This window comes from Aureitalea marina, assembly GCF_002943755.1.
Taxonomy (GTDB): Bacteria; Bacteroidota; Bacteroidia; order Flavobacteriales; family Flavobacteriaceae; genus Aureitalea; species Aureitalea marina.
In genome coordinates, this window is the sequence record NZ_MQUB01000001.1 from 2,195,930 (window position 1) to 2,253,600 (window position 57,671).

Consider the following 57,671-nt stretch of genomic DNA (forward strand, 5'->3'; position numbering starts at 1 on the left):
GTTACATCCTCGGCTGTACCTCCTGTACTGAGGTTGGCTGTGTCCTTCAGAATTAGCATTTCTCCTTCGGAGATCACTGAATCTTCTGTATACCCTGCATCCTCCAGTATCTTTTTGGTCAACTCGTTGATGGTGATCTGGGTGAGTACCTTTTCGTGCCCGTAACCACGACGAGGATCTTTGTTGACCTCATCGACCAACTCCCGTACGGTCGATTTCCCATCGCCTATCACATGAGCCGGCGTCCGCTTGGCACCCGCAACAAACTCATTGTTGATCACCAACAACCGGTAATCTTCGCCGGTAATGAATTTCTCTACAATCACTCTTCTGGATACCTCTTTCGCAGCGTGAAAGGCTTTGACTGCAGAGTCGTAGTCTTGGATATCAACGGTTATTCCTCTTCCATGATTACCCCCTATGGGTTTGATCACCAGCGGGTAACCCACATAACGGCAGGCCTCCTCCAGGCTTCTCTCCCTGGAGATTATATCCCCTCTAGGCACTTCGACTTCAGCTTGCTCCAGGAGATACTTAGTGTCCTCCTTATCACAAGCCAGTTCTACGCCTATGCTGCTGGTCTCTGAGGTAACTGTAGCCTGTATGCGTTTCTGGTTGGCCCCATAACCCAATTGGCATAAAGAATACTGATTAAGTCGTATCCACGGAATGCCACGACTGACAGCTTCCTCTACAATAGAGCCTGTACTTGGGCCCAAACGATATTTTTCTCTAAGCTCCCGCATCTCCTGTATGTCCGGCTCGAGGTCGTAGTCTTCACCTTCAATCAGTGCTTCACAAATACGTACCGCAGCCTTGGCCGCATAACGCCCAACGCTTTCTTCTATATAAGAAAAGACCACATTATAAACCCCTTCCTCTCCATAACCTCGGGTACGGCCAAAACCGGTATCCATTCCGGCGAGTGTTTGGATCTCTAAAGCTATGTGTTCGATTATATGTCCCATCCAGGTTCCTTCTTCTACCCGTTGAAAGAAACCTCCCGGTTCTCCCACAGAACAACGGTGAGAGTACATGGTGGGGAACATGGCGACAAGCCTGTCTTTGAATCCATCAATGGTATCTGAAGGACGTTGTTCCATTTCCTCCAGATCTAGAACCATCACAATCAATTTGTGTCTACGCACGGACCAGTAGTTAGGTCCTCTCATGGCGTTGATTTCCCGTATTTTCATAGTGGTTTTATTGCAGGTGAAAGACTTAAAGATACCATAATTTCTAGTACAAAAAGGTTATTTTTGAATCCGACAAAACTAAGGTATGCAGGTAGCAGGAACACTGATCCCGATAGGGGGGAATGAGGACAAAGGAATTGAAACCCACGAACAATACAAACTTGAATATATCGAAGAGGGAATTCTGTCCCGTGTGGTTCGTGAGAGTGGCGGTCCGAATGCCTCAATTGTAGTTGTTCCAACCGCGTCAAGCATACCTGATGAAGTTGCTGCAAATTACCTGGAAGCATTTGGAAAATTAGGTTGTTCCAATGTCAAAGTAATGGATATCAGAGATAGGGAAGCATCCTTTAAGGAAGAGAATATCCAGTTGGTCAAAGAGGCTAATTGCCTGATGTTCTCGGGAGGAAACCAGTCCAAGATCACCGAAAAGATCGCCAACACCCCAGTACATGAAATTCTCTCGGAACGATTTCAAAACGAACCCTTGGTGATTGCCGGCACCAGTGCGGGTGCCATGTGTATGTCTGAAGAGATGATTGCTGGTGGCAGTAGCACAGAGGCATTTGTTAAAGGTGCAGTAAAAATGACCGAGGGAATGGGCTTTATTCCCAAACTGATCATCGATTCCCACTTTATCCGTAGAGGCCGATTTGGACGATTGGCGGAAGCTGTTGCCATTCATCCTGATCTTCTTGGCGTAGGGCTTGCAGAAGATACCGGATTGGTGATCAGTCAAGGAACTACCTTCGAGGTGATCGGTTCTGGGATGGTCATTGTCTTTGATCCCCGGAAGATCAAGCACAACAATCAGAAGATCCTACAAACCGGAACCCCTATGTCTTTGACCAACCTAAAGACCCATGTTCTGGCCAATGGAGATCGGTTCAACATCAAAAAGAAAACCATCAAAGTGCTTCCTGTGGATGCACCCTTTGTCTGATCAGTCCTTGTAGATCGCTATTTGGGATTCCCCGGTCGATTTTTTGAATCCTCTATACATGCCTTCTGTATTAAAAGGTAGGCTGACCTCTGCCCGGTTGTTGACCGCAATAAGTCCGCCATCTCCACCTATATCGAGCAAGCGTTGGTTCACCACAACATCAGAGGCCTTTGCCAGATCCATTCCACCTAGTTCGATCAAACAGGAAACGTCATAGGCCGCAACACCGCGAATAAAGAATTCTCCACTGCCCGTACAACTCACCGCACAGGTTTGGTCGTTGGCATAGGTGCCCGCACCGATCATCGGACTATCTCCAACCCGACCCCATTTCTTATTGGTCATGCCCCCTGTGGAAGTGGCCGCTGCAACATGGCCATCCCTATCGCAAGCAACCGCGCCTACGGTCCCAAATTTGTGATCCTTGGAAACGGAATGATCCAACTGAAAATGATCGGAATCCTTGATCTCCTGCCACTGGTCGTATCTGAGTTGATCGAAAAAATAATCCGGTTCTTCAAACTGTAGTCCGCGTTGTTTGGCAAACTCCATGGCTCCGGCCCCGGCCAGGAAAACATGTTCAGAGTGGTCCATTACGTCCCGGGCAAGTACAACTGGATTCCGCACTCCCTCTACCAGGGATACAGCTCCGGCCGATAAGTCCTTACCGCACATGATAGCCGCGTCCATTTCGTGGCCTCCGTTTGCGGTAAAGACACTGCCTTTGCCTGCATTGAAAAGTGGGCTATCCTCCAAGACACAAACGGCTCTTTGAACGGCGTCCAAAGCAGTTCCGCCCACCTCCAGAATAGCAAATCCTTGGTCCAAGGCATCCGTTAATGCCTGCTTGTAACGCTGCTCCAACTCTGGAGTCATCTGCCCCCTGAGCAAGGTGCCTGCTCCACCGTGAATGGCAATAGAAAATGGGTTCTTCATAGGACCTGGAATTGTGCCGGAAAAATACAAATTGCCCATCAATAAATTAGAACAAGGACAGGAAGTTTTGTAGTTTTAAACGAATATTCCTATCCCATTATGGCCGAACAAAAACGACTCTTTCTCCTGGATGCATACGCCCTCATTTTCAGGGGATACTACGCCTTTATCAAGAACCCTCGGATCAACAGTAAAGGACTGGACACATCTGCCATCTTAGGGTTTACCAATTCCCTTTTAGATGTTATCAAAAGAGAAAGACCTGATCACCTGGCTGTTTGCTTTGACAAAGGAGGTAGTGTAGCCAGAAACGAGATGTTCCCGGAATACAAGGCCAATCGGGATGAAACACCGGAGGCCATCCGGATAGCAGTTCCTTACATCCATGAGATATTAAAAGCCATGCATATCCCGATCATGGTCAAGGAAGGCTTTGAAGCCGACGATGTGATCGGCACACTGGCCAAGAAGGCTGAAAAAGAAGGCTACAAGACCTTTATGGTGACTCCAGATAAGGACTTCGCCCAATTGGTTTCCGAAAACATCTTTATGTATCGGCCGGTTTTCGGGGGAGGATACGAGACCTGGGGGTACCGGAAGTACAAGCCAAATTTGAAGTGGAACGGCCGGAGCAGGTCATCGACTACTTAGGAATGATGGGGGACAGTGCCGATAACATCCCTGGATTACCCGGTGTTGGAGAAAAGACAGCCAAGAAATTTCTCAAGGAATTTGGCAGTATGGAAGGGCTTTTGGAGAATACTGATCAGTTGAAGGGTAAGATGAAAGAAAAGGTAGAGGCCAACAAAGAATTGGGAATGCTCTCCAAGGAATTGGCCCGCATTATCTTGGATGTTCCGGTAGAATTTGATGCCACCGATTTCGAACTGAATCAACCGGATCTACCGGCTGTGATCTCCGTTTTTGAGGATCTGGAATTTCGGCAGCTTACCCGTAACCTGGTGAATACCTTTGGAAACGACTCTTCAGAGCATAAGGCCAGCACTAAAGAAGAAACTGTAAAAAAACCGGCTGCCCAACCCACAGCAGGATCTGGTCAATTCTCCCTGTTCGATTCTGGAGGTGAAGTGGAATCGACTATCAAGACTTTTAGCAGCCGTGAGACCTCTCAGAGCGTAGATCATTTCTATCAATTTGTTCCAACAGGCTTGGGAACGGAGTTCTTTCTAAAAAAATTAATGAAGCAAACAGCCGTTTGTTTTGACACCGAAACCACGGGTTTAAATCCGTTGACGGCAAAATTGGTCGGAATCGCTTTTAGCTGGGAGTCTGGCCGAGGATATTACGTCCCCATACCAGAAGAAGAGGATGAAGCGACCCAAGCAATTGAACAATTGAGGCCGTTCTTTGAATCGGAAGAAATTCAAAAAGTGGGGCAGAATCTAAAATACGATATCAAGGTAATGGCCCAATATGGCGTTCACGTCAAAGGATCTCTTTTCGATACCATGCTGGCTCACTACTTGATCAATCCGGATATGCGCCACAATATGGAGATCCTGGCCGAGACCTACCTAAATTACACGCCTATCTCCATTACTGAGCTCATCGGTAAAAAAGGAAAGAATCAGCTCAGTATGCGAGATGTTCCCCTGGCCAAACAGACGGAATACGCTGTGGAGGACGCCGATATCACCTGGCAATTGAAGCAGCATTTCGAAAAAGAACTGGACGAGGCCGATACACGTGGCCTATTTACGGACATCGAGATCCCCTTACTTCGCGTGCTTGCCGACATGGAACTGGAAGGTATCCGTTTGGATGTTGACTTTCTTGGCGGATTGTCCACCGATCTGGATAAAGATATTCTGTCACTCGAGCAATCGATCTATGAAGCAGCAGGAGAAACATTTAACATTGCGTCTCCACGCCAATTGGGAGAGATCCTCTTTGGTAAGATGAAATTGATCGACAAACCTAAGAAGACGAAAACCGGGCAGTTCTCTACAGCAGAGGATGTATTGACCAGCTTGAGGAAGGATCATAAGATCGTAAACGATGTCTTGGAATATCGCGGCCTTTCGAAACTTAAAAGCACTTATGTGGACGCCTTGCCCCAACAGGTTGAACCGGCCACAGGGAGAGTGCATACAGACTATATGCAAACCGTTGCCGCCACCGGTAGGTTGAGTAGTAACAATCCGAATTTGCAGAACATTCCCATACGGACAGAGCGAGGCCGACAAGTGCGCAAGGCTTTTGTCCCTCGGGACACCAATCATATTCTACTAGCGGCGGATTACTCCCAGATCGAATTACGGATCATCGCTGCCCTTAGTGAGGAAGAGAACATGATCGAGGCCTTTAAAAAGGGTGAGGACATTCACGCTTCCACAGCCGCGCGGGTGTTTGGGGTTCCCTTAGAAGAAGTGAGTCGGGAACAGCGAGCCAACGCCAAAACGGTCAATTTTGGGATCATTTATGGGGTGTCCGTATTTGGTCTAAGCAATCAGACCGACCTGTCTCGAACAGAGGCTAAGGAACTGATAGACACCTACTACGCCACCTATCCCCGATTGAGGGAATATATGACCAAGCAGGTCGATTTTGCGCGGGATAATGGCTATGTACAGACCGTATTGGGCCGCCGCAGGTACCTTAAAGACATCAACAGCCGGAATGCCGTGGTCCGTGGAGCGGCCGAACGAAACGCCGTCAACGCACCCATACAGGGAAGTGCGGCTGACATCATCAAGATTGCCATGATCAACATCCACAAGCGTCTGGAAAGTGAATCCTTTCAGACCAAAATGTTGTTGCAGGTGCATGACGAATTGGTATTCGACACCTTCAAACCGGAGTTAGATTCGGTCACCCAGATGATCCGGTCGGAAATGGAATCGGCCTATGAGTTGGCAGTTCCTTTAGTGGTCGATGTTGGAACAGGCCAGAATTGGCTGGAAGCCCACTAGAACACGAATCGGTAAGTAGCCTTCAGCAAGAAGGTATTTTGCGGTCGCTGACCCAGTAATTCATCTTGAATGATGGTCCCAAAGCTATCATTGACATCACCAAGACCGGTGATCCCTTGTGACCATACCAGGAATATCTCGGACCCCGGAATATACTCCCATCGGAATACCATATTGGATCGAAACTGCACAAAGGCAAAATCTGGATCTCCAAAAGCGTAGTCCGTGGTTCCATCCCGGTTCTCATCTACGGAATAAACACCATCTTCAAAACTGATCTGCTGGTTGTCGTACAGGGTAACCCGTTCGTTCAGTCCCTCTGCGATTGGATCGTTCACATAGTTGAAATCCGAAAAATTAGCCTTAAAGATGAACGGCTGTCCATAATATTGAATGGTCATGTTGGGGTTGATGTTGTAATTGACCCTCAGGGTGGTGCTCAGGGATTCGTTCTGAATATTCCCGAGTATGTACCTCGGAGTTCCATCAAAACTGCTTTCAGTAACATACTGCGTTTTGTTCGGGTTCTCCTGGTATTCAAAGTTTAGCGACAAGCTCAATGCGTTCAGAGGTTGATACCTCATCCTGACCACATAACGTCTCAAGGCAAAAGCATCCTCCTTGGCATCCGAATGAACATAGCCCAAGGTCATGTTGAATTTCTTCCGGCTATCGGTCCCGGAGAAGAAGTAGAAGAAATTCTCGTCGGAAAAGCGCCAGCGTGGGCCACCTCTTAAAAAGGTATTGGTGAAAATCCTGGGTTTGTGACCAAACCCAAATTCGGACCACCAGTTATTCTTCCAGTTCATATAACCGTTCACCTCATATTGGATCCGATTGTAATTCCCTTCAAAATCAAACTCAGTAAATTGGTTTAAACTCAAATTGGCCTGACGGTACCAACTGGTCGGGTTGTTCCACAGTCTGCGGACGTTGGCGTACTGCCGGAATTGATCAGCCTGTCTGAGAAAACCAATGTCATTGAGCTCCAGTTCCGGAGAACGCCAGTTTCCACCCACATTATAACGCCAGTCTCCTCCTCCACCTTTACCGATCTCAAAACGCCCTCCTGTACCGGTCATGCTGGTCCGGGTAGGATCTACCTCGACATGGCCGGCATCTACTCGCTGAAAGAGGTGAGTCAGCGATGTCTGGGTCCTGAGTATGGACTCGGGATTTCCCCGAACATGGCTTAAGATCCCTGTTCCTTCTACATAGTATTTTCGGTCCTTCCAATTGTGCCTGAAATCGATCCCTCCGGAATAGGCATGGCTTCTAAGGAATGAGACGTTGGGATCCATTCTTCGGACCGTTGAGGTCATGATCCCTCCCACATAGGAGTTCCGATCGTTGAAATCCTTCTGTACCCGACCGACAAAATAGTTGGTGAGAGGCTCGACAACTTCTTCCCGGGCTTCCCCAACTTCAGGAAGACCTGCAATGAATTCCGGGTCATCCGAGAGCTCGATCTCTCCTTTTTCCTCGGCCGTGACACTCTCCAGTACTCCTATCGCCCAACCATCTTTTGTCTTCCCGGAAAACTTGGCCGCACCTAAAATGGTCGTAAAAGCTGGTATGTCCTGGAACTCTCCCTTGGATGGGTCCACGGAAGTCCCGCCCTGGGGAGGACGTCCAATACGACGCGAAAAGAACACATTGTCCGCTCCACCACCGACCCGAAAGTCAAACACGTTCTTATTCTCTACAAAGAAGGGACGCCGTTCCGGAAAAAAGATCTCAAAACCATCAAGGGCAATGGCACCAGGATCTGCATCCACCTGCCCAAAGTCCGGGTTGATCGTCAAATCCAGGGTGAGGTCATTGGTCACCCCGATCTTGGCATCCAGTCCTCCGGTCAAGCGCGGGTCACTTCCATCGCGGAAGGGGTTTCCCGGTTCTGCTTCGTAGGTATCTAACTGTGCAACCGTATAAGGCTGTATCTCCAATTGCTTTTGAGGCTTTAGACCGATCAGTCCTCTCAATTCACCAAACTCACTGACCCAACCGGGAGGGTTGGCCGGAAGTGGCTGCCAAAGTGAGCGTTCCTCATTGGCAAAATATCTTCTGGTGGATTGAATCCCCCAGACCTGCTCCTCGTCATTTCCAAATCGCAATTGACTCAGTGGAACACGAAACTCGGCTATCCATCCATCTTCCTGTATGCTGGTAGCCAGGTACCAGATGGGGTTCCAACTACTGTCAAAATTCCCATTGTCTGAAATGAACTCATCACCCTTAACACCAGACACAGAAGCCGTAAATGAAAATCCGGAACGGTCGTCGTTGTAACTATCAATGTTGATCTCTACCCAATCACCTGGGAAATCGTCCCGTCGGCCCAGTCGGCGTTCTAAATTACTCATGTCGCTTTCCAAACAATAAAAGGCCACATACAAATTCTTATCGTCGTACACGATCTTCATTTTAGTCTGCTGGGAGGGTTCTGTTCCAACATCAGGCTGGAACTCCACATAGTCCGAAGTCCACTCGACCGCATTCCAGGCTTCATCGTCCAAAACTCCATCAATCTTGATGGTTTGGCCTTGAATGGAAGTAGTGGTATAGGATCTTTTTGGATAGGGATTGGTCTCGTCCTGCGACCAGAGGGTAAGCGGAATAAACGCCATTAGAAACAGCGCCAATAAACGATGGGTCATTGTGGTTAGATTGATGAGTTGTCATTTTAAGAGACCTCCCTTTTCTTACTTAGTGACACAACAGGCCGTTAATTAAGAGAATTTTAACGGAATCATTTTTATTGCCTAGGACACTGAATTACATCAACTTTCTAACCCTTATCGGCATAAACCCACATTTGAGTTACCGATTGTCGATTAATTGGACTCCTAATCAAAAACCCGATGAGAATGAACCGATTAAGTTTCAACTGAAAATGTCGTACATCGGATCTTCGATGACTATGCTTAGAAAAAGATATTATTTGATAGCCCTCCTTGGGTTAATTCAATTTGGCCTCTTCGCACAGGTCGGTATTTGGACAACCATACAGATCTCACTGGCCAATCCGTCGAGCTCTTTCGAGACCAATGCGCAGCATCGTGCCTCGCAAGTAGACCTGGGTTCAGGTAGATATACCGCATCGGTCTTGCTATTGACCATAGCGGACAACAACAGTTTACGCATGTCGATAGGGGGAACTGGAAACGGTTACCAGATCAGGTTCCGCACCAATGGTGAAGTAGAAGATCTAGCGGTCACCAAAATCACACGAATATCCTTTTTGAAGGATTAAATGTGGTTTCTACCCAAAATTTCCTGGGAGAATTCTTTCAAATTACCCTATTTAGCGCAACCTAGCTTCACTACTTTGAAAATTGATTGGGCCTTTTTGATTTTTATTTAAGGGGAGCTGTTCCGGTGATTTCTTATTAGAATCAACTTAAAATCATGCAGTCTTGTCAATTCTTCCCTAAAATCTGATTGATCCAGCAGAGTAAACCTTTGTCGGAGGTTACCGTTACCGCCCGTTTTGGCATACGCCTTGCAGCTTACCACGCAATTAAAAACCAATTAGATTATGAAATCAACTAACACCCGCTTTGGCACTATGCTGCTATGCATGTTAACTCTTCTTACCTCCTGTAGTAGCGACGATGACAATAACCAAGATCAAACCGACCTGGCAGAGCTCATTCAAGCCCTAACCGATGGTTCCAGTAAGACTTGGAGTATCGAATCTGCAAGTTTGAGCAACCAATCCGTCGATAACCTCTCGGTGACCTCAGCATTCAATGCCGTAGACGACGAATATGTATTCATCGCCAACGGAAGCGAAATCGAACTTAAATGGATCCAAGGATTTGGGTTTAATCCAAAGGCCGAAAACCTTCCTGAGTTTTTAAGCGACAACCGCGTGTCTTCCAGCTTATCATCTTTATCTGAAGATCAATCGGCCAACCGGACCTTTCAGGACCAAAGCGGTGAGATGTCCTTCCAACTTAGTCCTGAGCTCAATCGGGTAAATGCCGTAATTCGGTTAGAAGATGGCGCTATTTTCAATGCCGTATTAAAGGCCAAAACCACCTCGGACTATGCGACCAGTCCAGTATCTATTGATCAGGCAGAGGAATTGTTCAGTTTTGCAGAGACTAGTATTTGGTCCGGATTTCGATATTCTGGAGCCAGGAACAGCCTGTATGCAAGTAATTCCGGAATTCCGGAAGTAGATGATCCAACCATGGTGTCCTATGATATATCGACCAATAAGTTAGATCGTATTTTTTATCCATATGCCGGCGGCCACCCTTCCATGCACCTGGAGTTATACAATGAAACCCTCTTTAACTTGGGCGGAATCTTCTACCAGACCTTCGATCTGGACTTGCAAGCGGTCGATGTCAATTTTGAGGTGAATGATGTGAACTTTAAGTACGGCTCTGCTGCAGTAGACGACGCGCTTTATTTATTCGGAGGCTATCTAAACGACAACCAGCAATTTCAAATTGCTCAATACGACACCAACAGTAATCAAGTAAACATACTGGAAAGTTTAGACGAGCCGCGTTACGAAGTGGATGGTGAAATAGTCGATAATGTCCTTTATATCTTTGGTGGATTCGGCTTTGATTCCATCGGAAGTAACAAGATCGAAAAGTACGATATCGACAACGCGAATCTTCAGACCTCCAATGCGCCCTTCCGAATTGGACGGGTCCGAACGGCCATTTATCAGCATTTGATCTACCTGGCAGGAGCTAAGGTTGTGGTAAATGGAGACGTTGAAAATACAGTCAACTTCATAGCCGTTTTCAACACCAAGGACCAGAGTTTTAAAGAGATCGAACTCAATGTTCCTGAATGGCAAAACATGCGAATAGCCAATATTCAGGTAACCGATGATTCCATCTACACCCTATTCCATGAAAACCTGCCGGGTCCCAATGGCTTGATCACGCATGCCTATCAATCTCCTGTAGAATAATATCCATCAACTTAAAACCAATAACATCATGATTTCAATAAATAAAACCATCAAAACCAGCCTCTATTTTCTATTTTTCATGCTAACCATAGCCTGCAGCTCGGACGATCCCGAACCAACACCAGATGATAATAGCGATGATACTTCTCAGAATGAGGAAGAGAGTACTGTGCCAATCGCCGATCTGATAATCTGGCAGAATTCCTACGGTGGAAACGATGGAGATCGCTTGCAGGATCTAATCGTTACACGAGACAACGGCTTTATATTTGCAGGGGTTTCTGTTTCTGACGCCTCCGGAGATAAAACAGAAGATTCTCGTGGCATAGATGACAGTGACTTCTGGTTGATAAAGACAAATTCTTCCGGGGACATCCTATGGGATAAAACCTTAGGCGGTTCCTTTGGGGACGCGCCCTATACGGTCACAGAAACAACCGAGGGAGAAATTTTAGTCGGCGGGTACTCCAATTCGGGAATCTCCGGAGACAAACTTGAACCCAATCTTGGGCACAGTGATTTTTGGATCGTAAAGCTTTCGGCCAATGGAGAGGAGATTTGGCAAAAGACCCTGGGCGGCAGTGATATTGATAGATTAATATCCATTGTTGAATCACCGGATGGTGGTCTCGTACTCGGAGGGCTTTCGCAATCTGGGGCCTCAGAACACAAATCGGAAAAAACCATAGGCGATACTGGCTTATTCGATTATTGGGTTCTCAAACTAGACGTAGACGGAAACATAGAATGGGAGAACACCATTGGTGGTTCTGACGAAGATCACCTACAGGCAATGGTAGCGACTAATGACGGCGGATATTTACTTGGAGGCTGGTCCCAATCTCAACCTGGTTTTGATAAAACCGCCGTGAATCATGGCAGCTACGACTATTGGTTGGTCAAAATTAACGCAAATGGGGATGTGGTTTGGGATGCAAGTTTCGGTGGCAATAATTGGGAATTCTTAGAATCCATGGTTCAAACTTCCGATGGTGGATTTTTGATTGGCGGAACCTCATTTTCCAATTTCGACCGGTCCAGTGAAAAGCAACTTCTGGGGTCTAACTACTGGGTCGTCAAGATTAATTCGTCCGGAACGGAAGAATGGAATTCACTGATCGGTGGCTCCGTAGACGATTTTTGCTATGCGGTATCAGAATCGCATAGCGGAGGATATGTAGTTGGAGGTTGGTCCCAGTCCGGAATATCCGATGACAAAACGGTGCCTGGTCGTGGCGAAAGAGACTATTGGTTTATAGAGCTGGACTCTGAAGGAGCAATCATTGGACAAAATGTCTTAGGCACCTCACAAATAGATGAATTAAGAATCGTCAAACGCGCCTCAGGAAACAACTATGTCCTGGCAGGGTTTTCCAATGCTTCCGAAGATGGAGACAAAACAGTTGCCTCTAAGGGTGGATTCGATTTCTGGGTAGTGGTTATGAGTGCCCTCTATTGATCCGCTCGGAGTCTAAATAAATTCATATTCATGCCCTGGTTATTCGCTTCGTAAAAAGAAAATCCGGGGCATTGTTTTTCAAACTATTAGTCGTACATTTGCAGCCCTTTTTAGGGACAACAATGATTTATAAACAATTGACAAAAAACTAAATGTCATGGATACATTGAGTTACAAAACAGTGTCGGCCAACAAAAACACCGTAAACAAGGAGTGGTTGTTGATCGATGCGGACGGCCAGACATTGGGTCGTCTTGCCAGTGAAGTGGCCAAGTTGCTTCGTGGAAAACACAAGCCAAACTTCACACCTCACGTAGACTGTGGGGACAACGTAGTAGTGATCAACGCTGCTAACATCAACTTGACCGGGAATAAGTGGCAAGACAAAACCTATATCCGACACACCGGATATCCAGGTGGACAGCGCAGCCTGAACGCCCAGGAGCTTTACGACAAAGACCCTGCTCGTTTGGTAGAGAAAGCCGTTAAAGGAATGCTTCCCAAGAACAAACTGGGAGCAGAACTTTTCCGCAACCTAAAGGTTTACGCTGGTGCCGAGCACAAGCAGGAAGCCCAAAAGCCACGTGCAATTAACCTTAACGAGATCAAGTAACGATGGAGACTATTCACAAGATAGGAAGAAGAAAGAAAGCCGTTGCCCGGGTATACCTGAGTGAAGGCAAAGGAAATATCACCGTAAACAAGCGGGAGTTTGATAACTATTTCACGACTCCTACCCTACGGTACAAAGTTCAGCAGCCACTTGCACTGACCAACAACGAAGGAAACTTCGATATCCAGGTCAATGTATACGGAGGTGGAGTAACCGGACAAGCAGAGGCCGTTCGTCTGGCTATCTCTCGCGCCATGTGCGAACTGAACGAGGAGAATCGAGGCATCTTGAAGCCAGAAGGATTACTAACGCGTGATCCGCGAATGGTCGAAAGAAAGAAATTCGGTCAGAAGAAAGCTCGGAAGAAATTCCAGTTCTCTAAACGTTAAGATTACCAAGTGCCGTCGCTTGCGGCGGCACTTATGTTCTTTATATTTTTTATTCATTAAGCTGTTATCCGCTCAGGCGGAAATTAGTTTAGCATCCAAACCAAGTCCGATTTCGGAACGGTTGCTAACTGAAACAGGAACGTAAACTAAATTTAAAATGGCAAACAACGAACAAGTCAAGGAATTACTTGACGCAGGGGTTCACTTTGGACACCTGACCCGCAAATGGAACCCGAACATGGCGCCTTATATCTACATGGAGCGCAACGGGATTCACATCATCAACTTGTACAAGACATCGGCTAAATTGGCCGAGGCTGAAGAAGCGCTAAAAAAGATCGCCGCCAGTGGGCGTAAGATCCTTTTTGTAGCTACCAAGAAACAAGCCAAGGACATCGTGGCCGAGAATGCTCAAAAGGCAAACATGCCTTATATCACAGAGCGTTGGCCAGGTGGGATGTTGACCAACTTCGTTACCATCCGTAAGGCGGTAAAGAAGATGTCTTCCATCGACCGCATGAAACAGGACGGTACCTTCAACACCCTTTCTAAGAAAGAGCGTCTGGCGGTAGACCGTACTCGTGCAAAACTAGAGAAGAACCTAGGGTCCATCTCGGACATGAACAGATTGCCTGGAGCCATCTTCGTAGTGGACATCACCCGTGAGCACATTGCTGTGAAGGAAGCCCAAAAGCTGAACATCCCCATTTTCGCTATGGTGGATACCAACAGTGACCCACGCCAGGTGGACTACGTGATCCCATCCAATGACGATGCAGGAAAGTCGATCGCCAAGATCGTATCTAGTGTTTCTGATGCCATCGTCGATGGATTGAAAGAGCGAAAGGCTGAGAAAGAGACTGAAGCTGCTGTTGCCAGCGAAGGTGCCGAGGTTAAAACTGCCCGTAAGCGCACTGCTGCTGCTCCTATTGCTGTAGCTTCAAGCGAAGAAGAATAAACTGGATCTAATAATCATTTAATTCATAGTACAATGGCAAATATCACCGCCGCTGATGTAAATAAATTGAGAAAGGCTACCGGAGCCGGAATGATGGATTGTAAGAAGGCCTTGGTCGAAGCCGATGGAGACTTTGACAAAGCCATCGAGATCCTTCGTAAGAAAGGTCAAAAGGTTGCCGCCAAACGTGCCGATCGCGATAGTAGCGAAGGGGCCGTTATCGCCAAAGTGAATGATGGGCTGAACAAAGGTGTCATCATCTCTTTGAACTGTGAAACTGATTTCGTTGCCAAGAACGAAGACTTTGTAAACCTGGCACATCAACTTGCCGAGTTGGCTTTGGAGACTTCTTCAAAGGACGAATTTATGGCTGCTGATTTCAACGGGATCTCTGTTCAGGAAAAACTGACAGAGCAAACTGGAGTGATCGGTGAGAAGATCGAGATCGGAGCCTACAAAACCTTGGAAGCTCCTTTCGTAGGGTCTTATATCCACGCTGGGAACAAGATCGCCGTGGTTACAGGATTGTCTGAATCTACAGATGGTGCCGCTATTGTGGCCAAGGACGTTGCCATGCAGGCTGCTGCCATGAACCCGGTCGCTCTGGACGAAACTGGTGTTGACCAGGCCGTGATCGATAAAGAGATCGAGATCGCCAAAGATCAACTGCGTCAGGAAGGAAAGCCAGAGGCTATGCTGGACAATATCGCCAAAGGAAAGCTGAAGCGTTTCTTTAAGGATAATACCCTGGTAAACCAGGCTTTCATCAAGGACAATAAACAAAGCGTTGCCGATTACGTGAAAACTATCGGTGATGTAAAAGTTGTTGGTTTTGAGCGTGTAGCCCTGAGCTAAACAAAACCAAGCATAACTAAAAAACCCCGGAAATTCCGGGGTTTTTTTTATGCCTTGAAGTTTTTAAATATCTGTCCGTTCGATCCTGACAGTTCCAATAATGGAAGACAGACCAGAACTGTTTCCAAGAGGCGGCGTATCGATCTCTGTGATCAAACCGGGAGGATCGGTTGGCTCATCGGGAGAAGTGTAGGTTGAACCACTATCTGTTCCCGCATCCAGGGCAACCAGGTTGACCTCCAGTTCTTCCACCAGGGTGTTACCTGAAACCAGACTCTGAGCATCTACTCCAACGAACCAATCTGGACTTGGAGATAATCCACTGATAAAGCTAATAGACGTTTTCTCCGGATCGATGGTCACCGTGACAGCTTGTTCGTCCGTGGGACCACCATCACTGCCGGCAACCGTGACCAAGAACAGTATTGTATCGTCATCGCCTTGAGCACTCAGCTCATTGACCAAAACTGCTGTATCTCCTGTTTCGGCCACAGCCTTTACTCCGTCCGACGCCTGAGTACCTTCCTGGAAAATATGGGAATTGGTGGCGTGAACTGCGACCAGAATCTCAGAGAATCTAGGATTATCCGGATAATCATCCGGGAAGTTGTCTGCCGTAAAATCAGGCCTAAATGTTATTCTGTAGGTAGCCGAGGGAGTTGGACCACCTCCGTTATCGTCAGTGGTATCGTCCGTGGGAGGGGTTCCTGAACTATCGTCAGATCCGCATCCGTAAAGGACCATACTCATCACAAAGAGGGTTAAAAACAGTTTTCTCATCATATCAATATTTCATTCTTACTATTAAGCTTTGGCTATATTACTAACAATATTTTGAAGAAAAAATTTTCCATTTAATAAGTATCTTTGCGCAAAACGGCTAGAGCATGCAATACAAGCGAATTTTACTCAAACTTTCCGGCGAAGCACTAATGGGAGATCGGAACTACGGAATCGACCCCAATAGGCTTCAGGAGTATGCCCAGGAGATCAGACAATTGACAGATCGGGAGGTTGAAGTAGCTATTGTAATTGGTGGAGGAAATATTTTCAGAGGGATTGCCGGAGCCAGTCGCGGAATGGACCGCGTCCAGGGTGATCACATGGGTATGTTGGCCACAATCATCAACGGATTGGCCTTGCAGAGTGCGCTGGAAGATGAAGGTATCGACACCCGCCTTCAATCCGCTATCAAGATCAATGAAGTGGCCGAACCTTTTATCAGAAGAAGGGCTGTCAGGCATTTAGAGAAAGGTCGTGTGGTGATCTTCGGTGGTGGGACAGGAAACCCTTATTTCACAACAGACTCGGCTGCAGTATTGCGGGCCATAGAGATCGGTGCTGATGTGATCCTTAAGGGAACCCGGGTGGACGGGATCTATTCCAGCGATCCGGAAAAGGACACCAACGCCACCAAATTTGACGACATTACCTTCAATGATGTCCTCCAAAAAGGGTTGAAGGTGATGGATACTACAGCGTTTACCTTGAGTCAGGAGAACGAACTTCCCATCATCGTATTCGATATGAACACCAGAGGTAATTTACTCAAAGTGGTTTCCGGAGAACGGATCGGAACCAAAGTAAATTTGTAAATTAGAGCAGAACGGCCCGATCAGGCTGCTTTTTGATATAATTTTATTCCGATGAACGAAGAGATTCAATTCATTTTAGACACGGCCAAGGAAGCCATGGACAACGCTATTGTTCACCTGGAAAAACGCCTGGCTAATATCAGGGCCGGAAAGGCTTCTCCGTCTATGGTATCTGGTGTTATGGTAGATTATTACGGTAGTCCTACTCCACTGAACCAGGTCGCCAATGTCAATACGCCAGATGGGATGACCATTTCCATTCAACCTTGGGAAAAGACCCTGATTCCGGAGATCGAGCGTGGAATTCACATGGCCAATTTGGGATTCAACCCAATGAACAACGGTGAGAGTGTGATCATCAATGTCCCTCCGCTGACAGAGGAAAGACGCCGCGAACTGAGCAAACAGGCTAAAGCCGAAGCTGAAGAAAGCAAGGTCGGGGTACGAAACGACCGCAAGACGGCCATGAACGAGATCAAGAAAGTGGATGCGTCGGAGGACATGAAAAGCAATGCCGAGATCGACATTCAGGAAATGACAGATTCCTATGTGACCAAGATCGATCAGATTCTGGGTTCCAAGGAGAAGGAGATCATGACCGTTTAAAATTTTATCCTCTGTATACTAAAGCGGCCTTTGAGCCGCTTTATTTTTACCTTTACATCAATAATCACCTTTCCCCGCTAATGCGCAGGATCCTCTGTCGTCTCTTCGTCTTCCTATTTCCGATTTTGTGTTGGGCCCAGACCACGACCCCTGCAGACAGTGTCTCCACAGTACAGACCAAGGAAAAATCAAGCCCCTTTATCACCGGTTTTTACCCCCTCTATTTTTTTGATGTGGATCTTCGTTCCTTCATCAGGTATAACAACTATGAAGGATTTCGTTTTGGAATTGGTGGTACCACCAATGAACGCTTGTTCGAAAACTTTAAGATCGGTGGTTATTGGGCAAAAAGTGTGAAGGACGACGCCACCAAATACAGTTTGGGGCAAGTATCCGCTTGAACAAAGAGCGGAGCACCTGGCTTAGTTTTTATTATTTCAAGGAGATCTATGAATTGGGCTCCTATCAGTTCCAGACAGATGCCCGTGTCTATTCCGTATTTGAGCCACGTAGACTGAATATTACACAATTCTACCGAAATAGAATGTGGGAAGGCACCTTACAGCGTGAATTCTCCAGCAAGGTTTTTGGAGTCTTCAATGTACGCAGGAATAAAGTGGAACAACTAGAGGACTATGCTTACCAGTTCGAAAACGGTGAGATCCTGAGTAGTTATTATATAACCGAAGGAACGCTGGCTCTGCGTATTAGCCCGAGAACGGATTTTATTACACTGGACGACGGAAGGATAGAGTATTTTGACGGTCTGCCCAAGATCAGTGCCCAGGTCACCCAAGCGTTCAAAAATGTCTGGCAAGGTGATTTTGGCTACACCAAATTTGGGTTGAAGTTTGATTATTACATCAAGAGACAAAATCTTTCGTCCTCCCAGGTTCTACTGGAAGGTTCCTGGATATTAGGAGATGCCCCCCTTACCCACCTAATGCACGCCTACCCCAACAGTCCCACCAAAGACGAGATCTTACAACGTTTTTCAATAGCGGGACGACGGAGTTTTGAAACCATGTACTTCGGTGAATTCTTTTCCAGCAAGCTGGCCACCCTACAGCTGAAACACAGTCTAAGGCGTTTCTACCTCTCGGATACATTTCAACCAGAATTGGTATTTATCACCCGCCATGCGATAGGAGGCTTGGACAATCCGGAACGACATCTTGGAATTCCGTTCAATACCCTGGATCATCTTTACAATGAAACCGGTGTAGAACTCAACCGGATTCTCTTCGGTTTTGGCCTGTCCTTCGCCTACCGATACGGGGCTTACTACTTACCTGATTTTGAGGATAACATTTCCTTCAAGTTCACATTCTACTTGAAATTATAACACTTTATTACAGGTTGTTCCGACCGTATTTTAATACCTTTGCGCGACTTTTAATCTCGCGGCTTGGACAAGCTTTTTAGTATTGGTTTTTGGAGTGCAGTTGCTCGGTTTATACTGCGTAACCGGCTGGCTATCCTTATCGTGATCACTGCTATTACGGTCTTTATGACCATGCAATGGCAGAATATGCGCTTCACCTATACGGAAGCCAACCTCCTGCCGGATGATCATCCCTACAACATCGAATACAGTCAGTTCCTGGACAAATTTGGGGAAGAAGGCAACCTAATGATCTTAGGCGTGCGAGACAGCACCTTATTTGACCAGGAAACGTTCAGGGCCTGGACCGATCTAGCCAACGAATTGAACGATCATTCCGAGGTGGACCTAACCCTCTCTATTGGCGATCTGCAAGTCCTGGAAAAACGCAAGGACACCACCGCATTCAAGTTGGCACCATTTATCCGCGATAGTATTTCATCGCAGGAGCAAATGGATCGGTACAAGTATGAGTTATTCAACAAGTTACCCTTCTATGAAGGCTTGGTTTATAGCCCAAGCAAAGAATCTGTAAGAACCGCGGTTTACCTGGACAAAGCCATTGTCAATTCTCCGGTTAGGAAGGACTTTATTTTCGACGAGGTCATCCCGCTCATCGAAGCTTTTGAAGCGGAGACCGGGGTTGAAGTGTACACTTCTGGGATGCCCTATATCAGAACTTTGAACTCCCAAAACATCATCGATGAGATTGGCATGTTCATTGGGTCTGCATTGCTGGTCACCTCCCTGATCTTCTTCTTTTTCTTCCGCTCATTCCGGGCAACCATTATATCCATGTTCACTGTGATCATAGGGGTGATGTGGGCCTTTGGAATCCTAGGGCTTTTACACTATGAGATCACGGTGCTCACCGCATTGATCCCGCCGCTGATCATCGTGATCGGGATTCCGAATTGCATATTCCTGATCAATAAATACCAACAGGAGATAAAATCGCATGGTAACCAGGCCAAATCATTACAACGAGTCATCACCAAGATCGGGAACGCAACCCTGATGACCAACGTGACCACGGCCTCTGGTTTTGCCACTTTCATTCTGACTAATAGCAAGTTGCTCAAGGAATTCGGAATCGTGGCCTCGTTGAATATACTGGCCATCTTCCTGCTGTGCCTGACCATTATACCGATCATCTACAGCTATATGCCACCCCCTAAATACAAGCACCTGAAACACCTCAACAAGCAGTGGATCGGGAGCTTCGTGGGTTGGATGGAACGCATGGTGAAGGATCACCGGATTGCCATTTTCGCGGTCTCTATTGTTTTGCTCTGTGCCAGTATCATAGGGATCTACAACATTCGTATCTCTGGTAGCTTGATCGAGGATATGCCAAAAGATGCAGGCTTCTATCAGGATATCAAGTTCTTTGAACAGGAATATGAGGGCATCCTTCCCGTAGAGATCCTAATCGACACCAAACGCAAAAAAGGTGTGATGAGCTTGGCCACATTAAAGCGTATGGATCGGTTAGAGAACGTCATTGACGAGTTCCCAGAATTCGCCCGCCCTTTGTCTGTGGTCAACTTGGTCAAGTATTCCAAACAGGCCTACTACAACAATAATCCAGAATACTTCCAACTGCCGAATGGCCAGGAAAGAAGTTTTATCCTATCCTACGCTCGTTCAAACGAAGAGGCAACCAATCTCCTATCCAGTTATGTAGATACAACCGGACAGTATGCCAGGATAACCGCCTTTATGAAGGACACCCCTACTGATCGCTTCGACCGGGTGGAAGAAGATCTTAGGCAGGAGATCGCCAAGATCTTTCCGGAGGAACGATATGATGTAGCCATAACCGGAAAAGCTTTCGTCTTCCAAAAAGGGACCAAATACCTGGTGAACAACCTCATCCTTTCACTCTCCCTGGCCATTTTCCTGATCGCCTTATTTATGGCCTGGATGTTCCGGAGTGTAAAGATGATACTGGTATCCCTGATACCCAACCTACTACCTTTGTTGATCACCGCCGGATTGATGGGCTTCCTGGGTGTTCCCATCAAACCCTCCACTATCTTGGTATTCAGTATTGCATTCGGGATCTCTGTAGATGACACTATTCACTTTCTGGCCAAATACCGTCAGGAACTCATAGCCAATAACTGGAAGATCAAGAAGTCGGTTTATCTCGCTCTGCGGGAAACAGGAGTGAGTATGTTGTATACGTCCATTGTACTGTTCTTCGGATTTTCGGTATTCACCATCTCCAGCTTTGGTGGGACGGTCGCATTGGGGGCGCTGGTTTCAGCAACACTTTTGTTTGCTATGCTGGCCAACCTGCTGCTGCTTCCTTCCCTGTTGCTATCCCTGGAGGATAATATTGCCAATAAGCAGACTCTCAGAAAACCTGCTCTACAGATCATCCCTGACGGTCAGTTGGCCGAGGAAGAGACCTTACTGGAAACCCTGGCCGAAACAGAAGAGAAAGAAAAAGAAAAGCAGACGAGCATCACCCATTAATTTCGGCTAACCAGCCCAACTTCTTCCTGTCGAAAATACTATCTTTATGGCCTTTAAAATTAGGCTCTAATGCGCTACCTGGATATACAGACTTTGCTTAGTGAAGAACCCTTATTGACCGAGGTTACGGTCAAAGGATGGGTCCGCTCTTTCCGTTCCAACAGATTTGTCGCCCTGAACGATGGATCGACCATCAAGAATATACAGTGCGTAATCGATTTCGAACAGTTCCCTACCCAAGAGATCGAACGGATCAATATCGGTTCTGCTGTTCAACTGACAGGAACTTTGGTAGAGAGTCAGGGCCAGGGTCAGAAAGTTGAGATCCAGGTCAGTTCCTTCCAGGTATTGGGTGATGCAGACCCGGAGGAGGTTAAATTGACCATACTATCTCCTAAGCGTCACAGCTTGGAAAAACTGAGAGAGCAAGCTCATTTACGTGTGCGCACCAATACCTTTGGCGCAGTTATGCGACTGCGTTCCAAATTGGCCTTTGGGGTACACAAATACTTTCAGGAGAATGGTTTCTACTATATGCATGCTCCTATCATTACAGGAAGTGATGCCGAAGGTGCCGGAGAGATGTTCCGTGTAACTACCTTCGATCTAAACAATGCCCCGTTGACAGAAGATGGAGGGATAGACTATAAGCAGGACTTCTTTGACAAGGAAACCAACCTGACCGTCAGCGGACAATTGGAAGCCGAGACTTACGCCATGGGATTGGGTAAGGTATACACATTTGGACCAACCTTTCGGGCCGAGAATTCCAATACTTCCCGTCACCTGGCCGAATTTTGGATGATAGAACCGGAAGTAGCCTTCTGCGACCTGGATGGCAACATGGACCTGGCCGAGGATTTCATCAAGAGTGTTATTCAGTACGCTTTGGATAACTGTGATGACGACCTCGAATTTTTAGAAAACCGGTTGATCCAAGAGGACAAGACCAAGCCTCAGAACGAACGATCAGAAATGACCCTCAGAGAGCGCTTGCACTTTGTGGTAGACAACACCTTCAAGCGGGTTACTTACACCGAGGCGATTGACATCCTGAAAAACTCCAAACCCAACAAAAAGAAAAAATTCAAGTTCCCGATAGACGAATGGGGTGCGGATCTACAAAGTGAACACGAAAGATTCTTAGTAGAGAAACACTTTAAATGCCCGGTGATCCTTTTTGACTATCCCGCCAACATCAAAGCCTTTTATATGCGGCTGAATGAGGATGAAAAGACGGTCAGGGCGATGGATGTCCTTTTCCCGGGTATAGGGGAGATCGTTGGAGGGTCTCAGCGTGAAGAACGATATGATGTACTGTTGGACAAGATGAAAGCTATGGACATTCCTCAGGAAGAGCTACAGTGGTATCTGGACCTGCGAAAGTTTGGTACGGCGGTTCACAGTGGTTTTGGCCTTGGCTTTGAACGGCTGGTCCAGTTTGTAACCGGAATGGGTAACATCCGTGATGTGATCCCTTATCCGAGAACTCCGGGAAATGCCAAATTTTAAATGCCTTTTTAAAGGATCCGAGCCGTTATTCCTAAAGTAAATTCCCACTTTTTTTTACTTTTAAGGTAAGGCTGACCCCCTATGTTAAAACAACAACTCAATTTCAAGCTCTCTCAAAAGCTGTCTCCCCAGCAGATTCAGCTGATGAAGCTTATCCAATTGCCAACTCAGGCCTTTGAACAACGGGTCTCCCAGGAAATGGAAGAGAACCCTGCCTTGGAAGGTGGAAAGGATCAAAAAGACAGTTTGGATGACGAGTTTGGGTCGGATAATTATGACGATGCCTCTGAGGGAGAAGTGATCGAAACAGAGATCAACGTTGACGAATATCTGAGCGATGACGAGATCCCCAGTTATAAGCTGTCGGCCAATAATTATGGGGACGAAGAGGAGAAACAGACGCCTTATGCTTCCGGGACCTCATTTAATCAGTATTTATTGGGGCAACTTCGCACCTATCGGCTAGACGATCAGGAGACCGATATCGCCCGTTTCCTGGTTGGTAGTGTTGATGAAAGCGGTTATATCCGCAGAGAGATGGACGACATCGTCGACGACCTGGCCTTTACCCAGAACATCTATACGGATGTGGAGACAGTAGAAAAAGTACTGGAGAAGGTACAGGAGCTAGACCCGGCAGGTGTTGGCGCAAGGGATCTACAGGAATGTCTCAGCATACAATTGCAAAGGAAGGCTGCGAATCCGGAGGTCGATCTGGCCCAAAGAATAGTCGATGAGGCCTTTGACCAATTCTCGAAAAAGCACTACAAGAAATTGATGAGCAAATTCGATATCTCTGAAGACGAGCTTCGCTCGGCCATTCAGGAGATCGAAGGTCTAAATCCCAAACCGGGAGGGGCCTATTCAGGCAACACTCGAATTGTAGAGCACGTTGTGCCGGATTTTACCATTCGCATCGTTGATGGACAACTGGAATTGACATTAAATGGTCGTAATGCTCCAGAATTACACGTTTCAAGGGAGTATTCCGATATGTTGAAGGGCTACAAGGACGCCAAGGAAAAAACCAAGTCTCAAAAAGATGCAGTCCTGTTCATCAAGCAAAAACTGGATGCGGCCAAGTGGTTTATCGATGCGATTAAGCAGCGTCAGCAGACCCTCTATGTCACCATGAATGCCATCATGCATCACCAGGAAGAATACTTCCTCACAGGAGATGAACGCAAACTGAAACCCATGATCCTCAAGGACATTGCAGATAAGATCAATATGGATGTTTCCACCGTTTCCCGGGTAGCCAATAGCAAATATGTAGATACTCCTTACGGCACAAAATTGATCAAGGAATTCTTTAGCGAATCTATGACCAATGTCGAAGGCGAAGAGGTCAGTACCCGAGAGATCAAAAAGATTCTGGAGATCACCATAGCCGAGGAGGACAAGCGCAAACCCCTAACTGACGACAAGCTCGCCCAGATATTGAAAGAGAAGGGATATCCCATAGCCCGAAGGACTGTGGCCAAATATAGGGAGCAGTTGGATCTGCCCGTTGCCCGACTTAGAAAGGAGATTTGATGGGCTTTCTTCTCAAAGCAGGTGCTTATATATTCCATCCATTGCTGATGCCCGTGATGGGCACCTTACTCTATTACCAGGTAAGCCCACGCTTTATTGAGCCCGAATTGAGGTTGACCAAGATCTTTGCCGTGGCAATTATCACCTTTTTTATTCCGGTGATCTCTTTCTTCCTACTGAGAAATCTCAGGCTGGTCGAGTCCATTCATCTCAGAACGGTCAAAGAGAGGAAATTCCCCTTAATGATCAACTGTCTGTTGATTCTTCTTATCGTTAAACTAGTCTTTGATCCCTACCAGGACCCAGAATTGTACTACTTCTTCGTAGCTATACTTTTTACTACCATAACTGCCTTGATACTGGTCATGTTAAAATTCAAGGTCTCTCTCCATCAAATGGGAATAGCCGGCGTCACCTTTTTCCTGATCGGGCTCAGTGTGCACTTCCAGGTGAATATGTTGGTCTGGATAGGATTCAATCTTTTTGCCAATGGCTGGGTGGCCAGTTCCAGGCTATATACCCGCTCCCATACTTACCCTGAATTAATCATCGGGTTCTTTGTAGGGGCTATTCCCCAGTTGACTCTAATGAACTTCTGGCTATAGGATATAGAAGATCAGACCCAGTTTTAGGGCCTGGAAATTGACCTCTTGTCCATCTTCCGTCCTTCCGTCCGGGAAGAATGGATTAAGCCCGTAATAGCCGTAGAAGTTAAAGGTGCTATACCCCATACTGAGCGTCACACCCATACGGAACTTTTCAAATTCTGGTATCTCTGTGGTCGTTATGGTGTTTCCGGATTCCTTTAATTTTGACTTGTGGTAATAGGAATATCCAAATCGGACACCGCCGTAGATCCTCCAGAACTTATTATATGCTGAGGTAGAGGTTCGCCAACGAAATTCAATGGGGAGTTCGATGGTGTAAACAGCCAGACGATTAGAATTAAAATCCCGATCGTCGTCCAACACTTCGAATAAGGTGCTGTTATTATTACGCTTCTGGATAAAGAGGTTTTGGCCGTACTGATCGAAGGATATTCCCGCTCCCACGGCTATGGCAATATTGCGTTGAGCATTGACGGGCATATCGCGGAGAAAACCCGCGAAAACACCCCCTGATACCCCCCGTATACTTACTCCGTTGGGTACGTTAAGGGGAACATTGTAGCTGATCCCTACATAGAACTGATCTTCCCGATACCGATCGTCTATTGGCAGACTATCCGTGGGTTGGGTTTGTTGTTCGGTCTGACTGAAGGCTGGGAAAATGACGACCAAGCTAAACAACACAAAGAGAAGCGAAATCCGAAAGAGGTTGATCATGGTCTAAAGTTGATTAACAAATTTAGTTTTTTTTTCACGCCAGCAACAGGTCGCCCTTTCGTTTCGTCTGTAAATAAAAAAAGCCCCGGAAAAATCCGGGGCTTTTGTGCTCTTTAAACCAAAATATCAATTATCCAGCTGATTTCCTGGAGTCGTGATATAAATAATCTTTGTCATATTCAAATCCCTCAATTCCTGTTTGATATCCGATACCAAACCTGTATTGGTTTCCTCATCTACTTTCAATGCAACCATCACTTTGTCCTGCAATTCTGGACGAAGCTTTGCACGGAGTTCGTTAAGGGCGAATTTGATGTTGGAGATATCCGTATACTTATCTCCGATCTGGATCTTACCTTCTGTACCGTACGTTTCTTGATACTGCGGACCAGGTTTCCCGGCATAAATAAAGATCGAACGATCCTTCTTTAGCTTCTCAACCTGATCTCCTTTTGGTAGTTTCTGCTGCACCAGCAAATTGCTGTCTCGCAAAACGGTTACTACCATAAAGAAGAATAACAACATAAAAACGATATCAGGCAAAGACGCCGTCGATATGGCTGGAAGATCTCCTCCCTGTTTCTTCTTAAACTTAGACATGTGCTATGTTGTTAAATTATTGTCCTCTTTTCTTAGGCTCAGCTTCAGAAAGCTTGAGCGGTATCATCTTCTGGATGTTTTGTAATTTCTCCTCAGTGGCTTCAATATCACCATTGAAGTTACCCTCATCTATGGATTTCTTGACATCTGTGAACTTCCAGCCGTATAATCGCTGTGATTCTCTGTCACGAAGGAAATTATAGGCCGCCACTAGTTCATTCTGAACGGCGATATACATCTTGTAAGACGTCAAACGGTCATTCTGAACAGAAATAACTGCCTTTTCAGGGTTATCAGAAGATTCTGCAGAACGCAAGCCCTTACAATAATTGCAGTACTCCGGAGTCCCGGCCGGGGCACCTCCATTATCGATAAAGTCGATAGCAGCTTGCCGCAGATCTTTAAGTTCCATCAGCTCCTCTTCTACGAGTAACTGATCATCCTTGTTGACGTTCACAATAAAGAGGTTCTTGTCTTTAATGATGACGTCATCTTCGATGTCTTCTTGCTTAGGAGGCAACTGTCGGGCGATACCCTTGTCCTTCTCGATGGTCGTTGTGACCAGGAAAAAGATCAGGAGCAGGAAGGCGATATCCGCCATGGACCCGGCATTAACCTCTGGTGTTGCTCTTCTTGCCATTATTTATTCATCACTTTTCTTATTCCTCCGTAAGCCATCGATCCGATAGCCAGTATTACCAGGATATAGAAGGTTCTCAATCCGGCTCCAACCCAGCGGGCTCCACCAGCAGAGAGCATTTCCCCGTCCTGTAGTGGGGTCTCAACTCCGCTTGACATTCCGTATGCTATGGCAACGACGGCTACAAACACACCTATAGACATTAAGGTCTTCTTGATGTTTCCGGCAGCCAGGCCTTTCAGCACAAAGATCAATACGAAGAAAAAGACCAGTGCAAAGGTGATATAGGCAACGTACATGAATCCATCTACGCCCTCTCCCGTCGCTTTGACGACATCATCGCCTGCATTGATGATCATGGCCAGGGAGATTACTCCAGCCAGACTCAATACAAGAGCGACAATTCTAATTATTTTGTGTAATCCCATTGTCTCTGGTCTTTAAAATTATTTTTTGTTCTTGTAGTCTACCAACATATCGATCAAAGTGATGGAAGCATCTTCCATGCTGTTAACGATACTATCGATCTTCGCGATAATGTAGTTGTAGAAGATCTGAAGGATGATGGCCACGATCAAACCGAATACAGTTGTCAAAAGTGCCACCTTAATACCTCCTGCTACTAGAGATGGGTTCATATCACCGGCAGACTCGATCTTGTCAAAGGCTAAGATCATACCGATTACTGTTCCCATGAACCCAAGCATCGGAGCCAGGGCGATAAACAATGAAATCCAGGAAACGTTCTTTTCTAATTGCCCCATCTGAACTCCTCCGTAAGCCACAACTGCTTTCTCTGCAGCTTCGATGCTTTCATCGGCTCGGTCCAGACCTTGGTAATAAATAGAAGCAACAGGTCCTTTTGTGTTTCGACATACTTCTTTTGCAGCATCAACTCCTCCGCTATTTAGAGCGTCCTCTACACTTTGTGCCAATTTCTTGGTGTTAGTTGTAGAAAGGTTAAGGAAAATGATACGCTCAATGGCGATGGCCAATCCCAAGATCAAACAAAGTAATACGATCCCCATGAATCCAGGACCTCCTTCGATGAATCGTTGTTTCAGGTTTTGATGAAAACTGGCTTCTTCTCCTCCTTCAGCATCCTGAACAAAGGATACTTGGGTCCAAGTGGCCAGTGATTCCACTGTGGTTGGCATCTCAGAGTTTGCCGTCGTTGCTTTTGCATTAAAGGTACCCGCAAAAACCATTGCGGCAACTGCCATAATAGAAAATAATCGTTTCATTGCTATCGACTTAAAGTTTGTTTTAGTTTAAGGTTTAAAGATATAAAAATATTTAGTTAATCTGCAAGCTGAAAAAGCCCGCAAAAAGCATTAAATACTTAGGTTTTACAATACTTAAGGGAGATTTACTAAACGTAGAAAATCCCCGGTTAAAACCGCGACAAAGCCCCCTAATAGAATCCAACTGACTGTCGGTGTGGAGGTAGGACATTCGTTTGAGGTTATACCGCAACGTCTGTCCTAGAGGATCGGTTCAAATTTTAGTTTTGGGGGCTGACCTAATGACCGACTACATATCAATAATTAGACCAATTTGCAGAGAGGAAGGGATTCGAACCCTCGATACGCTTTTGGCGTATACACACTTTCCAGGCGTGCGCCTTCGACCACTCGGCCACCTCTCTAAAAAAACCCTAAAAAGCTATTTCTTCAAAGGGGTGAGCAAATAACAAAAAAAAATGTTTTCAATAAAATTTATGGGGTATTATTTAGGCCATTTCTCCCCTAATCGCAGTTTCGAATAAGGTTTTAAAGCTGCGTGCTCCAATTTCCTGTCCCAGCAGGTACATCATTTTGGTCAGGGCAGCTTCTGAGGTCAGGTCTTTTCCGGAGATCACACCCATTTTCTTCAGATGGATACTAGTGGCATAAACTCCCATATCTACCCCTCCTCCATTACATTGGGTAATGTTCACAACGGGTATTCCTCGTTTAATGACTTGTTTCAGGCAGTGAGCCAACCACGGTTCTGTCGTCACATTTCCGCTACCATAGGTTTCCAAGACAACCCCTTTGAGTTCCGGGTAGCTCAGTTGATAGCGAAAGAGGTCCGCCGACATGCCGGGAAACATCTTTATCAAAACAATGCGGGTATCCATCTGGGTATGTACCACCAGTGCTTTCCTCCGGTTAGGTTGAAACAGGGTCTCCTGATAGACCTTTAAGTTGACCCCGCTCTCGGCCAAGGGGGATAATTAGGAGAATCAAAGGCTTCAAAATGTTCAGTATTCACCTTGGTCGTCCTGTTGGCCCGATACAATTTGTATTCAAAGTAAAGACAAACCTCAGAAATGATGGGGCGCCCCCCTTTCTGCAGGCCTGCAATCTGAACAGCAGTGATCAGGTTTTCTTTGGCATCCGTCCGAAGATCTCCTATGGGTAGTTGCGATCCCGTAAAGATGACCGGTTTATCCAGGTTCTCCAACATAAAACTTAAAGCAGAGGCCGTAAAGGACATGGTGTCACTTCCGTGAAGAACAACAAAACCATCGAACTGTTCGTATTGCTTTTCAATGATCACGGCGAGTTCAGACCAATAGTCCGGATTCATATCCGAACTATCTATCGGCTCACTGAATTGAGTTGTACTGATATTGCAATCCAATAATTGCAATTCCGGAATATGCTGCAGTAACTCCTCAAAATTGAAATTGTGAAGAGCTCCGGTTTCAAAATCCTTGATCATACCAATGGTACCACCGGTATAGATCAACAATATGTCGGGATTTCGCTTCAAGATTTTTTTATTCCTTTCTCGAACACCTCCATGGCATTCTTCGTTGTTTCACGGGCCACCTCATTTGGTGTTACATCGTAAACCTGAGCGAGTTTCTCGCAGACCAAAGATAAATAACTGCTTTCGTTCCTCTTCCCCCTGTAAGGCACCGGTGAGAGATAGGGTGAATCGGTTTCCAATACCAAGTGCTTCATCTCTACTTGATCTAAAAACTGATCGATCTTGCCATTCTTGAAGGTGACCACGCCTCCAATGCCCAGTTTCATGCCCAGGTCTATAGCTTGATTGGCCTGATCTAGCGTTCCGGTGAAACAATGGAATATCCCTCTTAACAATGGCCCTCTGTGCTGCTCCAAGACATCGAAGATCTCATCAAAAGATTCCCGGCAATGGATCACAATGGGTAACTGCTTGGATTTGGCCAATTCGATCTGTTGATGAAAGGCGTCGATCTGCCAGGCTATGGTGCTTTTATCCCAGTAAAGATCGATACCGATCTCTCCCACTGCCCAGAAATCGCGTGCTTCGAACTGCCTAAACACATGTTCCAATTCCTCCTTGAAATTGGCCTTGACGGAGGTCGGGTGCAGCCCCATCATCAGCCTCATCTGATCCGGATATTGATCTTCCAGACGATACATGGATTCCGTATACGAAGAATCGATGGCCGGTAAGTAGAACAATTCAACACCCCGCTCCCGGGCCCGACCGATCATCTGGTCCCGATCGTCATCAAAGGCCTCACTGTATAAATGACAATGCGTATCAATTAGCATGAGGCAAAGCTAAATATTTTGTTACCTATCTTTGAAAAAAAAGTTGTGACGCTGAGGAAGCTATTAGAGTCTCAGGACTTTAAACGAATCGGACTAAAAAAACTCCTTTCCGGCCACTACGCCCTTGTCCTGAAATTAAATGGCAAACCGGCCTCTTTCATTCTTGACACCGGGGCATCGGCCAGTTGTATCGGATTCGAACGCATTGATCGATTTGGGTTGATAGCCACCAATACGGACATGAAAGCAACGGGAGCCGGGGCTTCCATGCTGGAAACTCATCTAGCCCACGATGTTAGACTAGAACTAACCAACACATTAGCGACGACCAACGACATGGTCTTATTTGACCTCAGTCACGTGAATGGAGCTCTAAAGGAAGTAGGAGAAAATGAAGTGGATGGCATTCTGGGCGGCGAAATCCTGAAACATTTCCGTTCCGTTATCGATTACGGCCGGAATGCTTTGTACGTCAAAAAATCGAGCTAACTCCCTGATACAAAAGAAATCTTTAAATTTAATACATCCAACTACTGTTCATGCCCAGGAATTTGATCGGTTTACTTATTCTGATTCTACTGCCTTTTGACATCATAGGTCAAGACCTGGAAGACTATCGGAAAATTTATCAGCAAGAGACGGACCCACAGGCGCGTTTAGTGGCCCTGGACTCTATGATCTCAAAATCCAGGAGGATCAACAGGGATAGTTTTGCGGCGTATAGCTTGGAATACATCGATCTGGCCATTTCCTTGGACAGTGTAGAATTGGCCGGTAAAAAGCTAATCAACGCGGCATACACCCTCACCTCCATACAAAACGAACCCAGAAAGGTGGTCACCCTGGTAGACAAGTTACTGGCCAGGAAATACAGGATCGACGACAGCTTTATCTTAGGTGGTTTGTACCTAAAACGAGGAGCAGCCAATTTCCGGCTCGATCTGGAACAATCGGTGAAAGATTATCAGGAAGCCATTGACAATTATGGATCCGGAGATTCACTTTACATAGCCGATGCCTACCTGTTTAGCGGACAAGCCTATTCCAATCTGGGCAAATTTGCCGAGGCTGGAGAAAACTACCGCAAGTCATACGAATACTTCGAATCTTTAGGAGACTACGAGTATATGCTGTATGCCCAACAAGGAATGACCACCATGTTCAGCATGAACGGCTTCCAGGAAAAAGCCATGGAAGAAAGGCAGAAGAACATCGATAAGATCATAGAGCTCGATCTGGATAAAAAGCACTTGGTAGGAGAATATTACAACCAGTCCTTGGATCACGCTAAACTAGGAGATCAGAAGTCTCATTATGAGTATTTGAAACTGGCCGAAGCTGGTCTGGACCAGATGGACGAGCCTTCGGTCCACGCCATCCTGGTCTATGCGAGAATGGTAGACTATTACAGCAAACGTTACCAAACCGACATCGCAGCGGATTATCTGGCCAAAGTCGAAGAAGCCTTCAAAAGGAATAAAGAGGACAACCTGAACAGGACACAATATTTTGGGGCACGGGCCGCTTATCTATTCTCCATGGAGCAGTACGATAAGGCCCTTAAATATGCCTTGCAAAAACTGGAAATAGCCAAAGAGCTTAATTATGGTGAGGATGTGATGGCGGCGCATGAACTGCTGGCAGACATCTATCAAGAGAAAGGGGATTACCAAAAAAGCCTGGAAAGCGTATACGCAGTTAATAAGATCAAGGATTCGGTTTATAATCAGTCTACGGCCAATTCACTTGCCTACTATCAAACCCTCTACGATTCTACCATTAAGGAGAAAGAACTGTTGGAAAAAACGACCAGTATTGAGTTGCTCGAAAAAGACAATCGGTATTTCCGAAACCTGACCGGCATAGTAACCCTTATCTCCATACTCATCATTGCGGTCATCATCTTGGTGAGAAATCAGCTCAGCTTAAAGGTCAAAAGGAGAATGCAGGAACAGTTTAGCCAAGAGCTGCTGCTGTCCCAGGAATCCGAACGAATGAGGATTTCCAAAGATCTCCACGATGGCCTGGGTCAGCAATTACTGGTCATTAAGAATAAACTGATCGGTTCCGGCGATCAGGAAACAGGAAAAATGGTCAATGATTCCATTGAGGAAGTTCGGACCATATCCCGTGATCTCCATCCATTTCAACTCCAGGAAATGGGAATTACCAAAGCAATCAATTATACCGTCAAGCAAGTTGATGAACATACGGCTGTCTTTATTTCTTCCGAGATCGACAATATCGACGAGCTCTTTAACGTGGACCAAGAGGTAAATATTTACCGAATTGTACAGGAGTCCTTGAGCAATATGGTAAAACACGCCAAGGCACAGGCCGGAAAAGTTGAGGTTAGCAAGCGAGCGGAAAATGTCAGGATCTCCATACGGGATAATGGAGTCGGCTTCGATTTTAGCGAAAAGTATAACAATGTGAAGTCTCTAGGTCTGAAGACCCTTATGGAAAGGACCCGATTTGTCAATGGTCAGTTAAAGATTCACTCTAAAAAAGATGAAGGAACTCATCTGGAGTTCCTTATCCCTATTCCATGATCAGTCTGTCCATCATAACTGCAGATGACCACCCTTTGTTACTCAAGGGTCTGAATGACCTTCTGGAAGAGAAAGGGCTCAACCTGGTTGGTAGTGCACAAGATGGACAACAGGCACTCGATCTGATCGAAGAACTCCAACCCGAGATAGCTATCTTGGATATACAAATGCCGAAATTATCCGGGATAGAGATTGCAAAGGCCTGCAAACGCAAACAACTTCCTACCAAGATCATCCTGATCACCTTTCACAAGGAGCGAGAATTGTACGAGGCCGCCCAGGAATTGAACATTTTCGGTTACATCCTTAAAGAATTCGCCCTGGAAGAGATCGAAACCTGTCTCAAGACGGTAGCTAAAGGAGAGCCTTATTTCAGTCCCAAGATAAAAGAACACATTAAAGGAGGAAAGACCGAAGAGGATGACCTGGATACCCTGACCCCATCAGAGAAGAAGATCCTGAGGCTTATCGCTCACGACAAGACCAATAAAGAAATAGCTTCCATGTTATTTATCTCCCACCGAACCGTAGAGAAGCATCGCTCCAACATCATTGCGAAGCTGGACCTGGAGCCCAAAACCAACAGTCTACTGATCTGGGCCAAAGAGAATCAGGATCGCCTCGGATAAATTACGTGTTAACACGTATTTCAAAATTCAGCAGTTTACCGCACCTTTAGGGTATGAAAAAGGCACTGCCGATTCATACTAGCGATTACAAAGCTCAACGCAACAGAAAGATTGGTTTTCTGGTACTTACCATCTCTGTTGTCAGCGTTGTTCTCCTAAACTTTGTCAGCTATTTTGTAATATTTAAGTAAGTTTGAGTTAAGTAAGTTTTCAACTAACTAAGCAAGAAACCCGGTCCTGAGACCGGGTTTTTTCATATCTATGTAAAAGTGACTAAAGCTCGAGGGCCTTCTTTACATCGTTATTCATAAGTAACTCTACCGGATTCTCCAAGGCCTCCTTTACAGCGACCAGGAACCCAACAGATTCTCTTCCATCGATAATGCGGTGATCATAAGAAAGGGCCACATACATGATCGGAGCAATTACGATCTGACCATCCTTAACGATTGGTCTCTCCACGATGTTGTGCATTCCTAATATCCCGGATTGAGGTGGGTTGATAATTGGGGTAGAAAGCATACTTCCAAAGACCCCACCGTTCGAAATGGTAAAGGTACCTCCAGTCATTTCGTCTACGGTGATCTCTCCATCTCTCGCTCTGATGGCCAATCTTTTGACCTCGGCTTCTACACCTCGGAAGGTCAGGTTCTCAGCGTTTCTGATAACAGGCACCATCAGACCCTTGGGTCCGGAAACCGCAATGGAAATATCCTTAAAATCGTAGGTGATCTTGTAATCTCCGTCAATCATGGAATTGACATCCGGATAAAGTTCCAATGCCCTAACTACTGCCAGGGTAAAGAAAGACATAAAGCCCAGTCCCACACCATGCTTTTCCTTGAAGGTCTCTTTGTACTCACTGCGAAGTGCAAATATTGGACTCATGTCAACCTCGTTAAAGGTGGTTAGCATGGCAGTCTCATTCTTGGCAGAAACCAATCGCTCCGCAACTTTACGTCTGAGCATGCTGAGTTTCTTCCGTTCAGATCCGCGATTCCCAGTACCAGGAGTTCCCATGGATGGTGTAGCATCCACGGCATCCTGTTTGGTGATACGGCCATCGCGGCCACTGCCTTTTACCTCAGCGGGGGCAATTCCTTTTTCGTCCAGTATCTTCTTGGCTGCAGGAGAGGGGGTTCCTGTAGCGTAAGATTCCTTTTTCGGTGCCTCTTTAACAGGCTCTTCCTTTTTAGAAGCCGGCTTCTCGGCAGCTGCTTCCGGGGCGCTATCGCCTTCAGGTCGAGCGGCATCAGTGTCTATCAAACAGACCACCTCGCCAACAGCAACGGCATCACCTTCTTCTGCTTTCAAGGTAATGATCCCACTGGCCTCAGCTGGCAATTCGAGAGTGGCTTTATCACTATCGACCTCGGCAATTGCCTGGTCTTTTTCTACGTAGTCTCCATCCTCGACCAACCACTGGGCGATTTCGACCTCAGTGATAGATTCTCCTGGCGAGGGTACTTTCATTTCTAACATAATGTGGTATGTTGAATTAGAATTGTGTCTTTTTATTCTGGATTAAAAACGCTTTCAATTACTTCTTGATGCCTCGATTTTGACCGCACTGAACTTCCTGAGGCGGGCGCCGCATAGAAGCGTCGGCTGCATACACGGAATGAACGGGCCGGTTTAAAATGCATCAACAAATGTCCATAGGCACCCATATTTTGAGGTTCCTCCTGCGCCCATACGACATCTTTCGCTCCTTTGTACTTGGCAATGGTCGCTTCGATCTCAGTCTTTGGTAATGGGAACAGTTGTTCGATACGAACCAGAGCCACATCATCACGCCCTAATTCTTCTTGCTTCTCTAACAGATCGTAGTAGAACTTACCGCTGACAAAGACCAGGGTCTTCACTTTCTTCGCATCTGCAGTCTCATCGTCTATCAAACGGTGGAACGTACCGTTGGCAAACTCTTCTTTTGTGGACAACACCCTAGGATGTCTCAGCAAACTCTTGGGCGTAAATACAATAAGTGGTTTGCGGTAATCTACAACCATTTGACGCCTCAACATATGATACATATTAGCAGGAGTGGTACAATTGGCCACGAACATATTGTCCGTTGCACACAACTGCAGGTATCTTTCCATTCGGGCCGATGAGTGCTCTGCGCCCTGACCTTCGTAGCCGTGCGGCAGTAACATCACCAATCCGTTCTGGGTCTTCCACTTGTCTTCCGCAGCAGAAATATACTGGTCGATCATGATCTGGGCTCCATTGCTGAAATCTCCGAACTGAGCTTCCCAGATGGTGAGTGTCTTAGGGCTAGCCATTGCATAGCCATAATCAAAACCAACTACCCCATACTCTGAAAGTAGGGAGTTGTAGATATAGAAATCACCTGCATCTTCCAACTTGTTCAACAGCAGTATCTCTTCTTCGCTGTCCTCCACCTTGATCACAGCATGCCGGTGAGAAAAGGTACCCCGTTCCACATCTTGCCCGGACATCCTGACATCGTACCCCTGTTTCATTAAGGTCCCGTAGGCCAGCAACTCGGCCATGGCCCAGTCCAGCTGATTGTCTTCAAAGAACATCTTGCGACGTCCATCCACCAATCTTACGATCTTCCTGAGGAACTTCTTGTCTTCCGGTAGTTGGGTAATGGTTGTTGCAACTTCGGTCAGTAGTTCCATGGAAACGGTGGTATCCACGGGTGCGTTCATCTTATCCTCTCGGGCATAGTGAAAACCGTCCCACGCCTCTTGCATGATACCAGTAATGACCGTCTTATCTTCTTTCCTGGAATCTTCCAGGTCAACTTCCAATTTTTTCTTGTACTCCTCTTCTAAGGAACGAACGTAGGCCTGGTCAATGACTCCCTCAGCAATCAGCCGTTCGGCATAGATGTCCCTCGGGTTCTTATGTTTAGCTATCGCCTTATACAGCTTAGGCTGAGTAAAGCGAGGCTCATCACCTTCATTGTGACCATACTTCCGATAACCCAACAGATCGATAAAGACATCTCGTCCAAATTCCATACGGAAGTCTAACGCGAACTGCATGGCGTGCACAACAGCCTCAACATCGTCGGCGTTCACGTGTAATACCGGGCTCAAAGTAACCTTACCTACGTCGGTACAGTAGGTTGAAGAACGGGCATCCAGGTAGTTGGTGGTAAACCCGATCTGGTTGTTCACAACTACATGAATGGTCCCTCCTGTCCGGTATCCATCCAATTGGGCCATTTGGACTACCTCGTAAACCAGTCCCTGACCGGCAATAGCGGCATCCCCGTGCACTACTATGGGCAGTACGGCTTTGATCTCATCCTTGTACAGTCTGTCCTGCTTAGCCCTGGCAATACCCTGAACCACGGAACCAACGGTTTCCAGGTGAGAAGGATTGGGTGCTATATTCAGGTTGATCTCTTTACCACTGGCCGTCTCCCGGCGGGAGGTCCATCCCAAGTGATATTTAACGTCACCATCAAAGATGGCCTGCTCGTAATCCTTGCCATCAAATTCGCTGAAGATATCCTTGGCGTCTTTTCCAAAGATGTTGGTCAAAGTGCTTAATCTCCCGCGGTGAGCCATCCCCATGACAAATTCCTGCACTCCTTTGTTAGCTGCAGATTCTATCAGAATATCCAGGGCTGGGATCAGGCTTTCTCCCCCTTCCAGAGAAAAGCGTTTTTGACCGACGTATTTGGTGTGTAGAAAAGTTTCGAACGAAACAGCTTCGTTCAGTTTCTTTAGCAGGTGCTTCTTTTGCTCAACGGTAAAGTTTGGATGATTTTCATTGATGTTGAGCTTATTCTGTATCCATTGGATCTCTTCCGGTTTCCGAATATACATATACTCGATCCCTATGGATTCACGGTAGATCTTCTGCAAATGATCCAGGATCTGTTGCAAGGTAGCTTCACCCATTCCCAAAACCTCACCTGCTTTGAACGTAGTGGTTAGATCGGCCTGGGTTAACCCGAAATTCTCTATCTCCAAGCTTGGGGAATACTTTCTTCTTTCCCGTACCGGATTCGTCCTGGTGAATAAATGTCCTCTGCTTCTGTAACCATCGATCAATTTGATCACCTGGAACTCTTTGAGAACTTGTTCTGGCACATGTTCTGCCTCTATCCCCAGTTCTTCCAAGGAACCGTGCTCCAGGGCAAAGTCAAAGCCCTGAAAAAAAGATCGCCAGCTAGGTTCCACACTATCCGGGAACTGTAGGTATTTATCGTAAAGTTCAGCGATGAAAGATGGATGAACTGCGTTGAGAAATGAGAATCTATCCATAACCGAAGAATTCGGCGTTAAATTGAATTAAAACGGTACAAAAATACAATAAATCCCCTTATGCACTTGCTGCTTTTCATATATTTATGGATAGCCTAAAGCCCATAAACCATGAAGCTAAGCCGATCTCATTCCTCGAGTATTTTTGGGTTTATCCTGTTGCTTTTTATTTTCATCGATCCGGTCAGTGCTCAAGATCAACAACAGGTCGATGCCGGAGTACCTCCTCCCTCGTTTTAGTCTCAGTTGCGTTATGGAGGCGGAATAGGGCTCAGCTTTGGAAGCGGATTTTTCAGTGGCACCTTGGCACCCAGTGCCATTTATCCTTTTAACGAAAAGGTAGCCTTGGGGATGGGTCTGAATTTTACCTACAACAGCTTTGACAACGAGTACAATTCGACCATAGTGGGTGTTAGCGTGATATCCCTTTTCAATCCAATTAGAGATCTTCAACTCTCTGCGGAATTCGAACAATTGTATGTCAATCGTACCTACGAGGATTTCCTGGCCATAGAAGATGAAAGTTATTGGTATCCGGGACTATTCCTTGGCCTCGGTTATGGAAATCGGAATGTTTCTGTGGGAATACGTTTTGATGTCCTCTACGACAGTTCTCGCAGTATCTACAATAATCCCTGGGTTCCCTTTGTTCGGGTATACTTCTAGGTGGAACGATTCATCAACCAAAGGCCAAAGTCCCTAAACTGTTGCTTAGCCTGGTCGGAAAGATCGATATTATCTAGTTCTTCGTTGGCCTTTATCGTGAAGTATTCGACGGCCTTTTGAATAGCTTTATCGGCTCCGCTTTGTACAAAGAGATCCATCACGGTATCTACTTTTTCCGAAGGGTCCGCCGGCTGAACACTGTACAATTGCCGTAGAGATTCTCCGTCTGCCGGTGCTGACAATTCCAAGGCCTTTAAATAGAGATAGGTCTTTTTATTACTGATGATATCGCCTCCAACTTGCTTCCCAAATTTCTCCGGGTCCCCAAAAGCGTCCAGGTAGTCGTCCTGCAATTGGAAAGCCAGTCCAAGTAGGCGTCCGAAATGATAGATGGAGTTGGCGCTCTCTTCTGTTGCACCGGCAACTAATGCCCCCATTTTGAGCGAAGCTCCAACCAGAACGGCCGTTTTGAATTCGATCATTCGCAAATATTCCGGAATGCTGACATCATCCCTGGTCTCAAAATCCATATCGTATTGCTGCCCTTCACAAACCTCGATGGCCGTTTGTGAAAAAAGAACGGCCAAGTCCCTGAAAAGGGCTGGCTCATACTGCTCAAAGAGCTGATAGGCGAGGATCAGCATAGCGTCTCCAGAAAGGATGCCTGTGTTCAAATCCCACTTCTGATGGACCGTTTCCTTTCCCCGTCTCAGTGGTGCTTCATCCATGATATCGTCATGGATTAGCGAAAAATTGTGAAACAGCTCGACAGCCAATGCAGCCGGAATTGCTTTTTGAGATTTCGACCCAAAAATCTCTGCCGCCATCAGGGTGAGTGTTGGCCTTAGCCGCTTACCACCAAGGGACAGAATGTAGCGAATGGGATCGTATAGTTGTTGAGGCTCTTCCTTTTCAACCTGCTTATCCAGGTAGGTCTCCAACTGAGTTCTGTAGGTGTTGAGTGATTCCATAAATCTCGCGCTAAAATAATACATGCGGCCAGATCAGCTGAGATTGGTCAATGTTAAATTATTGTAAAAACGCCGGAAACTTTATTTGTTTCTAAAGTTTCCAAACTAGATTTGCCCCCATGAAAGATCAAATCCTTCAGACTGCAGCTCAGCTATTTATGACCCATGGCTTTAAGAGCATTACCATGGACGATATAGCTCAGGACATGGCTATTTCCAAGAAAACCATCTACAGTCACTTCAATAATAAAGAAGCTATAGTCGCTGTGGTCGTGGACGATCTTTTCGAATCTGTGTGCCATGGTATCGACTGTATTGGCGAACTGAACCACAATCCGATCGAAGAAATCTACGAGATCAAAAAATTGGTCATCAAACACGTCGGAAACGAGAGAGACTCCCCCTGGTATCAACTCCGGAAGTACTATCCACATATTCATGAGTCCATCAAAAAGAGGCAATTCAATTATATGCAGAAGTGCGTGGTGGAAAACCTCAACCGTGGGCTGGAACAAGGCCTATTTAGGGAGAACATAGATGTTCAGTTTGTATCCAGAATTTACTTTGTTGGGGTAACCGGCATTAAGGATGACCAGTTGTTCCCTCCCGAGTCCTTCGACGGGGAGACCTTGTACAGCACCTTTCTGGAATATCACCTCAGAGGGATCGTGACACCAAAAGGAAGAAAAATACTCAATCAGATCATACACTCTAACCTGGAATAATCAATTAATCATGTTCAAAAAAATTGTCCTATCAATTTTGCTATTCAGTGGTACTCCGCTGCTGGCCCAGGAACAGACATACAGTTTTACCCTGGAAGAAGCCATCGAATTCGCTATAGATAGCAGTTACACTACCATCAATGCCCGTCGGGACATTGCTATCGCGATCAAGCAGAAATGGGAAGCCATATCAAGTGGTTTACCACAGATCAATGCCGATGTGAGCTATCAAAACCTGTTAAAGCAACCAGTGACCCTGATCCCCGGTGAGATCACCGGAGGGGAGCCCGGCACCTTTGTCCCAGTCGTTTTTGGGACCGAGCAAAACGCTAACCTCGTAGCTACCCTGGATCAGTTGATCTTCGACGGGAGTTATCTAGTCGGGCTGCAGGCAGCCGACGCCTTTCTCGACTTTTCTGAAAATGCAGGAGAAAAGGCCGGTTTGGAAGTCCGTCGCGGGGTGATCAATGCCTATGGCAGTGTGTTATTAGCGGAAGAGATCATTGACATTTTTACCAGAAACAAAGTAAACCTGGAAAAGAACTTGTTCGAAACTCAAAAGACCTTCGAAAACGGATTAGCCGAAGAGGAGGATGTGGAGCAATTAGAGATCACCTTACTGGATATAACCACTCAGCTCAATAATTCTAAGCGAAGTTATATCCTGGCCAAGGAACTCTTCAATGTCGCCTTGGGAATCGATGTCGCCGCCACTGTGGTCCTGGAAGACACCTTGGACGATCTGACCCAAGAAAATATCAACTTGGAGTTCATGGAGACCAATTTCAATATTGAAGAAAACATCGACTATAAGATCGCTTACAATCTTACCCAACAGAGAGACTTAGAGCTCAAACTGGAAAACTCCTTTTACCTGCCAAGACTAACTGCGTTCATCAATTACGGAACTTCTTCCTTTAGTAATGACTTCGATTTTTTCAGATCCAGTCAACCTTGGTTTCAGTCCTCCACCCTGGGTGTTCGAATGAGTGTCCCCATATTCAGCAGTGGAATGCGAAAATCCAGATCGCAACAGGCCCGAATAGAAGTGGATAAGGCAGCGACTAATCTACAAGAAACGATTCAAAATGTGCAAGTGGAGGTTAATACGGCCCGAAACAATTATTTACTTGCCATTGAGACCTATAAGAACAACAAACGTAACCTGGACCTGGCGGAACGTGTAGAAAACAAGAATGAGATCAAGTATTCTGAGGGTATCGCCACTAGTTTCGAACTCAGACAGGCCCAATTGCAACTGTATACGGCTCAGCAGGATTATTTCTTCTCCATGCTGGAAGTGGTCAATGCCAAAGCCGATCTGGAAACTGTACTCAATACACCTCAACTCGACATAAACAATTAATCCGATAACACCTATCAACATGAAAAATATAATCGCCTTAATCGCTGTTATCCTGACCCTAGTCGCCTGTGGAGGTGGAGGGCAGCAGAGTGTGGACGACCTGATCGCCGATGGCAACCTGGAACAGATCCGAGCCAAACGTTCGGAGGTCAAAGCACAGCAAGATGAGCTTCAGGCCCAACTCAACATGATCGATGAAGCGATCAGGGAACTGGACAAAAGTGAAAACCTTGCTCTGGTGACCACAGCAACCATCAACGACACCTTGTTCAGACACTTTATCGAGGTTCAAGGGAATGTAACCACCAAGCAAAATGTGATCATTTATCCGGAATATCAAGGGACACTGATCCGCGTCTTGGTCAAAGAAGGAGATGCCGTAAGAAAAGGACAACTCCTGGCCCAGATCGATGACGGTGGTCTAGGCAGTCAACTTGGACAGCTACAGGTACAGGAAGAACTGGCCAGAACCACCTATGAGCGTCAAAAACGACTTTGGGATCAACAGATCGGTTCAGAGATCCAATACCTCCAAGCCAAGACCAACTATGAAGCCGCTAAAAACGCAGTAGACCAATTAGAGAGTCAGTTGGGCAAAACGCAGATCACTGCCCCTTTCAGTGGTACTATCGACGATGTGATTACCGATCAGGGAACTGTTGTTTCACCTGGCCAGGCCTTGTTCCGCATAGTCAACCTGGACGACATGTACATCGAGGCAGAAGTACCGGAACGCTACCTGAAAACGGTAACTCCGGGTAAAGATGTGGCCATCAACCTACCTATTTTGGGAGAGACCATTTCTTCCCAAGTAAGACAAACCGGGAACTACATCAAACCTAGTAATAGGTCATTTAGTATAGAAGTGGACGTGCCTAACAATACTGGTAACATCAAACCCAACCTGACGGCCCGTTTACGGATCAATGATTACACCAATCCCAAGGCCTTACTTATCCCTCTAAGCGTTATCTCAGAAAATGCACTTGGAGAGCAATATGTATACGTGGTTATGAATGATACCACCAATAATGGAGCCGGTGTCATGGCCAAGAGAAAGATCATTACCACAGGGCTTACCCAAGGGGATTATACCGAGGTGACCTCCGGAATTTCGACTGGGGAGTCCATTATTGTGGAAGGTGCCCGTACGGTGAAGGACGGACAAAATGTTCAAATACTAAACCAGTAAGTCATGAGCGCCAAAAGCAAAAAAGTCAACAAAGAATTTCGCCTGTCTAGCTGGGCGATCGACAATCCTACCATCATCTATGTGATGATCGCCATGTTCCTGATCCTTGGAGGATCGGCTTACTTCAGTATGCCCCGAGAAAACTTCCCCGAGATCAATGAGACCAAGATCTACATCTCCATCCCTTACCCTGGAAATACGGCAGAGGATATTGAGCGACTGATCGTGGACCCTTTGGAGGAAGAGTTGCGAAACATCTCCAATGTAGTGGAGATCCTGAGTACCTCCCAAGAGGATTATGGGATCATTACCGTAGAATTTGATGAAGACATCGCGGTAGAACAGGCCAAACAAAAGGTCAAGGACGAGGTAGACAGCAAGAAGGCCAACGAAGACTGGCCCACCTTTAACAACGCTAAGGTCGAGCCCAATGTCTTTGACTTGAGTTTGAGCGAGGAAATGCCCATACTGAACTTGAATATATCGGGGGACTATCCGGTAGAAAGACTCAAGGAATTTGCAGAGTACCTACAGGATGAGATCGAAGAATTACCGGAGATCAAAGCCGCCGATATTCGCGGAGCCCAGGATAAGGAAGTAGAAGTTGCCGTCGATGTCTATCGCATGATGGCTGCACAGGTCAGTTTTGACGATGTGATCAATGCCATTCGGAATGAGAATATGACTATGTCTGCCGGAAACCTGATCACCAGTGGTCAGAGACGGACGATCCGTATACTGGGTGAAGTAGAGGACCCCGGACAACTGGAGAACTTTGTGGTCAAATCGGAGAACGGAGCCATCTACCTACGGGATATCGCGACAGTTAGTTTTGGAGAAAAGGACAAGACTACCTTTGCCCGAGACCTAACGGCCAGTGCCGAGCGCGAAGAAGCCGTACCGTCCAACGAGCAAGTTGGTCGCAGCGTGGTCATGCTGGATGTAAAGAAACGTTCCGGAGAGAATATGATCGAGGCTGTAGAGAAGATAAACGTCATTGTAGACGAGGTCGTGGCCAATATTTTTCCTGCAGACCTGACGGTGACCAAGGCCAACGACCAATCTGCCAAAACGAATAACCAGGTCAATGACCTGGTGAACAACATCATCTTCGGGATCATCCTGGTGGTTGGCGTATTGATGTTCTTCCTTGGGTTTAGGAACGCCCTCTTTGTTGGGTTTGCCATCCCCATGTCCATGTTCATGTCCTTCATGATACTATCGGCCCTGGGCTATACCATGAATACTATGATACTATTTGCGCTCATCATGGGACTCGGGATGCTGGTGGATAACGGAATCGTAGTGGTCGAGAATGTCTATCGATTGATGGACGAAGAAGGTATGTCCCGTGTAGAAGCAGCCAAAAAAGGGATTGGAGAGATTGCTTTCCCCATTATTATTTCTACAGCAACAACGGTCGCGGCCTTTGTCCCGCTGGGAACCTGGCCAGGGGTAATGGGCGAATTCATGATCTATTTCCCGATCACCTTATCGGTTGTATTGGGATCGTCCTTATTCGTAGCCATATTCATCAACTCTATGTTGGTATCCCGTTTTATGGAAGTGGGAGAAAAAGTCCTATCCAGGAAACAACTCATTCGACTTTCTGCCATTATGGTTCCGTTGGGATTATTCATCTATATCACAGGTGGAGCGGTCCGTGGTCTGGGAACCCTGATGATCGTAGTCACTCTTATGTTCTGGATCTATCGCTATTTCTTAAAACGTGCGGCTACTTACTTTCAACGGAATATCCTTTCTCGCCTGGAAAGCAGTTATCAACGCTTCCTGGCCTGGGCCTTGAACGGATGGCGCCCAACCGGCTTCGTGATCGGGATATTTGGGCTGCTGTTCCTCGTATTTATGGGCTTCGGTGCTTCTGTTGGTTCTCAAAGGACAGCAGTAGAATTCTTCCCGGACAATACGCCCAACCAGATCATCGTCTATATCGAATACCCGGAAGGAACAGACATCGATAAGACCAACGAGATCACCAAGGCCATTGAGCGCCGTGTGAACGCCGTTGTGAACAACGAGGAGTATATGGAAGGTAGTGCTTATAATTTCCTGGTGGAGTCTGCGGTATCACAGGTTGGAGAAGGTGCAGGTAATCCAAATACAGACGGAGGAAGTAGTGCCGAAATGCCCCACCGTGGTAAGATCACCGCCACCATGCGGGAATACAAATACCGCGAAGGAAAGGACACTGAGATCCTGCGCGCTAAGGTGCAAGAGGCACTTAAGGGTATTTACCCTGGGGTCGCGATTTCCGTAGAAAAAGATGCTGTTGGACCACCGGCTGGTTATCCGATCAACATCGAATTGCGCGGAAACAACTACGACGAACTGATCGCTACTGCCGAAGGTATGCGGAATTTCATCAACGATCGCAATATTGCGGGAATTGACGAATTGAAGATAGACGTAAACAAAGGCAAACCATCCATGCAAGTGGTTGTGGATCGGGAGAAGTCTGGGGAATTAGGAGTTCCGGCCGGACGGGTTGGAAACCAACTTCGACGTTCCCTTTTTGGTGAAAAAGCCGGGGTTTACAAGGAAGATGGGGAAGACTACGACATCTATGTGCGCTTTGATAAGAACGAACGCTACAGCACTTCTGCCCTATTTGACCAGAATATTACCTTCCGTGATCAGTCCAGTGGGCAGATCAAGGAAGTGCCGATCTCGGCTGTGGCCTCCCAGCGGAATACTTCATCCTTTAGTGCCATCAAGCACCGGGATACCCGCAGGGTGGTTACTGTTTACTCTGGGCTGGCTCCTGGCTTCACAGATGCTGCTGCCGTGGTAAGCAATATCCAATCCGAGATGGAATCATTTAATAACTTGCCCGCTACTGTGGATATCGATTACACTGGACAGATCGAAGAACAAAACAAGCAGATGGCCTTTTTGATGGGTGCTTTCTTTGCAGGACTCGGTTTGATCATGCTGTTGCTGATCTTCCAATTTAGCTCGATCTCCAAGCCAACCATCATCATGATAGCCATCTTCCTGAGCTTTATCGGAGTATTTGGAGGTATCCTGGCTACCGGAGCTTCCTTCGTGATCATGATGACCATGATGGGAATTATCTCCCTGGCAGGGATTGTAGTGAATAACGGGGTGGTTCTCTTGGATTACACCCAACTGCTGATAGACAGGAAGATCGTCGAATTGGATTTACCAGATAATGCTTTGCTGGAAAAGGATGTGGTCAAAAAGATCATCGTTCAAGGTGGACGCGCCCGTTTGCGGCCCGTTATTCTAACCGCCATTACCACAGTATTGGGTCTTATCCCATTGGCCATTGGGGTGAATATCGATTTCTTCTCCATGTTCTCGGAATTCGATGCCAACTTCTACCTGGGTGGAGACAATGTGATTTTCTGGGGGCCATTGGCCTGGGCCGTGATCTACGGATTGATCATTGCGACCTTCTTGACCTTGATCATCGTGCCATTATTGTTTTACATAATCTATAAGGTAAAGATCCGTCTGAGGAATTGGCGGACTAAGGACGAACAAACGTCCGAAGAACTGAAGGCTGCCGCCTAAAGTTAAAACCCTCCCCAGTGGAGGGTTTTTTTATGGGGGCAATAGGCTGAAGGAGTTGGAAAAACAGGAGTTGATGTCTTGTTTCTTTGTACCTTTGCGCCCGCTATCCCTTAGCATCATAGCAGGGAGCATTTAAGCACATCAGGCATGTACAGGACACACACCAATGACCAATTGAGAGCCAGCGATACCGGCAAGGAAGTAACCTTGTCCGGTTGGGTTCAAAAAACGAGAAACAAAGGATTTATGATCTGGGTCGACCTGCGGGATCGATACGGGATCACTCAATTGATCTTTGACGAGGAAAGAACGGATGCCGATGTAATGAAAATGGCGGCCGAACTCGGACGCGAGTTCGTGGTGCAAGCTACAGGAAAAGTAATCGAACGAGAGTCCAAGAATCCCAATATCCCTACCGGTGATATCGAGATTCTGGTACAGGAATTCAAGATACTGAATGAGTCCCTAACTCCTCCATTCACCATAGAGGACGACACGGATGGTGGTGATGATCTACGCATGAAATACCGCTACCTGGACATTCGCCGTAAGCCTGTGCGAGAGAACCTGATCTTCAGACACAAGGTGACCATGGCCGTCCGGAATTATCTGTCCGCACAGGATTTCGTAGAGGTGGAAACCCCTTACCTGATCAAATCGACCCCGGAAGGCGCCCGGGACTTTGTAGTGCCATCCAGAATGAATGAAGGTCAATTTTACGCTTTGCCCCAGTCCCCACAAACCTTCAAGCAACTACTGATGGTCGGGGGAATGGATCGCTACTTCCAGATCGTGAAGTGCTTTCGTGACGAAGATCTCAGGGCAGATCGTCAACCGGAATTTACCCAGATAGACTGCGAGATGGCCTTTGTAGAGCAAGAAGATATTCTCCAAACCTTTGAGGGGTTAACCCGTCATCTCCTGAAGGAGATCAACGGAGTGGAAATAGGCGATTTCCCCCGCATGACCTTCGATGAGGCCATGAAGCGATATGGAAATGACAAGCCGGATATCCGTTTTGGGATGGAATTTGGCGAATTGAATGAGGTTAGTCAGCACAAGGAATTCAATGTTTTCAATCAAGCCGAACTGGTAGTTGGAATTGCCGTACCTGGAGGAAATGAAATGTCCCGCAAGCAGATCGACGGGTTGATAAACTGGGTGAAGCGACCACAGATCGGAGCCCTGGGCATGGTCTATGTGCGCTGCAACGAGGACGGTAGTTTCAAATCTTCCGTTGATAAATTCTACGATCAGGACGACTTGAAGAATTGGGCTGATGTAACCGGAGCTGAGGCAGGAGACCTGATCTGTGTATTGAGTGGTGACGCCAATAAGGTGAGAGCACAACTCAGTGCGCTGAGGATGGAGATGGGAGAGCGCCTTGGACTTCGTAAGGCGGACGAGTTTGCTCCATTATGGGTAATTGACTTCCCCCTACTGGAGTGGGATGAAGAGACAGAGCGTTTTCACGCTATGCACCACCCTTTCACTTCTCCTAAACCAGGACAATTGGACATGCTGGACACCGATCCGGCTGCAGTAAGAGCCAATGCCTATGACTTGGTACTGAACGGAAATGAAATCGGTGGAGGTTCCATTCGAATTCACGATAAAGAAGTTCAGTCCCTGATGTTTGATCACCTGGGATTCACCCCAGAAGAGGCTAAGGCCCAGTTCGGTTTCCTAATGGATGCTTTCCAATACGGGGCACCACCTCATGGAGGGATCGCTTTTGGACTAGACAGGCTTGTATCCATACTGGGAGGTCAGGAGACCATTCGTGATTTTATCGCCTTCCCAAAAAACAATTCTGGAAGGGATGTGATGATAGACGCTCCGGCCAATATCGATGATGAACAATTGAAGGAGTTGCATATCAGACTGGATCTGTAGGCTAATTTTACTAGCTTAGAAGTTGTGAAATACTTTTTAATCGTCTCTTTCCTTGCTATTTTGATCACTGGGATAAGCGGATTTGTGGTCAAACCGGACGATCTGGAAGGTGGAAATTTTCTGATTGGGATAGCTGTAGCGGCATTTTTCTTCCTTTGGATGCCCATATTTATCTACCACAGATGGAAAAACAGAAGTGTCAAGGATTACATGTTAACTAAGGAAAACATTGACAAAATGAGGGGTTACAGCAAGGACAAAAACCTCTGAAAATCAATTTTTAATAAAAATCTCGTCAATTCATTTTCTTCTGATTCGAGCATTTACTTACCTTTACTACTTAATTATCATTTACCCTTATTATGGAAGGAACAGTAAAATTCTTTAACGAGTCAAAGGGATACGGCTTTATCACCAACGATGAGACCGGTCAGGATATCTTTGTACACGTAACCAGTCTTGACGGACAAACCACCCTTAACCAGGGAGACAAAGTGGAGTATAGTGAAGCCGATGGCAGAAAAGGAAGAATCGCGACCGATGTAAAAGTGGTCAACGAATAATATACACCATTAACCAACCAAATGAATCCCTCCCTTACGGAGGGATTTTTTATTTGGATTGTCTTTTCCCTTCAAAGAACAACTTGAGCAGATCTCCACATTCCTTGGCTAACACACCTTGTTTTACTATCGTCTTGGGATGAAGATCAACCCCCTTTTCTTGATAACCTCTACCCGGATCGGTGGCTCCAAAAACAACTTTGGAAATCTGGCTCCAAAATAAGGCGCCCGCACACATGCTACAAGGCTCCAAGGTTACGTATAGGGTACAGTCTTTCAGGTATTTACCCCCAAGATAGTTGGCCGCAGCCGTAATGGCCTGCATCTCAGCATGCGCGGTCACATCGTTCAGGGTTTCGGTCAGGTTATGCGCCCTGGCTATGACCTGTCCTTTGGCCACTACTACAGCGCCTATCGGAACTTCGTCCTTATCGAAAGCCCGTTTGGCCTCGTTCAAGGCTTGTTTCATAAAGTGATTGTCGTCGAAAGGAGTGATCATTTGATGCCTATTCAATGAAACAAAAGTACAAACTCAAGCCGTATCTTTGGGTCGATGAAACATCCGCTATTAGAGCAGATCAATGAACCGGCAGACCTTCGTTTGCTGGAACCTTCACAATTGACCCAATTGGCATCAGAACTACGGGATTTTATTATCCGTATTGTCGCCACCAAGGAAGGTCATCTTGGGGCGAGTTTGGGTGTTGTAGAGTTGACGATCGCCCTTCATTATGTCTTTCAAACACCAGATGACCTGCTGGTTTGGGACGTGGGTCATCAGGCTTATGGTCATAAGATCCTTACGGGAAGGCGTGATATTTTCCACACCAACCGACAAAAAGATGGCATTAGCGGATTCCCCAAACGGGGGAAAGTCCTTATGACACCTTTGGAACTGGTCACAGCAGCACAGCTATCTCGGCTGCCTTGGGAATGGCCATGGCCTCTCAGCTTTCTGGGGATAGCAAAAGGCAACATATTGCGGTAGTTGGAGATGCTTCCATTGCCAGTGGTATGGCCTTTGAGGCCATGAATCACGCTGGAGTTACAGGTGCCAACTTGCTTATTGTACTGAATGACAATGCCATTGGAATAGATCCCAGTGTAGGGGCACTAAAAGACTATCTGGCACGAACATCTCCAGGAAAACCCGGCGGTGCATCAGCCCTTTTCAATGCGTTCAATTTAAACTATTCCGGGCCGGTGGACGGCCATGATCTACTGGCATTAGTAGAAGAGTTTGAGCGTTTGCGCCAATTAGAAGGTCCACGTCTGCTCCATATAGTCACCACCAAAGGAAAGGGACTACGCAAGGCTGAAGAGGATCAGGTACGCTATCATGCCCGGGTAAATTCGATGCGGATACCGGCGAACTGATTACCGGAAACCCAGTATCTGAGGGTCCGAAATTTCAAGACGTTTTTGGAAAAACCCTAGTGCAATTAGCGACTTCTAATCCGAAGATCATGGGTATCACTCCAGCCATGCCTACAGGAAGCTCTTTAAAATTCATGATAGAAGCCTTTCCGGATCGTGCCTTTGACGTAGGAATTGCGGAACAACACGCCGTAACGCTTGCGGCAGGTATGGCCACCCAGGGATATCGTGTTTTTTGCAATATCTACTCGACCTTTTTGCAACGCGCATATGACCAAGTGATCCACGATGTATGCCTTCAGAATTTGCCAGTGGTCTTCTGCCTGGATCGGGCTGGCCTGGTTGGAGAGGATGGGGCTACTCATCACGGGATTTTTGACTTGGCTTATCTAAGGTGCATCCCTAACCTGACCATTGTGGCTCCTAGAAATGCGATAGAACTTCGAAATCTGCTTTATACCGCACAGACTCAGATCGATGGTCCCTGGGCGATAAGATACCCCAGGGGTCGGGACAGGGTGATCCAATGGGAAAAGGACTTACAAGAGATAGTCCAAGGGAAAGGCGAGATATTGCGGAAGGGCAAAAAAATAGCCGTTCTTTCCTTAGGAACAACAGCTTACCAGGCGGAAGACGCCATAGACTTGACCCAATTGGATATTGGTCATTTTGATATGCGCTTTCTGAACCCCCTCGACAAGGAGTTGCTATTGGAGATCTTTGATCAGTATGAAATACTAATTTCTGTGGAAGACGGTGTAATTCAAGGTGGGTTTGGGAGTGCCATCTTGGAAGTAGCAGCCGAATACAACTACAAGGGAAAAATTATCAGACTTGGTGTAGACAACTACTTCCCACAGCACGCCTCTGTAGAAGAACTTAAGACCGAGGCAGGTATCTCTGTTCAGGACATCGCAAATACCTTACTGCAGTACGCATAAAAAAATCCCGTCCGGCAAAGCGAACGGGATTTCAATATTACTAGAACTGATCTTTTACTGAACGATCAGTTTCGTTGTTTGTGTAAAGTTCTCACTTTGGATCTGCACCAGGTACAATCCAGCTCTCAGAGCCGAAGTATTGATAGTACCAATTGTGCTAAGATCTACTTCAGAGGTCAGTACCACTCGACCATTCAAGTCTGTAATAGTTACCTGTGCATCGCCTATGTTAGTGAGCGAACGCAGATTGATCTGATCTCTTGTCGGATTCGGGTAGATGATAACACCATTACCTGAATCTCTATCTTCAAATCCTAGGGTACATTCTACAGGAAGATCAAAGGCCTCTGTCTGGTCAGACCGGTTAAAGGCACTTCCCTGGGAAGCACTCTCACCCAATCCACGGTTGGCAAATACAGCCCAGATCAAACAGCGGTTAGCACCTCCGTTGGCCAATTCGTCAGCCTCCAGGATGGCATCCCTTCCGTTAACGAACCCGGGGCTACAGTTCTGTAGCTTCAAACCGTCCATAACCAATTGCAACGCGATGTTATTTCCTCCATTTCCGTTATACAGATCCGCATCAAAACCATACTCATCGATCAAGGCCCAGGTCAGGTCCCAAAGCATGGTCGCCCATACGAATCCGATCCCGTGAGGCTGGCTTACACCGCTATTGGTGTTGGCATAAGTAAAGTCATTAATGGCAAAATCTGTGCTGTACGGCGCAGGTCGAATCCCGCCACCATTGGTCGGTTGACCGATAGCGTAAGTACCAATTCCACGGATATCTCCTCCTTGGTCACCTGGCTGCATGGTCATGATCAGTCCGAAGTAGTCACTCCAGCCTTCTCCCATTTGCTCGTCGTTACTCAGACAACCTGTGTTTCCAGGACCTCCGGTAAGACGGTTGGATATACCATGTCCATATTCGTGTACAATGATACCGTTATCCACATCCCCATCGATGGCATATGGTCCGGCCTCTTCTAATGATGCATTAATATTTCCACCTCCATCTAGCAGATCGATGATGTCCTCTCCATCCGACTGATTCACCATGATGGATGGAATAGTTACACTTCCTCCCTCAGCTCCGGCTCCCATCGCGATAGGGGCTCCTCCAACATTATTGACCATGATCACGGCTATTGCCCCCTGATTTTCAGCGGCTAAGATCTTCGTTCCAAACTCACAAGATCCTCTTCTGATCACAACGATCTTTCCGTTTAAGGATCCCCCATTGGTGATAGGATCACATCCGTCGTTAGCATCCGTAGATTCTCCGGCATTGTTGTCTTCCAGCAACGCCAGGTCACCGGTTAGTGGTGTAGACGGCAGTGGAGCTCCAAACTGGGCCGCAATTCCTTCGTATTGTCCTGCCAAAGGTCCGCCATTGATGGTCAATGGTTCTCCCGCAGGGCCGCTTGGAGACCAAAGGAACATGGTCATCCTTGGATTGTTTCCGTCCGGTGGAGTTCCGAAGGTAGCGTTGTTGGTTCCTCCGCCGTCTTGAGCATCAGCGTTTACCGAGTCACTTCCGGCACCGCCGTTTCCGTAGTTATTCTCCTGGAAATTACCATTGGCCTCAGTGAATCCATATTCGTACATCACGTCATGGATCAAGTTATTCCAGTAAAATAAGTTAGTGATCGCTGCCTCCTGCATATTCACAGGTGCAGTGTTAAAATTGAATGGGAAGTCGAAATTAAGGTCGGCTCCTCCGTCCGGAGAAAAACCTACACCGTTGTTGGCGTTTCTATCTTCCTGTGCCCATACGTTGTTTCCACGAGTGATGGTAAATTCTGCACCGGCAGATCCATTGGTATCATGCCATCCAAATGGAGAGGCATTACTACTTGACGGATCTTGAACCAATTGGTCGTTCCCGTGATTCGGGCTCTCGATAGGCGCAGGGAAAACACGATATTGGTTGCTGCCGCCTGCTGCAGCAGATGCCGGGAATAACATGCTTAATTCTTCCTTAGAACTATGACCGGCATGGCTGTGTGGTTCTGTCCCGAAGCTACAGCTCACTACCCAATCCAATTCGTGGATCAGCTCTCCTGTCTGGGCATCGATCCGCGCAGAATAGTAGTGACTTCCATCCAGCAAGAATATGCTCAGGTCCCAAGCCAAACGAAGACCTCCGTCCTCCATGGGTTGAAAGACCAACTTAACGGGGATCTCATTCATGGAGATCTGTCCGTCACTGAAAACTAAGGTTCCGTCAGGTCTCTCCTCCAACGCTTCCAGATTGACCGGTTGACCAAGACCATATTTCTGGGCAGCTCTACTAATGGCTGATGCAGCATTAATGGAAGGATTGGTCGTATTGATCTTGGCTCTTGCTGCAGGCACAAAAGACATGGCCGCATACTTTACCTGTCCGTTGTTGGCGATTGCAAAGGCAGATGTAGAATTGAAGATCTCAATTCCTTCTACACGCTGAACCATATACACATTGTTGATCTCCATACTGGAGGACCAACTTTGATTGGCCTGAATGATGTCAGAGAAGTCTTGGGCATTCAATCCCAATGTAGCTCGATTGGTGTTCAAATAGGATCGAACGACTTGGGTAAAGTCCTGTTGAGCCTGTAAAGAAAAACTAGCCAGTACGGCCAGCGAGAGTAATAACTTTTTCATGGCGAGAGTTTAGTGTTAAAGCTTGGTTTGTTCAGGTTGATAGGGCCCGAACTTAAAGTCGATAAAAATAACCTGAAACTTCAGAATAATCAAATTATCGTTTAATATTCCCTGGTTTGTTTAACTTTTTTCTGGATTTCCCGCGATTTTGTGAAAAATCTGCAACGAATTACCATCCGTTAACTGGGAAACAAGGTGACAGGATTTCATGAGGTAGTCGTAAACCGGGGTGTTACTTTTCACCTGAAAGGGAAAATTTCTTAACAACAGTGAATCAAATGGGGTGGGATTTCCACTTCTTTGTCCCTCCAGGGCAGTGGTATAGGCGTGTACCAGACTTGTCAGTACCCGATATCCCGAAAGTTCTTTATCCGTTACTTCCTGGCTTTGGTAGATCTTTTCCCGACTGATCTTGAGTATATCTTCGATCTGGGCCTCATAACGACAGCCGTCCAGTAAACCGTGATTCAGTTGACCCTTTAGGATCTGCTCTTCGTTATCTAGGAATCGCTCGACAGCCTCATTGATCAAGGTACCTATAGCCAGCGAACGCAAATAGGAAACCCGGTCTGCCCGTTGTTCCAGTTTGTGATATTTGGTGGTATCTATGCGATCCTTGACCAAATTGACCAGGTATTCCAAGGCAAATTCCTCATCGATCCAACCCAAGTTGATGCCGTCTTCGAAATCGATAATGGTATAGCAAATATCATCTGCTGCTTCCACCAGATAGGCCAATGGATGGCGGCAATACCGGCCATCACCTTGTGAGATCAGACCTAACTCAGTGGTCAACTCCTCAAAAAAGGGCAATTCACTTTGAAAGACCCCATATTTCTTATCGGCTATGGCCGTGGTTGGCTTTTTAGGTAAGGATGCCTTGGGATACTTCATAAATGCACCCAAGGTGGCATAGGACAGCCGGAGACCTCCGGAAATACCATCTCTGGATTCGGTCAATATCCTGAATCCATTGGCATTCCCTTCAAAATCTACCAGATCCTGGTATTGGGCGTCAGTGAGTTGGGACTTGAAACGCTGTCCTTCACCTTGCAGAAAGTAAGTCCCAATTGCCTTCTCTCCGCTGTGCCCAAATGGTGGGTTTCCTATATCATGAGCTAGAGCAGCAGAAGCGACTATGGCTCCAAAATCGTTAAAACGATACCCATGGGTAGTCTCCAGATAGGGATGTCGTTGTAACAAAGCTTGGCCCACAAGTCTACCCAAGGATCGGCCAACAACGCTTACCTCCAAACTATGAGTCAGCCTGGTATGGACAAAGGAGGTACTGCTCAATGGTATGACCTGTGTCTTGTCTTGAAGGCTTCTGAAAGCGGAGGAAAATATGATCCTATCGTAGTCAACTTCGAAACCCAAACGGGTCTCGTCCTGCTCTTGTCTTATTCGTTTGTTCTTGTCGCCAGATCGCCTCAGCGACAGCAATTGCTCCCATTGCATCATAGTGTGATCTTGTAGATATACTGGTAAAATACCAGGGCATTTAACACAGGCTAAATATACGGATAAGGTCTTCTAAAGATAAGATAACATCAAGGGAATCATTGATAACGTCAAGATAAAATCAAGATCAATACCGAGGTGTAGATTTGAGCGTGTTTAATTAAAAAGGCAAGATAATTATAAAGTTACCTTCTTAACATTAATCTAACCTTCTTCTTACCATAAACTAAGAGAAGGTTAACATTGGTCTAACTGGCATGGCCCCAAATTGAAGTTCCTTTGCAGCGCATATTGAATGACTATATGAAGTACATATCCTCAATCCTTCTCCTACTGTTGGGAACAGTGGGATTCGCGCAAACCGGAACTATCGAAGGAACGCTATTAGACAAAGAAGTGGAAGGCGAACCCCTTCCTTTTGCTAACGTAATAATTTTAGGTACGTCTACCGGGACGACCTCGGATTTTGACGGGAATTATATCCTTGAAGATGTACCTGTTGGAACTTACACCCTGGAGTTTAGTTTTATTGGCTATGAAACCATTACGGTACCTAATGTGGTGGTGGAAAATGGTAAGTTTACCAGGATCGATGCCTCATTGGGAGAAAGTGCTGCGGCCCTGGACGAAGTCGTTATTAAGGTTCAAACCTCCAGAGAACGGGAGCAAGCCCTTTTGATGGAGCAACGAAAAGCAGTAGAGATCAAAGAAAGCATAGGGGCACAACAATTGGCCCAGATGGGTGTACGTAATGCATCTACCGCCACCACTAAGATCTCAGGTGTATCCAAGAACGAAGGTTCAGGAGACATTTATGTACGTGGATTAGGGGATCGTTATCTCTCCACTACCTTGAACGGACTCCCGGTTCCATCTGATGATATCGAGAAAAAGAATATTGACCTAGGACTGTTTTCTACACGATTGATTCAAAGTATCTCCGTTAGTAAAACTTCCAGCCCAAAGTCATCTGCTGACCAAACATCGGGGATCGTAGATGTTACTTCCAAACAGCTGACCGGTTCTTCGGATTACTCGGCTTCGGCACGAATGGCTGTAAATACCAATGTCGCCAAGAGCGATGTCTGGAATAATTTCAAGGTGTCTCCTAATCAGGATGATGTAACCCTCGGATTCTACTATTCGGGTGTGCCCCTGATCAACAAGATTATCAATACGGGACAATCCTGGAACACTCAAACACAAAGTGCACCCGTAAATGGCGGTGTTGCGTTTACAGTAGGACAGAAGATCAACGATCGTTGGAAAATTCTTTTTACAGGAGGTCAGGGTCAAACGCATGAGTATCAAGAAGGCATTTTCCGCCAGTTCCGTGGAAACTTCATTGACGACACTATCACAGATGCCATTACCTGGACGCGAACCGTATCTACTCAAGCCTTATTGGATACCGAATTCAAGATCGATCCTGAAGAAGGCAACCATACTTTGAGGTTGACCTCATTGATGATCAATAAAGTGCAGGACGAAGTATTTGAAGGGGGTCGAGATGGCAATTCGACCATATTTGAGGAGACTGACCCAACCGAAGGCTTATTCCAATTTATACGGGATCAGAATATGAAATCTACGCTACTTTCTACTACGCAATTGGCAGGAAAGCACAATTTGTCCGAAGATTTAAGCATTAACTGGGCTGGAGGATTCAACTACCTAAGCGCCGACGAACCTAACCGGATTAGAAACGAGGTCAACTTTAACGACACCATCGTACAGTTGGGTAGAACAGGCGGGTTCCAGCAACGAAAATCTGAGCAGATCATCCTGGACCGGGAATACAATGCCCTGGTCAATGGAGACTGGCAGATCATTGAAGGCGAGCAGCGCAATTTGAAAGTAGCCATTGGAGGTACATTCCGTAAGAAAACACGTGACTTTAGATCGCAGTTCTACGGGGTGGAGGAAGCTTTTACTAATGCTGTCAATCCAGAGTCTATCGATCAGATTAATGACATTTTCACATTTGAGAACTTCGATGATAATACATTGAGAATAAATGTTCTTGACCCAGATCTTTATAAAGGTACACTTCAGTCGCTAGGTACTTATGTTGATTTTGTAGGACAACTGGACAAATTTACCCTTGAGGCTGGACTGCGCTGGCAGAAAGACGATATTGATGTAGACTTTGCCGTAAATAACTTTCCTGGAAGGGAAGGTCAGTCGCGTAAGGATTACAGTCGCTTATATCCCTCTGTTAATCTGAAGTACGCCATAAACGAAAAGCACAGCTTGCGGTTAGCCAACAGCTTTACAACCACCTTACCGGAATTCAAGGAGATCGCACCGTTCGAATATGTTTCGCCCGTAGGGCAAATTACCAGAGGAAATGTAAATCTGGAGGCATCGCGTAATATCAACTGGGACCTAAAATGGGAGTTTTTCCCAACAAGTGACCAATTGGTATCGGTG

General features: G+C 46.4%; 47 protein-coding genes, 1 tRNA gene and 2 pseudogenes (2 of these 50 running past the window's edge). 32 read left to right on the forward strand and 18 right to left on the reverse strand.

The features are described from left to right. Nucleotides 1-1,196, reverse strand: partial view of a cyanophycin synthetase gene (gene cphA / locus BST85_RS10030; RefSeq protein ID WP_104813112.1) — the 5' end (the start) only. Its footprint begins 1,444 nt before the window's first position; only the first 1,196 of its 2,640 coding nucleotides appear in the window; the start codon lies at nucleotides 1,194-1,196; its stop codon lies beyond the left edge, outside the window. A gap of 85 nt (nucleotides 1,197-1,281) precedes the next feature. Here cphA and BST85_RS10035 point away from each other — a divergent pair, with 85 nt between their 5' ends. Further along, nucleotides 1,282-2,139: a cyanophycinase gene (locus BST85_RS10035; RefSeq protein ID WP_104813113.1), complete on the forward strand. Its 858-nt coding sequence runs from the start codon at nucleotides 1,282-1,284 to the stop codon at nucleotides 2,137-2,139. Here BST85_RS10035 and BST85_RS10040 read toward each other — a convergent pair whose 3' ends face one another. Beyond that, nucleotides 2,140-3,075, reverse strand: coding sequence for an isoaspartyl peptidase/L-asparaginase family protein (locus BST85_RS10040; protein WP_104813114.1), 936 nt, complete (start codon nucleotides 3,073-3,075; stop codon nucleotides 2,140-2,142). 99 nt (nucleotides 3,076-3,174) lie between these two features. On the opposite strand from BST85_RS10040, the gene BST85_RS14785 reads away from it, so the two are divergent. Continuing rightward, a complete protein-coding gene (locus tag BST85_RS14785; protein WP_425427897.1) occupies nucleotides 3,175-3,726 on the forward strand; it encodes a 5'-3' exonuclease in 552 nt (183 codons plus the stop codon). Continuing rightward, nucleotides 3,693-6,008, forward strand: a complete 2,316-nt coding sequence (polA, locus tag BST85_RS10045) for a DNA polymerase I (RefSeq protein WP_425427898.1) — start codon at nucleotides 3,693-3,695, stop codon at nucleotides 6,006-6,008. Before BST85_RS14785 ends, polA begins: the two co-directional genes overlap by 34 nt. Here the strand turns inward: polA and BST85_RS10050 are convergent. Beyond that, on the reverse strand, nucleotides 6,005-8,665 hold the full coding sequence (locus BST85_RS10050) for a DUF5916 domain-containing protein (protein WP_104813115.1): 2,661 nt from the start codon (nucleotides 8,663-8,665) through the stop codon (nucleotides 6,005-6,007). The two genes, polA and BST85_RS10050, sit on opposite strands and share 4 nt — an antisense overlap. 263 nt (nucleotides 8,666-8,928) lie before the next feature. On the opposite strand from BST85_RS10050, the gene BST85_RS14255 reads away from it, so the two are divergent. The 7 genes from BST85_RS14255 (at nucleotide 8,929) to tsf (ending at nucleotide 15,224) form a co-directional block, all read left to right on the forward strand. Beyond that, nucleotides 8,929-9,261: a hypothetical protein gene (locus BST85_RS14255; protein WP_181040003.1), complete on the forward strand. Its 333-nt coding sequence runs from the start codon at nucleotides 8,929-8,931 to the stop codon at nucleotides 9,259-9,261. A 285-nt stretch (nucleotides 9,262-9,546) separates the two neighbouring features. Next, nucleotides 9,547-10,950, forward strand: coding sequence for a kelch repeat domain-containing protein (locus BST85_RS10060; RefSeq protein ID WP_146090702.1), 1,404 nt, complete (start codon nucleotides 9,547-9,549; stop codon nucleotides 10,948-10,950). A 28-nt stretch (nucleotides 10,951-10,978) separates the two neighbouring features. After that, on the forward strand, nucleotides 10,979-12,409 hold the full coding sequence (locus BST85_RS10065) for a T9SS C-terminal target domain-containing protein (RefSeq protein WP_146090703.1): 1,431 nt from the start codon (nucleotides 10,979-10,981) through the stop codon (nucleotides 12,407-12,409). Nucleotides 12,410-12,566: 157 nt separating this feature from the next. Next, nucleotides 12,567-13,022 carry a 50S ribosomal protein L13 gene (rplM, locus tag BST85_RS10070; protein ID WP_104813119.1) on the forward strand — a complete coding sequence of 152 codons (456 nt, stop codon included), beginning with the start codon at nucleotides 12,567-12,569 and terminating at the stop codon, nucleotides 13,020-13,022. Nucleotides 13,023-13,024: 2 nt separating this feature from the next. Next, nucleotides 13,025-13,411, forward strand: coding sequence for a 30S ribosomal protein S9 (gene rpsI / locus BST85_RS10075; RefSeq protein WP_104813120.1), 387 nt, complete (start codon nucleotides 13,025-13,027; stop codon nucleotides 13,409-13,411). 157 nt (nucleotides 13,412-13,568) lie between these two features. Continuing rightward, a complete protein-coding gene (gene rpsB / locus BST85_RS10080; RefSeq protein WP_104813121.1) occupies nucleotides 13,569-14,369 on the forward strand; it encodes a 30S ribosomal protein S2 in 801 nt (266 codons plus the stop codon). A gap of 33 nt (nucleotides 14,370-14,402) precedes the next feature. Then, entirely contained in the window at nucleotides 14,403-15,224 is an 822-nt protein-coding gene (gene tsf, locus BST85_RS10085) for a translation elongation factor Ts (protein WP_104813122.1), read from the forward strand. Between the two features lie 63 nt (nucleotides 15,225-15,287). On the opposite strand, the gene BST85_RS10090 is transcribed toward tsf, so the two are convergent. Then, on the reverse strand, nucleotides 15,288-16,004 hold the full coding sequence (locus BST85_RS10090) for a spondin domain-containing protein (protein WP_181040004.1): 717 nt from the start codon (nucleotides 16,002-16,004) through the stop codon (nucleotides 15,288-15,290). A 107-nt stretch (nucleotides 16,005-16,111) separates the two neighbouring features. On the opposite strand from BST85_RS10090, the gene pyrH reads away from it, so the two are divergent. From pyrH to BST85_RS10130, 8 genes are all read left to right on the forward strand, one after another. Then, nucleotides 16,112-16,819 carry a UMP kinase gene (gene pyrH / locus BST85_RS10095; RefSeq protein ID WP_104813124.1) on the forward strand — a complete coding sequence of 236 codons (708 nt, stop codon included), beginning with the start codon at nucleotides 16,112-16,114 and terminating at the stop codon, nucleotides 16,817-16,819. Nucleotides 16,820-16,870: 51 nt separating this feature from the next. Further along, nucleotides 16,871-17,425 (forward strand): ribosome recycling factor, encoded by a 555-nt coding sequence (frr, locus tag BST85_RS10100; protein ID WP_104813125.1) that lies wholly within the window; start codon nucleotides 16,871-16,873, stop codon nucleotides 17,423-17,425. A gap of 80 nt (nucleotides 17,426-17,505) precedes the next feature. Next, nucleotides 17,506-17,826 (forward strand): hypothetical protein, encoded by a 321-nt coding sequence (locus BST85_RS10105; protein WP_104813126.1) that lies wholly within the window; start codon nucleotides 17,506-17,508, stop codon nucleotides 17,824-17,826. After that, nucleotides 17,823-18,770, forward strand: coding sequence for a hypothetical protein (locus BST85_RS10110; RefSeq protein WP_104813127.1), 948 nt, complete (start codon nucleotides 17,823-17,825; stop codon nucleotides 18,768-18,770). Before BST85_RS10105 ends, BST85_RS10110 begins: the two co-directional genes overlap by 4 nt. 63 nt (nucleotides 18,771-18,833) lie before the next feature. Next, complete coding sequence (locus BST85_RS10115) at nucleotides 18,834-21,293, forward strand: efflux RND transporter permease subunit (RefSeq protein ID WP_104813128.1); 2,460 nt, start codon at nucleotides 18,834-18,836, stop codon at nucleotides 21,291-21,293. Nucleotides 21,294-21,362: 69 nt separating this feature from the next. After that, the gene (asnS, locus tag BST85_RS10120) at nucleotides 21,363-22,805 is read left to right on the forward strand and encodes an asparagine--tRNA ligase (protein ID WP_104813129.1); all 1,443 of its coding nucleotides are present in this window, start codon (nucleotides 21,363-21,365) and stop codon (nucleotides 22,803-22,805) included. A gap of 81 nt (nucleotides 22,806-22,886) precedes the next feature. After that, complete coding sequence (gene rpoN / locus BST85_RS10125; protein WP_104813130.1) at nucleotides 22,887-24,341, forward strand: RNA polymerase factor sigma-54; 1,455 nt, start codon at nucleotides 22,887-22,889, stop codon at nucleotides 24,339-24,341. Further along, complete coding sequence (locus BST85_RS10130; RefSeq protein ID WP_104813131.1) at nucleotides 24,341-24,946, forward strand: hypothetical protein; 606 nt, start codon at nucleotides 24,341-24,343, stop codon at nucleotides 24,944-24,946. Before rpoN ends, BST85_RS10130 begins: the two co-directional genes overlap by 1 nt. On the opposite strand, the gene BST85_RS10135 is transcribed toward BST85_RS10130, so the two are convergent. The 8 genes and pseudogenes from BST85_RS10135 to BST85_RS10170 all read right to left on the reverse strand — a co-directional run bounded on the left by BST85_RS10135 (nucleotide 24,941) and on the right by BST85_RS10170 (nucleotide 30,442). Next, nucleotides 24,941-25,666 carry a porin family protein gene (locus BST85_RS10135; RefSeq protein ID WP_104813132.1) on the reverse strand — a complete coding sequence of 242 codons (726 nt, stop codon included), beginning with the start codon at nucleotides 25,664-25,666 and terminating at the stop codon, nucleotides 24,941-24,943. The genes BST85_RS10130 and BST85_RS10135 overlap by 6 nt on opposite strands. A gap of 126 nt (nucleotides 25,667-25,792) precedes the next feature. Further along, the gene (locus BST85_RS10140) at nucleotides 25,793-26,266 is read right to left on the reverse strand and encodes an ExbD/TolR family protein (RefSeq protein WP_104813133.1); all 474 of its coding nucleotides are present in this window, start codon (nucleotides 26,264-26,266) and stop codon (nucleotides 25,793-25,795) included. Between the two features lie 16 nt (nucleotides 26,267-26,282). Next, nucleotides 26,283-26,906, reverse strand: coding sequence for an ExbD/TolR family protein (locus tag BST85_RS10145; protein WP_104813134.1), 624 nt, complete (start codon nucleotides 26,904-26,906; stop codon nucleotides 26,283-26,285). Next, the gene (locus BST85_RS10150; protein WP_104813135.1) at nucleotides 26,906-27,334 is read right to left on the reverse strand and encodes a hypothetical protein; all 429 of its coding nucleotides are present in this window, start codon (nucleotides 27,332-27,334) and stop codon (nucleotides 26,906-26,908) included. Before BST85_RS10150 ends, BST85_RS10145 begins: the two co-directional genes overlap by 1 nt. A gap of 18 nt (nucleotides 27,335-27,352) precedes the next feature. Beyond that, nucleotides 27,353-28,150 carry a MotA/TolQ/ExbB proton channel family protein gene (locus BST85_RS10155; RefSeq protein WP_104813136.1) on the reverse strand — a complete coding sequence of 266 codons (798 nt, stop codon included), beginning with the start codon at nucleotides 28,148-28,150 and terminating at the stop codon, nucleotides 27,353-27,355. A 316-nt stretch (nucleotides 28,151-28,466) separates the two neighbouring features. Beyond that, a tRNA-Ser gene (locus tag BST85_RS10160) sits at nucleotides 28,467-28,554 on the reverse strand. Between the two features lie 84 nt (nucleotides 28,555-28,638). Then, nucleotides 28,639-29,666, reverse strand: a pseudogene (locus BST85_RS10165) (asparaginase). Next, a complete protein-coding gene (locus BST85_RS10170; protein WP_104813137.1) occupies nucleotides 29,663-30,442 on the reverse strand; it encodes a TatD family hydrolase in 780 nt (259 codons plus the stop codon). The pseudogene BST85_RS10165 and the gene BST85_RS10170 overlap by 4 nt, the downstream one beginning before the upstream one ends. 18 nt (nucleotides 30,443-30,460) lie before the next feature. On the opposite strand from BST85_RS10170, the gene BST85_RS10175 reads away from it, so the two are divergent. The 3 genes from BST85_RS10175 to BST85_RS10185 are packed head-to-tail and all read left to right on the forward strand — an operon-like array spanning nucleotide 30,461 to nucleotide 33,623. Beyond that, entirely contained in the window at nucleotides 30,461-30,931 is a 471-nt protein-coding gene (locus tag BST85_RS10175) for a retropepsin-like aspartic protease (RefSeq protein WP_245917678.1), read from the forward strand. 50 nt (nucleotides 30,932-30,981) lie between these two features. Then, the gene (locus BST85_RS10180; RefSeq protein ID WP_104813139.1) at nucleotides 30,982-32,994 is read left to right on the forward strand and encodes an ATP-binding protein; all 2,013 of its coding nucleotides are present in this window, start codon (nucleotides 30,982-30,984) and stop codon (nucleotides 32,992-32,994) included. After that, the gene (locus tag BST85_RS10185) at nucleotides 32,991-33,623 is read left to right on the forward strand and encodes a response regulator (protein WP_104813140.1); all 633 of its coding nucleotides are present in this window, start codon (nucleotides 32,991-32,993) and stop codon (nucleotides 33,621-33,623) included. Before BST85_RS10180 ends, BST85_RS10185 begins: the two co-directional genes overlap by 4 nt. 273 nt (nucleotides 33,624-33,896) lie before the next feature. On the opposite strand, the gene odhB is transcribed toward BST85_RS10185, so the two are convergent. Next, nucleotides 33,897-35,108, reverse strand: a complete 1,212-nt coding sequence (gene odhB / locus BST85_RS10190) for a 2-oxoglutarate dehydrogenase complex dihydrolipoyllysine-residue succinyltransferase (RefSeq protein ID WP_104813141.1) — start codon at nucleotides 35,106-35,108, stop codon at nucleotides 33,897-33,899. Nucleotides 35,109-35,137: 29 nt separating this feature from the next. Further along, nucleotides 35,138-37,873 (reverse strand): 2-oxoglutarate dehydrogenase E1 component, encoded by a 2,736-nt coding sequence (locus tag BST85_RS10195; protein WP_104813142.1) that lies wholly within the window; start codon nucleotides 37,871-37,873, stop codon nucleotides 35,138-35,140. Nucleotides 37,874-37,984: 111 nt separating this feature from the next. Between BST85_RS10195 and BST85_RS14600 the strand changes: the two genes are divergently transcribed. Both BST85_RS14600 and BST85_RS10200 read left to right on the forward strand, forming a co-directional pair. Continuing rightward, the gene (locus tag BST85_RS14600; RefSeq protein ID WP_281259709.1) at nucleotides 37,985-38,113 is read left to right on the forward strand and encodes a hypothetical protein; all 129 of its coding nucleotides are present in this window, start codon (nucleotides 37,985-37,987) and stop codon (nucleotides 38,111-38,113) included. Nucleotides 38,114-38,119: 6 nt separating this feature from the next. Beyond that, the gene (locus BST85_RS10200; RefSeq protein ID WP_104813143.1) at nucleotides 38,120-38,539 is read left to right on the forward strand and encodes an alpha-ketoglutarate decarboxylase; all 420 of its coding nucleotides are present in this window, start codon (nucleotides 38,120-38,122) and stop codon (nucleotides 38,537-38,539) included. Here the strand turns inward: BST85_RS10200 and BST85_RS10205 are convergent. Next, the gene (locus tag BST85_RS10205) at nucleotides 38,536-39,510 is read right to left on the reverse strand and encodes a polyprenyl synthetase family protein (RefSeq protein ID WP_104813144.1); all 975 of its coding nucleotides are present in this window, start codon (nucleotides 39,508-39,510) and stop codon (nucleotides 38,536-38,538) included. The genes BST85_RS10200 and BST85_RS10205 overlap by 4 nt on opposite strands. 119 nt (nucleotides 39,511-39,629) lie before the next feature. Here BST85_RS10205 and BST85_RS10210 point away from each other — a divergent pair, with 119 nt between their 5' ends. From BST85_RS10210 to BST85_RS10240, 7 genes are all read left to right on the forward strand, one after another. Beyond that, complete coding sequence (locus tag BST85_RS10210; protein ID WP_104813145.1) at nucleotides 39,630-40,235, forward strand: TetR/AcrR family transcriptional regulator; 606 nt, start codon at nucleotides 39,630-39,632, stop codon at nucleotides 40,233-40,235. Nucleotides 40,236-40,245: 10 nt separating this feature from the next. Next, complete coding sequence (locus tag BST85_RS10215; RefSeq protein ID WP_104813146.1) at nucleotides 40,246-41,601, forward strand: TolC family protein; 1,356 nt, start codon at nucleotides 40,246-40,248, stop codon at nucleotides 41,599-41,601. Nucleotides 41,602-41,620: 19 nt separating this feature from the next. Further along, nucleotides 41,621-42,793: an efflux RND transporter periplasmic adaptor subunit gene (locus BST85_RS10220; RefSeq protein WP_104813147.1), complete on the forward strand. Its 1,173-nt coding sequence runs from the start codon at nucleotides 41,621-41,623 to the stop codon at nucleotides 42,791-42,793. A gap of 3 nt (nucleotides 42,794-42,796) precedes the next feature. Continuing rightward, on the forward strand, nucleotides 42,797-46,351 hold the full coding sequence (locus BST85_RS10225; protein WP_104813148.1) for an efflux RND transporter permease subunit: 3,555 nt from the start codon (nucleotides 42,797-42,799) through the stop codon (nucleotides 46,349-46,351). 147 nt (nucleotides 46,352-46,498) lie between these two features. After that, complete coding sequence (aspS, locus tag BST85_RS10230; RefSeq protein WP_104813149.1) at nucleotides 46,499-48,247, forward strand: aspartate--tRNA ligase; 1,749 nt, start codon at nucleotides 46,499-46,501, stop codon at nucleotides 48,245-48,247. A gap of 24 nt (nucleotides 48,248-48,271) precedes the next feature. Next, nucleotides 48,272-48,517 carry a hypothetical protein gene (locus tag BST85_RS10235; protein ID WP_104813150.1) on the forward strand — a complete coding sequence of 82 codons (246 nt, stop codon included), beginning with the start codon at nucleotides 48,272-48,274 and terminating at the stop codon, nucleotides 48,515-48,517. Between the two features lie 92 nt (nucleotides 48,518-48,609). After that, nucleotides 48,610-48,810, forward strand: a complete 201-nt coding sequence (locus BST85_RS10240; protein ID WP_104813151.1) for a cold-shock protein — start codon at nucleotides 48,610-48,612, stop codon at nucleotides 48,808-48,810. Between the two features lie 49 nt (nucleotides 48,811-48,859). Here BST85_RS10240 and BST85_RS10245 read toward each other — a convergent pair whose 3' ends face one another. Continuing rightward, nucleotides 48,860-49,309 (reverse strand): nucleoside deaminase, encoded by a 450-nt coding sequence (locus tag BST85_RS10245; protein ID WP_104813152.1) that lies wholly within the window; start codon nucleotides 49,307-49,309, stop codon nucleotides 48,860-48,862. A 54-nt stretch (nucleotides 49,310-49,363) separates the two neighbouring features. Here BST85_RS10245 and BST85_RS10250 point away from each other — a divergent pair. Beyond that, nucleotides 49,364-51,128: pseudogene (locus BST85_RS10250) on the forward strand (1-deoxy-D-xylulose-5-phosphate synthase). A gap of 54 nt (nucleotides 51,129-51,182) precedes the next feature. Here BST85_RS10250 and BST85_RS10255 read toward each other — a convergent pair. Then, nucleotides 51,183-53,777 (reverse strand): T9SS-dependent M36 family metallopeptidase, encoded by a 2,595-nt coding sequence (locus BST85_RS10255; RefSeq protein WP_104813153.1) that lies wholly within the window; start codon nucleotides 53,775-53,777, stop codon nucleotides 51,183-51,185. 120 nt (nucleotides 53,778-53,897) lie between these two features. Further along, nucleotides 53,898-55,235 carry a dGTP triphosphohydrolase gene (gene dgt / locus BST85_RS10260; RefSeq protein ID WP_104813986.1) on the reverse strand — a complete coding sequence of 446 codons (1,338 nt, stop codon included), beginning with the start codon at nucleotides 55,233-55,235 and terminating at the stop codon, nucleotides 53,898-53,900. 306 nt (nucleotides 55,236-55,541) lie between these two features. On the opposite strand from dgt, the gene BST85_RS10265 reads away from it, so the two are divergent. After that, nucleotides 55,542-57,671 carry the 5' portion of a TonB-dependent receptor gene (locus tag BST85_RS10265; protein WP_104813154.1) on the forward strand. 663 nt of this gene lie beyond the right edge of the window, so only the first 2,130 of its 2,793 coding nucleotides appear in the window; the start codon lies at nucleotides 55,542-55,544; its stop codon lies beyond the right edge, outside the window.

Excerpts from the sequence above, each read along its gene's own strand:
- BST85_RS10035 (WP_104813113.1), top strand. The coding sequence starts at position 1,282 with ATGCAGGTAGCAGGAACACTGATCCCGATAGGGGGGAATGAGGACAAA.
- BST85_RS10040 (WP_104813114.1), bottom strand. The coding sequence starts at position 3,075 with ATGAAGAACCCATTTTCTATTGCCATTCACGGTGGAGCAGGCACCTTG.
- BST85_RS14785 (WP_425427897.1), top strand. The coding sequence starts at position 3,175 with ATGGCCGAACAAAAACGACTCTTTCTCCTGGATGCATACGCCCTCATT.
- BST85_RS10050 (WP_104813115.1), bottom strand. The coding sequence starts at position 8,665 with ATGACCCATCGTTTATTGGCGCTGTTTCTAATGGCGTTTATTCCGCTT.
- BST85_RS14255 (WP_181040003.1), top strand. The coding sequence starts at position 8,929 with ATGCTTAGAAAAAGATATTATTTGATAGCCCTCCTTGGGTTAATTCAA.
- BST85_RS10060 (WP_146090702.1), top strand. The coding sequence starts at position 9,547 with ATGAAATCAACTAACACCCGCTTTGGCACTATGCTGCTATGCATGTTA.
- BST85_RS10065 (WP_146090703.1), top strand. The coding sequence starts at position 10,979 with ATGATTTCAATAAATAAAACCATCAAAACCAGCCTCTATTTTCTATTT.
- rplM (WP_104813119.1), top strand. The coding sequence starts at position 12,567 with ATGGATACATTGAGTTACAAAACAGTGTCGGCCAACAAAAACACCGTA.
- rpsI (WP_104813120.1), top strand. The coding sequence starts at position 13,025 with ATGGAGACTATTCACAAGATAGGAAGAAGAAAGAAAGCCGTTGCCCGG.
- rpsB (WP_104813121.1), top strand. The coding sequence starts at position 13,569 with ATGGCAAACAACGAACAAGTCAAGGAATTACTTGACGCAGGGGTTCAC.
- tsf (WP_104813122.1), top strand. The coding sequence starts at position 14,403 with ATGGCAAATATCACCGCCGCTGATGTAAATAAATTGAGAAAGGCTACC.
- BST85_RS10090 (WP_181040004.1), bottom strand. The coding sequence starts at position 16,004 with ATGAGAAAACTGTTTTTAACCCTCTTTGTGATGAGTATGGTCCTTTAC.
- pyrH (WP_104813124.1), top strand. The coding sequence starts at position 16,112 with ATGCAATACAAGCGAATTTTACTCAAACTTTCCGGCGAAGCACTAATG.
- frr (WP_104813125.1), top strand. The coding sequence starts at position 16,871 with ATGAACGAAGAGATTCAATTCATTTTAGACACGGCCAAGGAAGCCATG.
- BST85_RS10105 (WP_104813126.1), top strand. The coding sequence starts at position 17,506 with ATGCGCAGGATCCTCTGTCGTCTCTTCGTCTTCCTATTTCCGATTTTG.
- asnS (WP_104813129.1), top strand. The coding sequence starts at position 21,363 with ATGCGCTACCTGGATATACAGACTTTGCTTAGTGAAGAACCCTTATTG.
- rpoN (WP_104813130.1), top strand. The coding sequence starts at position 22,887 with ATGTTAAAACAACAACTCAATTTCAAGCTCTCTCAAAAGCTGTCTCCC.
- BST85_RS10130 (WP_104813131.1), top strand. The coding sequence starts at position 24,341 with ATGGGCTTTCTTCTCAAAGCAGGTGCTTATATATTCCATCCATTGCTG.
- BST85_RS10135 (WP_104813132.1), bottom strand. The coding sequence starts at position 25,666 with ATGATCAACCTCTTTCGGATTTCGCTTCTCTTTGTGTTGTTTAGCTTG.
- BST85_RS10140 (WP_104813133.1), bottom strand. The coding sequence starts at position 26,266 with ATGTCTAAGTTTAAGAAGAAACAGGGAGGAGATCTTCCAGCCATATCG.
- BST85_RS10145 (WP_104813134.1), bottom strand. The coding sequence starts at position 26,906 with ATGGCAAGAAGAGCAACACCAGAGGTTAATGCCGGGTCCATGGCGGAT.
- BST85_RS10150 (WP_104813135.1), bottom strand. The coding sequence starts at position 27,334 with ATGGGATTACACAAAATAATTAGAATTGTCGCTCTTGTATTGAGTCTG.
- BST85_RS10155 (WP_104813136.1), bottom strand. The coding sequence starts at position 28,150 with ATGAAACGATTATTTTCTATTATGGCAGTTGCCGCAATGGTTTTTGCG.
- BST85_RS10170 (WP_104813137.1), bottom strand. The coding sequence starts at position 30,442 with ATGCTAATTGATACGCATTGTCATTTATACAGTGAGGCCTTTGATGAC.
- BST85_RS10180 (WP_104813139.1), top strand. The coding sequence starts at position 30,982 with ATGCCCAGGAATTTGATCGGTTTACTTATTCTGATTCTACTGCCTTTT.
- BST85_RS10185 (WP_104813140.1), top strand. The coding sequence starts at position 32,991 with ATGATCAGTCTGTCCATCATAACTGCAGATGACCACCCTTTGTTACTC.
- BST85_RS10195 (WP_104813142.1), bottom strand. The coding sequence starts at position 37,873 with ATGGATAGATTCTCATTTCTCAACGCAGTTCATCCATCTTTCATCGCT.
- BST85_RS14600 (WP_281259709.1), top strand. The coding sequence starts at position 37,985 with ATGAAGCTAAGCCGATCTCATTCCTCGAGTATTTTTGGGTTTATCCTG.
- BST85_RS10205 (WP_104813144.1), bottom strand. The coding sequence starts at position 39,510 with ATGGAATCACTCAACACCTACAGAACTCAGTTGGAGACCTACCTGGAT.
- BST85_RS10210 (WP_104813145.1), top strand. The coding sequence starts at position 39,630 with ATGAAAGATCAAATCCTTCAGACTGCAGCTCAGCTATTTATGACCCAT.
- BST85_RS10215 (WP_104813146.1), top strand. The coding sequence starts at position 40,246 with ATGTTCAAAAAAATTGTCCTATCAATTTTGCTATTCAGTGGTACTCCG.
- BST85_RS10220 (WP_104813147.1), top strand. The coding sequence starts at position 41,621 with ATGAAAAATATAATCGCCTTAATCGCTGTTATCCTGACCCTAGTCGCC.
- BST85_RS10225 (WP_104813148.1), top strand. The coding sequence starts at position 42,797 with ATGAGCGCCAAAAGCAAAAAAGTCAACAAAGAATTTCGCCTGTCTAGC.
- aspS (WP_104813149.1), top strand. The coding sequence starts at position 46,499 with ATGTACAGGACACACACCAATGACCAATTGAGAGCCAGCGATACCGGC.
- BST85_RS10240 (WP_104813151.1), top strand. The coding sequence starts at position 48,610 with ATGGAAGGAACAGTAAAATTCTTTAACGAGTCAAAGGGATACGGCTTT.
- BST85_RS10245 (WP_104813152.1), bottom strand. The coding sequence starts at position 49,309 with ATGATCACTCCTTTCGACGACAATCACTTTATGAAACAAGCCTTGAAC.
- BST85_RS10255 (WP_104813153.1), bottom strand. The coding sequence starts at position 53,777 with ATGAAAAAGTTATTACTCTCGCTGGCCGTACTGGCTAGTTTTTCTTTA.
- dgt (WP_104813986.1), bottom strand. The coding sequence starts at position 55,235 with ATGCAATGGGAGCAATTGCTGTCGCTGAGGCGATCTGGCGACAAGAAC.